A 55962-nucleotide genomic window follows, 5' to 3' on the forward strand; every position below is an offset into this window, starting at 1 on the left:
TGGATGCGAAGCTTGGCCACCAGCTGGCCGGTGTCGTCGACCAGGGCGACGTCGTGATGGTGTTCGGCCCAGTCGATACCGCAGTAGATCACGGTCTGGTTCCTCCCCCTCGTGGTGCTGTTTGTGCTGGTCACGAGCACATGCGGGCCACGCGGCGACCTAATTGCAGGACTCATCGGTCCGACATCTCACAAGCCGTTCGCGGCACCAGCGCACCGCGCGGGCCTCGCTCTTGGCCAGGGCTTGAGGGCTCGGGCAGTTCAAGAGGTCACCGCGCGACGGGCTCGCACCACGACCAGAATCGATGGTGGAGGACCTGTAGTGGCAGCGGCCGCGAAGACGCCAGGATTCGCCACTCTTCGCTGAGGCCTCACCGGCCAGGAGACTTAGAGGCATCACCCGGGGAGCCGTCCGGCCGCCGCCATCACGATCACGGGACCAGTCGCCGGGCGTTGGATAGGCCTGTTCCACGACCGATCTTTGTTAAGGCATTCCAGTCCCACAATCGAACAACCCACTCCGGCTACGGCCACCGGCCTGAGCTGTTGAAACCCAATTAGTGGCAGCGGCCGCGAAGACGCCAGGATTCGCCACTCTTCGCTGAGGCCTCACCGGCCAGGAGACTTAGAGGCATCACCCGGGGAGCCGTCCGGCCGCCGCCATCACGATCACGGGACCAGTCGCCGGGCGTTGGATAGGCCTGTTCCACGACCGATCTTTGTTAAGGCATTCCAGTCCCACAATCGAACAACCCACTCCGGCTACGGCCACCGGCCTGAGCTGTTGAAACCCAATTAGGGCGTTGGACGCGTCCGTGGTGATGAGGCAGGCCCGCCGGCCGAGGCAGTCACTGTGCGTAGAGGCGGCGGATCGGTCCTGGATGGCGATGGCGAGACAGACCGTCTCACTTATTGAGATGCAGGTTTGACATTAGGCAAGCTTATGGCTGATAAAGAACTTGCTTTGGCCATCGAATTACGAACCGTGATGGCAGTGCCCTTCTAGCCGAGTGAGTCCGCCGTGTCCCTGTCCTACGCCTCCCCGACCCCCGCCGGCCCCGGGGAGGAGTGGAACGCCTGGCGTGCCGAGCGTCATCGCACGCTCCTCGCGCCGACCGGAAACCTCGCCCTCGTGGAGACCCGCTGGCTGCCGGCCGGCGAGGAGCCCGACGTCGACGCGGCTCGCGCCGGACAGCCGGACACCGTGACCGTCACCACGCTGCGGCGCACCGACCTGGTCACCGGCGCACCCGAGCACGGCCTGCGTTTCTGGGACGCGGACGCGCCCGCCATCCGCCACTTCGAGAGCGTCGAGGCATTCCCGTACGACCCGGCCTGGGTCCTGGAAGCCGCCTACCAACCCGTGCCCGGCGCCCGCCGCATCGCCTTCGAGCACCTCCGGGACAACGGCGGCACCCGCGATCTCGTGGTGCCGGGGGACATCACGCTCACCGTCGACGGCCGCGAGTACACCCTCAGCGCCTTCGACGACGACGGCACCCTGCTGCTCGTCTTCGGCGACCCCACCAACGGGGACACCACCTACGGCGCCGGCCGCTTCCTTTTCGTCCGGCGCACCGACGACGACAACCGCGTCGTCCTGGACTTCAACCGGGCCTTCGTGCCGCCCTGCGGATTCTCCGATCAGTACAACTGTCCGATGCCGCCGCGGCAGAACCGCTTCCACCTGCCGGTCGAGGCCGGCGAGAAGCGCCCCGTCTTCCGCGACGGCTTCCTCGCACAGCACTGACCGATCCGCAGACCTCTCCCTTTCATTCCGCACGAAAGCGCCCTGAACCATGAGACTCAACAAGTCGACCCTCTACGTCACCGCCACCACCGCCGGCCTCGCCGTCGCGCTCTCCGCCTGTGGCGGCTCCGGCGCGAAGACCGCTTCGGCCGGCGGCTGGGACAAGAACGCCACCGTCAACATCGGCTCTCTGTACGAGCCGCAGAACCTCGACAACACCGCCGGCGGCGGCCAGGGCGTCACCGAGGCCCTCAACGGCAACGTGTACGAGGGCCTGTTCAAGCTCACCGACGACGGCAAGGTCGACAAGCTCCTCGCCCAGGACTACCAGGCCGGTGCGGACGGCCTCACCTACACCTTCACGCTGCGCAGCGGGGTGAAGTTCCACAGCGGCAAGGAACTCACCAGCGCCGACGTCAAGTACAGCCTTCAGAAGGTCCTCGCGAAGGACTCGCAGTCCGCCCGCAAGAGCAACCTCGAGGTCATCAAGGACATCGCCACCCCGGACGCGCACACCGTCAAGATCACGCTGTCCCAGAAGTCGATCTCCTTCGTCTACAACCTCTCCTACGTCTGGATCATCAACTCCGAGGCGAAGGACCTGAAGACGGGCGAGGACGGCACCGGCCCCTACACCCTCGCCAAGTGGACCCGCGGCTCCGCGCTGAGCCTGGACCGCTTCGCCGGCTACTGGGGTGACGCCGCCGCGAACAAGCAAGTCGTCCTCCACTACTACAAGGACGCCACCGCACTGAACAACGCGCTGCTGACCAACGCCGTCGACGTGGTCACCAGCGAGCAGTCGCCCGACGCCTTGGAGCAGTTCAAGAGCAACCAGAACTACAAGGTCAACGACGGCGACTCCACCACCAAGCTGCTGCTGGCCTTCAACGACAAGGCCAAGCCGTTCACCGACGTCAAGGTCCGCCAGGCCGTCTCCGCCGCCATCGACGACAAGAAGCTCCTGGAGTCCGTCTGGGGCGGCTACGGCAAGCCCATCGGCTCGATGGTGCCGCCCACCGACCCCTGGTACGAGGACCTCACCAAGGTCAACGCCCACGACGTCACCAAGGCCAAGAAGCTGCTCGCCGAGGCCGGTTACGCCAAGGGCTTCTCCTTCACCCTCGACACCCCGAACTACGACCCGCACCCCACCGCAGCGACCTTCATCAAGTCGCAGCTCGCGCAGGTCGGCATCACTGTCAAGATCAACACGATCACGCCGGACGAGTGGTACACGAAGGTCTACAAGAACCACGACTTCACGGCCACGCTCCAGGAGCACGTCAACGACCGCGACCTCGTCTGGTATGGCAACCCCGACTTCTACTGGGGCTACGACAACAAGCAGGTCACCCAGTGGGTGAAGCAGGCCGAGGAGGCCTCCACCACCGCCGAGCAGACCGAGCTGCTGAAGAAGGTCAACCGCCAGACCGCCGAGGACGCGGCCAGCGACTGGCTGTACCTGTACCCGCAGATCGTCGTCGCGAGCAGCAAGCTCTCCGGCTACCCGCTCAACGGCCTCAACTCCCAGTTCTACGCCTACGACATCAAGAAGCAGGGCTGATGGGGCGCTATCTCCTGCGCCGCTTCGCCTTCCTCCTGGTCTCGCTGGCCCTGGCGAGCGTGGTGCTGTTCATCCTGCTGCGCCTGCTCCCGGGCGACCCGGCCAACGCGCTCACCTCGGTGGGCGCGAGCCCGCAGCAGATCGCCGCGGCCCGCCACTCCATCGGCTCCGACCGGCCGCTGCCCGAGCAGTTCACCCACTGGCTCGGGCAGCTGGCGAGCGGCGACCTCGGCACGTCCTTCGTCAGCTCGCTGCCGGTCGGACCCGAGGTCAGTGCCCGCCTGAACGTCACCGTCCCGCTGACGCTGGCCGCGTTCGTTCTGGCCGTCGTCGTCGCCGTACCCGTCGGCTTCGTGGCCGCGTACAAGCGCCACACCTGGTACGGCGCCCTGCTCAGCGGAGTCTCCCAACTGGGCATCGCCATACCGGTGTTCTGGCTCGGCATGATCCTCATCGCCGTGTTCTCGCTGAACGCGGGCTGGCTTCCCTCCGGCGGCTTCCCGCTGGACGGCTGGTCCGCGCCCGCGGACGCCGTACGCTCCCTCGTCCTGCCGGTCGTCACCATCGCCCTCGTGATGAGCGCATCGCTCATCCGTTACGTCCGCTCCGCCGCCCTCGACGTGCTGGGCAGCGACCACCTGCGCACCGCGCGCGCCCTGGGCGCCTCCTTCCCCCGGGCCATGTGGCGGCACGGGCTGCGTAACGCCTCCGTACCGGTGATCTCCGTCCTCGGCATCGAGCTCGCCTCCACGCTGCTCGGTGCCGTCGTCGTCGAGTCGGTGTACGCGCTGCCCGGCCTCGGCTCACTGCTCGCCACCGGCATCGCCCAGCACGACTACCCGGTGATCCAGGGCGTCCTGTTCGTGTCCACGCTCGCCGTCCTGGTCATCGGCTTCGCCGCCGACCTGGTCCAGCGGACCATCGACCCGCGGCTGCGCGGCCGTCTCTCAGGAGGTACCCGGTGACCTACACGGACGTCCTGCGCGAACCGGCGGCGGCCCGCGGCCCGCGCTCCGTCACCCTGCTGGCCGGCTGCACACTGACCGCGCTGATCGCCCTGCTCGCCGTCGTCTCGCTCGTCTGGCTGCCCTACGGCACCGACGACACCTCCGGCGGCCGGCTCGCGGGGCCCGGCGACGGACACCTGCTCGGCACCGACAAACTGGGCCGGGACCTGTTCACCCAGCTGATGACGGGCTCCCGTATCGCCATCGAGGCCGGTCTCGGCTCGGTTCTGATCGCCGCGCTCGTCGGCGTCACCCTCGGTACGCTCGCCGCGTTCGCGCAGGGCTGGCTCGACGACACCCTCGCTGCGTTCCTCGACATCCTCATCGCGTTCCCGACCCTGCTGCTGGCGATGCTCGTCGTCGCCGCCCGCTCGGCCACCCTCGGCTCCGCGGTCCTCGCGATCGGCCTCGCCCAGAGCGCGATCGTCGCCCGCCTGGTACGGATCCTCGCCAAGCGGGTCCTGTCCCAGGACTACGTCACCGCCGCCCGCACCTCAGGCACCTCCTGGCCGCGGACCGTCGCCGGACACGTCCTGCCGAACATCTGGCCCACCCTCATCGTCAACCTGGCCCTCCAGTTCGGCCTCGCCGTGCTCGCCGAGGCCGGCCTGTCCTACCTCGGCCTCGGCGCGCCCCCGCCCAACGCCTCCTGGGGCCGCATGCTCCAGGAGGCCCAGGCCACCTTCACCACCGCCCCCGCCGGCGCGCTCGCCCCCGGCATCCTGCTGGTCGTGCTCGTCGTCGGGGTCAACCTCATCGCCGACGGCCTGCGCGACACCCTCGACCCGGCGACCCGCCGGAGGCGGACATGACCCTCCTCGACGTACGCGGCCTTACCGTGCGCACCGGCGACGGGCGCACCCTGGTCGACGACCTCTCCTTCACCGTCGACAGTGGCGAACGGCTCGGCCTGATCGGCGAGTCCGGTTCCGGGAAGTCTCTGACCACGCTCGCCGTAATGGGACTGCTGCCGGACGGCATGACCGCGACCGGCAGCGTGGAACTGGCCGGCACGCAGATCGTCGGTGCCCCGGAGAAGCGGCTCGTCGCGGTCCGGGGACGGGACGCGGCCGTGGTCTTCCAGGAGCCCCTGACCGCCCTCGACCCGCTGATGCGGGTGGGCCGCCAGATCGCCGAGCCCCTGGCCCGCCGCACCGGCCTCAAGGGCAAGAGCCTGCGCACCGCTGTCACCGAAGCACTCCTCAGGGTTCGGCTGCCCGAACCCGAGCGCATCGCCCGCGCCTTCCCGCACGAGATCTCCGGCGGCCAGCGCCAGCGCGTCGCCCTCGCCATGGCCCTCGCCTGCGAGCCGCGCCTGCTCATCGCCGACGAACCCACCACCGCGCTCGACGTGTCCGTGCAGGCCGAGATGCTGGAACTCCTCGACACCCTCGTGCGCGAACGGGAGATGGCTGTGCTGTTCGTCAGCCACGACCTGGCCGTCATCGCCAAGGTGACCGACCGTGCCCTGGTCATGAAGGACGGCCGGGCCGTCGAGGAAGGCCCCGTCCTGGACGTCGTCGGCGCGCCGCAGGCGGCGTACACCAAGACGCTCGTGGCGGGTGCCCGCAAGCTGGAGTCCGCCCTGGCCCTGAGGAGCGCACGATGACACCCGTGCTGGAACTGGCAGACGTGGCCGTGCGCTACCGAGGCACAGCCACCGACGTCGTACAGGATGTGTCCCTCGCCGTCGAGCAGGGCCAGTCCCTCGCGCTCGTCGGCGAGTCGGGTGCCGGCAAGACCACCCTCCTGCGCCTGCTGCTGGGACTCGCCCGCCCCACGGCCGGCACCGTCCGCTTCGACGGCGAGACGCTGTCCCCGCGCGACCGTCAGCAGATGCGCCGCTTCCGGCGCGGCGTCCAGTGCGTGTTCCAGGACCCGTACTCCTCCCTCGACCCGCGCCGGCGCGTGGCCGCGATCGTCGCGGAACCGCTGCGCTCCCTCGGCCTCGACACCCGGGCGACGGCCGCGCCGAAGGTGGCCGCGGCGCTGGAACGGGTCGGCCTCCCCACCGACGCCGCCACCCGCTACCCCCACGAATTCTCCGGGGGCCAGCGCCAGCGCATCGCCATCGCCCGCGCCATCGTCTGCGACCCGCGCGTGCTACTCGCCGACGAACCCGTCAGCGCCCTCGACGTCACCACCCGGGTCAAGGTCGTCGACCTGCTCGCCGAGCTCAAAGAGGAGCGGCAGCTGACCCTCGTGATGGTCTCCCACGACCTGTCGGTCGTCGCCTCCCTGTGCGAACGCACGGCCGTACTGGAACGTGGCCGCCTGGTCGAACAGGGCGAAACCCACCAGGTGCTGGGCGCCCCGGAACACCCGTACACCCGCCGCCTGATCGACAGCGTGCCGCGCCTGCCAGCCTGAGAGACGGGCGGGCAGACGGCAGGGCTGCCCGCTCGTCCCCGCCGACACCCGGGCCCAAGGGGTCCTGGGACCTCTGAGAGCGGCAGTCCCGGCAGGACTCCGGACCCGGGGGTGCGGCGTCGCACAACGGCACAACGGGACCCCGGGTCCGCCACCCTCAAGGCGCCCATGCATGGAATGGCCGATATGTTTGCTATATACGTGATGTACCATTCACGCTGAGTCAACTCCGGAGCTTCCATGACCACGTTCCCGACCGACCTGGCCCCCCTGAGTGGCCACTACACCATCGACCCCGCGCACAGCCGGATCGGCTTCGTGGCCCGGCACGCGATGGTCACCAAGGTCCGCGGCGCGTTCAACGAATTCGAGGGCAGCGCGTCGTTCGACGGCGCCGATCCGGCCAAGTCGACGGGCAAGGTGACCATCAAGGCCACCAGCGTGGACACCCGCAACGCCGACCGCGACCAGCACCTGCGCAGTAACGACTTCCTCAACATGGACGAGTACCCGGAGATCACTTTCGTCTCCACCTCCGTCCACCGCAGCGACGACACAAGCTTCGACGTCACCGGCGACCTCACCGTCAAGGGCGTCACCAAGCCGGTGACCATCCCCTTCACCTACGAGGGCAGCGCGACCGACCCGTTCGGCAACCTGCGCGTCGGCCTGGAAGGCGAAGTCACCATCAACCGCAAGGACTACGGCGTGGTCTGGAATGCCGCGCTGGAGACCGGCGGTGTCCTGGTGAGCGAGAAGATCAAGCTTGAGTTCGAGATCTCTGCCATCAAGGACGTCTGACACCACCACACCCCGGGGCCGGCCGCGGCCGGCCCCGGCACCCCTCAACACTGCAAACGACGGCTCGCCGCAGTCGAGATGCGTCGTGCACCTCAGCGCTCCCCGCCCATGGTTCGCATCAAAGAGGCACGGCGCAGCCCTCGGCCCGCGCCACTTCTCGTGCCAGATCGGACGGGGACTCACGGGGGGGGGAATCGGGGGCCGTGGGGGTGAGTCCTGCCGGAGCCTGCCGAAGGGTGAGGAATCCGCAGGCCACGCAGATGGTCGCCCAACCTCGCTCGTAGAGTGGTGGTACCTGGCGCCTGCGAACCGTCCCGGCGTGTGGAGGCACCATGTCACCATCGAGCGATGCTGACCGAGGAGGACGCGCGCCGACTGGTGCTGGCCGAGATCGACGGCGTGCGAGGCTGCGTCGAGTACGACCTTCAGATCCTGCGTGTAGAGGCCTTGCCGTTCGGGTGGATCTTCTACTGGGGAGCAGTCTGGGATGGTCAGAGCGGACAGCGCCCTCGGTTGGGAGGCAACGGTCCCTTCTTGGTGGATCGCGACAATGAGCGGTTGATCCGAACTGGTACCGGCGTCCCCGTGGCCCGTCAGATCGCCGACTACGAACGGCGACTACGACGCGAAGCTCACGCCCGGAACACGGCAGCGAAGCGGGCTGCACAGCAGCGCAGTACCGCAACCCCAGCGACCGCCCCTGTCGGCTGCCGTCCCTCCGAGGCCTCGAGCGACCGGAATGACCGTCGCTGACCGAACTGGCTGGAGCTACGGATCAGAAGGTTGCACCAGACGGCGAAGGTCTGGCCCCGCGCCAGGCCGTCTTTCCGTCCCATTCAGCGACGTTCACCGTCGTTCAGGCGGGTCCGTCAGCAGAAGGCGTCCCGGCGTCACCCGCCCATGAACGCAGGTGAACGCCCATGCACACCGCTCCCTCCGTAGCCCACCAGCACAGTTGGAAAGTGTGTTGGCCAGCTGCCGCGTATTGCCTGGCCGGACAACCTCAGCCTCCGTATGGTCTGGGCCGGGGACGAGGTTGGAACGACAGTACGAACTGTGCAGGGAGTAGGGGACAGTGAGCAGGAGACGCTACGTTGCCAGAGGGGTGCCGGGTGGCTACCGCATCTGGGACAACCGAGGCCGTCGATGGTGGGGCGATCTCTACGAGTTGTGCCCTGACGATCTCTTGGCCGAGCTCAATGGTCAGGTGGACCAAGTGCGGATTGCCACGCTGATGAAGCGTTACCGCGCGCAGAAGCGATAGGCGGCGCCGAGCGCTGGTCGACGACGGCGCGCACCACGACCGCACCAGATCGAGCGGGGAACAGCGGGGAGTCACGGTGACGGCAGCCGAGTCCAACAGGGCTGCAGCACGACAGTTCGTCAGATCAGCACCCGAACCGACCACAAGTGACCCTCAGCTTCCCTAGCTGATTGTTCTTGCAGTCCTGCTCCACGACTGCTGCCGGGCGTATCGACCTCTTCAACAGGCTCAACTGACTCTGGCTCTCTCTATCAAGTCGATCACGTAATGAACGACTTCGTCGGGAGCCTCCGTCACGGCAAAGGCCCGGCGAGGAAATCCTCTTTGGTAGTCGAACCCCAAGGTGTATAGCACCACCGGCGTATCAATGCCGAGTTCGTCGAGATCCCGAAGCATACTGATTCCGGCACCGGGATCATCCTGGCGGCCAATGTCACTCAGAATGACGTCGTAAGAACGCATACGCAGACGCGAGAGGGCTTCGGCTGTCGAAATAGCAGTGTCTACTTCCATGCCTGCGGCCCGAAAGAGCTGGACCAGTGACGCGTTGCCCTCGGGGTGATCGTCAACCCAAAGCAGCCTGCCTCCCTTGAGGATGTCTGCGGCGCGCTCCAACCGCCGCAGAACACCACGTTTCGATCCCGCAGAGACAACTGTCTTGGTCGTGGCCGCAGCTTCATCCAGGAGCACTCCTGCGGCTTCGGCAAACTCCGCATTCCCTGCTGGCGTGGCAAGACTCTTGAGGCGCCGGATCGCATCACTAATGTCCCTCCGGTACAGCAGCAGCGAGAGCAGGACGACGGCCGGCCAAACCAGTGATTCGATGAAGTCCAAGATCAAGTTCGCGGTGTCCACACTGTCGCCCTTCCATGCAGACAGCCCTTATAGGCGGCTGCTACCGCAACAGAGTGACGGCCATCCGAGTCTCGCAGGGCGACAGGCGCGCACCACAAGCGCACAGATCCAGCGAGGAACAGCGTGGAATCACGGTGAAACCAGCAGGCACGACGAGGCCATGGCCCAACGGTTCGTCCAGGTCGGAGCTTGCACCGACCCTGACATCCAAGGGTGACATCAACGGGCCCGGATAGCGGCATACAGCGGCACCCCCTCGACCGTCGGACCAGCCGACGACAGCCGCAGGGTCGGGCGTAGATCGAACTCCTAAAGCGGTGCTCCATACCCGGTGGATGAGATCATCCGTGGATGGCAGACGCGCAGCTACCCTCGGGATGGTCTCTTCAGCAGATCCGCGACGTATCCGGGGACCAAGAGGCTGTCGCCCTGAATCGCAACCGGGCGGTGAAGTGGGTAGCCCGCCCCGGAGCCCCCGACGAGGTGCTGCACCCAGAGATCGTTCTCGGATTCCACAGCCTGTGCCTTGTTAAGCCCGTCCATGACGACGACTGGTACATGGGCCGCCTGTACGACGACGGCAGCATTGACTGTTGGGCAGCCTACGGCGATCTGTACGAGGCGCTGCGCGGTTTGTAGCAGCGTGCGGGCCTGCCTGCACCACAGGGGACTTCCTGAGGTGGCGGTACAGCAGCGAAGTACAGCAACTAGAGCAACCGACCGCGGCCGTCGGTATCCCTCTCACCGCCCGGCAGCCTGTATGACCACTGATGACCGATCTCTGTAGAGCTACGGATCAGAAGGCATAACCTGTGGGCCCTTGCTGGCGCGCCCACGCTCGCGCCGAGGCGAGGAGAGAACATTGATTGCGCGCGATTCGGAGAACCTTGTCTGCCTGCCCTCTCTGTCAGCCTTGAGTGAGACGTTCCGCTTCGGCGGGTTAGCCTGAGAGGGCACGACAGGAGAACCACCCCCTCATGACCAGCACCAAGCCCGCCGGATCCGACCCGGCCCCCCGGCCGAAGCGCCGTTCCTTCAGTCCGGAGTACAAGCTGCGGATCGTGGCCGAGTACGACGCCGCGCCGAAGAACGAGAAGGGCGCGGTCCTGCGCCGCGAGCGCCTGTACCACTCGCATGTCAAGGAATGGCGGGCCGCGCGGGACGCCGGGGCCCTGGAAAAGCTGGTCGACAAGCGCACCAGCCCGGCCCGGCCGAAGAAGCCGGCCGCCGAGGCGGAGAACGAGCAGCTGCGCCGCCAGGTGGAACGGCTTCAGAAGGAACTGGCCCGGAACAAGGCCGCGCTGGAAGTCATGGGAAAAGCTTCCGCGCTCTTGGACATGCTCTCCGAGAGCGCGGACTGAAGCCTGCCGCCGACCCCGTCGTGGACGAGGCGTTCACCGGCGTCGAGGCCCAGCTGGGCATCACGGCCGCCTGCCGGCTGACCGGCCGCTCCCGCGCCACCCACTACCGCCGGCTCCGGCCGGCACCACCACGCACAGCACGTGCCCCGCAGGTGCAGCCGTCGGCCCTGACGGCCGAAGAGCGGGCCGCGGTACTGGAGTTGATGAACGGCGACGAGTACGTCGAGCTGGCGCCCGCGCAGATCTGGGCCCGCGAGCTGGATGCCGGGCGCTATCACTGCTCCGTCTCGACGATGTACCGGATCCTGCGCGAAAAGGGGCAGTCCGGCGAGCGTCGACGGCAGGCCGCCCATCCCGCCAAGGCGGTGCCCGAGCTGGTCGCCACCGGGCCCTCACAGGTTTTCACCTGGGACATCACCAAGGCGGCCGGACCGGTCAAGGGCGTCTGGTATCACGCCTACGTCATCATCGACATCTTCAGCCGGTACATCGTCGGCCATACCGTCGAAGCGGCCGAATCAGCGGCACGGGCCGAGGAGTTGATCCGCGAGACCATCACCCGCAACGGCATCGTGCCCGAGACCGTGCACGCCGACCGCGGCACCTCGATGACCTCCAAGAAGGTCTCGCAGCTGCTGATCGACCTCGGCGTCACCCGGTCGCACTCGCGGCCGAAGGTCTCCAACGACAACCCCTACAGCGAAGCCCACTTCAAGACCACGAAGTACATGTCCGACTACCCCGAACGGTTCGATTCGCTGGCCCATGCCCGCGAGTGGTTCGACGCGTTCATCGCCTACTACAACCACGAGCACCGGCATTCGGGGATCGGCTGGCACACGCCCGCCAGCGTGCACTTCGGAACCGCCGAGGAGGTCCGCGACCAGCGAGCCGTCACCCTCACCGAGGCGTACACCCGCCACCCCGAACGCTTCGGCCGCCGCCCCCGACCACCCCAGATACCCCAGACGGCCTGGATCAACGACCCGGCCAAGCGCAGGGAACCCGCACCACAAACCTCATAGCGTCACGACCGTCTCACTGGACTTGAAATCTTCCGCTGCGGTTGCGTGGGCTGCTGGTCCGCGGGGATGCCGACGATGCCCGACCGCCTCATCGGCACTCTCCAAGAAGCCCGGGACGCCGGAGTCACAACGCCTGGGATGGAGTGCCCTCTTCGCTGGCAGCCAAGTGCAGTGCCCGGTACCGGAGCCGGGGTTGCAACCGTGCTGGCTCGACCGCTAAAGACGCGTGTGGACTCCGGACAGGTCGACATCGGGAATCCACACGGGCCATGGACGGCGAGAATCGGACAACTAGCGAAACCGCAGGTTGGAGATGCCTAGTGGTCACTAGCGGTTCTTAGCGATTCCTTGCGGGGTACCCGCCAGTCGAGACCGTCATGACCACACCGGCCCTCCAGGCCGCGTGACCCAACCTGTAACTCAACCCTGCACCAGACCCCCCTACCGGTCCGACAGCTCGTGCCAGCGGACGCTCAATGGTCGAGAGCCGCCGCTGGTCGGGGACCATTTGCAGGCTCAACTCTGATTGTGCTCCGGAGCCGTGTGCGCAGGTTCGAATCCTGCCGGGGGCACTCGCCACACGGCCAGCAAGAATCACCCGCTGAGCCGGGCGGATGCCTAGACGAGAGAGCGGGAGTCAGTCTCACTGACTCCCGCTCTTTCTCGTTGTCTCTCACCGTTCACGACACACCTTCGACACACCCTGCCTGTCGACGGATCCGCCCTGTCAACCAGGCGCTTAGGGTGGGCGCCGCACCTCGGCCACGGTGAGGCGTCAGCACCTGGCAGCCAACGCCCTGGCTCCTGCCAGGGCGCCGCGGTTTACAACGAGCGCTTTATCAGCTTGAGGCAGCTACCGAAGAACAATCTGTGAACGGTCGATCTGCTTGGCGATGTCATTCAGTCGGCCAATGTCGAGCTTGAGATCGCGTTGTGCGAACTCGGGCAAGGTGGCGAGTACACCAAGAGTGCTTAGGTGCGTAAGGTCATCCGCCAACTGCGGAAGCCCGGAGAGAGTCACAGCTCCGGCTTGCTTCACCATGAACGCGGTTACGCCAGCGCCTTCCAACCATGACGGGGTCTCTACCAGCATGACGTGATCTGGAGGTCGCGACTCCGGTGCTGGTGTCTGTTCTGTCGTAGCCGCGCCATCTCCGCGGTTCCCGTCGGAGCTGCCATCGTCGCCATTGCCAGAGTCGGAAGGAGATCCATCTCCGTTCGGCGTCCCTGGACCATCTGAGCCGCTTGGCGTAGAGGGCGCAGTGCTGGAGCCACCGCAGCCCACGCCATCGCTGCAAGCCAGTTTACCTATGGCTTCACCGATGTTGGCTCCGAGGTCCGCTCCGGCAACAGCTCCCGCGCCAGCCCCAAGGGGGCCCCCGACCAGCCCCCCGATCACGGCCCCAGCCGTCGCTCCGATAATTGCACCACCAAGTGTCCAGATCGCCTCGCACCGATCGTTCATGACGGCCGACAAGTCTTTGGTGAGCTGCACTTCCTGGAGCGCACCTACTTGAATCCGCAAGTCAGCCGGATTCCCGAGAACACTCGTTGAAACAAGCTCGGTTACTTCACGAGCAGGCAGGGCCCGAATGCTCAGCGTGGCAGGATCGAGGACAAGCGATACCTGCTCGACAAATTGCACACTAGCCGAGACTGAGCGACTCCTCGCTGCGAGCGAGACTACTGGATGCGCTATAGATGCTCGACCACCGTGACCAAGGTCCCAGATTGCGGGATTCTTTTCCAGAAGGCGCTTGAGCACCTGCGACCACAGCGAAGCATCGACACTCGGAGCCGGTTCGTCCTCGACGACACTGCTCGGACTGTCCGATGCCGCTGAAGCAGCCGACGCCTCAACGTTCAGCGCGAGGCCACAAGAAAGAATCAGAAACTCTAGCCCTGCGGCGTTGTTCAACTCCTGGACGGCGCGGAGGATATTCGCCGCAAGACCCACTCGTTGAACTTTCCCCAGTACAGCAAGCTGTGCAAGCATTGCCGATGCGGCACGCAGATATGCCTCAGCCGCCTGATCCAGTGTGAGGTCGACTGGCTCATTCAGCGCTAAGCCTTGCTGTGCACCTTGCGACCTGAGGTATAGCTCATGAATGCGAAGTAGGCCGATACTGATCGGCATAAACGCCACAACACCTGGACGTACTGAAATTTCCCCAGCGGCGGTCTCGATGCCTCGCTGCTCCTCCTTACTGAGCACCCGGAGTTCCGCCGCGTTGCGCAGATAGGATTGCAATCCGACATCACCCATGTTCCCCCCAGTTCACTTTTCTTTAGATTTACAGGTGAATCCATCCCTCCGTCAAGAGCACCTCCCCTATTGGTTCATTAGTTCAGAAAAGGGCCAGGCGATAGCCCGGATCTCTAAGTTGTAGATGACCCGCGAGATCCTCCCCTTAAGCGGCGCGCCTAGTGAGTCAGGGATGACTCATGACCGGGATGATGCCAATGAGCTACCGACAGGCGCTACTCACCCTCTCTGAAATGATCGAGTTAAGGCGAAGCGCTAGAGGGTGGTCCGAAGATCTCCCGGACCACCTACGAGTTCGTAACACGATCTTCTGCGTTGACCGGGGTGCAGCCAAAGTGAAGCGGTCGAGAGATCTTCGCGTCGAGGAAGCTGACGGGAGTGGCCCTCTGCGCTACTCGCTCGGTCGCTTTCCGTAGTAGGGACTGACGGTCCGGGCCAGCTTTCGCTGGATCACCCGCAGCATCCTGATCGTCGCCGCATCGTCGTGCCCCGTGGTCGTTGACCATTCGACGCCCGAGCCGGCGAGGTCGCTGACGAAGACGATCTCTGTAGCCAGAAGTGTCCGAGCCCAGTCCGCTGCACCGAGTGGGGCGTCTTCGCCAAGAGCCTTCCGGAGCCTTTGGCACTGGTCAAACAGATCCTGCACGCCGGCGAACCCCATGCCGACGGCAAGTTGATCGCTGCAGTGTGCAGGGCCGCCCCACGCCAGGAGCGCGCGAGTCAGCAGTTTGACCTCGTGCTCGGTCAACAGCTCGCTAGCTCGCACCATGTCTTGCGACACAGGTTCGCCCTTTCCCGTACTCCGCCGACGTGGCCGGGCCCGATGCCTGGCCTGTACGCGAAGCCCTCGGGTGATCACGCTACCTGTCTCTTGAGGAGCCTCCAGCAGATGAGGCCGCATGCCAGCGAGACGAATGCGTCGTGCAGTTCAAGACGTCGCTCCCAACGGACAGCGAGTCGCTTGAACTGGTGGAGCAGGGCGAAGGTCTGCTCCACGACGTAGCGGAGCTTGCCAAGGCTCTGGGTGGAGTACGCGCAGGAGCTCGGCCCGGGAGAGGCCGCCGACGTTCGGCTGGCTCCCCTGAGCCCCGAACAGTGGAGACATCTGAAGTGCGGTGATGTCATCACCATGCACGAAGCCCGACCTGTAGCCAGCACGGCCACCGTGATCGAGATACTGCCGCCGCGCACCTGAGCCCGTCTAGTCGTGCCCTCGTCTGGGGCCTGCAGGCACGGCTCTGGCGCGTCAAGTACCGCTGATGGCAGGATGGCCTCCATGATGATCACCAGAAAGGCTCATGCCGCGTAAGCGCCCGGGTGCAATCCGCGCCATGCGCGAGCGCCAACCGCCCAAGTGGGCGCGTGAACTGCCCACCATCGACCGTCTGTCGGCTGACACGAGTGCCGCGATTCACTTGGTGGAACATAGCTCTCACAGCTATGAGGTCCAGCCTGGGCGAACCTCACAATTCCTCTACAGCTACCGGAATTTCTTGCGCCAGCCCGGTAGGAAGCTGAGGTTGACTGCCTCGGAGTGCCCGGCCTGTCCTGGGTGCCAGTACGACGATGTCGCAGTGGTCAGAGACGCGTTGGAGGACATAGTGGGCATGCTCCCGCTTCCGGCACGCACCGAATTGCGACGACTACTTGCCGGTCTTGATGCGGAATTCCGAAGCAGGACACTGCACGATCCTGATCCAAGCCACTGGGTGGACTGGAGCGGGAGTCCGTACCGATGGTGGCACCGACGGCTTTACGTGGGTGTCTAGGGCGAGGGGCCGACCCTCCCAGCGATGCTGACTTCTTGGGCGACAGTGTCTGTCACAGCTCCGGAGTAATGCGACCAACGCTGCTGCGGATGTCGGGCATGCCGAGGTGGACGGTGGACGGCTGGGCTGCACGGTCGCGCATGGCCTCCGGTTTCTGCGCGGCGGCGGCCATGGTGGTCTCGATGGCGGCAACCTCGCCGAGCCAGCCCTGGTCCTTTGCCTCTTGGAGGCGGTCGACGAGGTTAGCGTGGATCTCCTGGAGGCGTGGCATCTGGGCTGGGTCCACGAGCAGTAGGGGGCATCTGACACAGGCGTTTTCATGCTGGCACGGGGTCGCGTAGTCGCGGCCGCAGGTCCCCAGGGCGACCTTGCGGAGTTCGTAGTGGGCCAGGAACTCGTCCCACTCCGTGGCGGTGAGCTCGCGGTACTCCTCGCTGGGCCGCTCGGTTCTGCGGCGGGCGATGAAGGCCCGGTGATGGGAGATCACGTCCTGCGGGTAGATCGCGGCGTACCCCATGGTGGTGTCCAAAGCGGCGTGGCCGCAGATCTTCGCGGCGATGTGCGGGGGCAGTCCGGAGCGGATGGCGTCGGTCACGAAGATCCTTCTGAAGTCGTGGGGGCGCCATTCGAGCGGGTCGCCAGCCACGGTGATCTGGGCGGACTGCGAGGTCGCGACCAGGCACTCGCGGATGTAGCTACGGGTCAGCGGCCGGTCCTCGGTGCCGTACCTGCGTTGGAACAGGAACGGCCTGGGCGGGCTCCAGGTCTGCTCGAACACGTCGTAGGCCGACACCAGCGGCAGGGCGCCGTTCCCGGCCCGGACCCGGTAGATCACCGCGGTCAGCACCTCCGCCAGCTCCGGAGAGACCAGCAGCAGTCGCTCGGCATCGGTCTTGGACGGGGCGACCTGCAGCATCGGTACCACCTCGCCAGTGGTGGGCAGGGTGTAGGCGATGGAGCTGTGTTGGGTGAGCTCCAGCATCTCCTCGATCCGGGTGCCGGTGTGCCGCAGCACCTCCACCGTCGCCCAGGACCAGAACGCCGCCTCCTCCTCGTGGGTCAGGTTCCGCCGCCTGCTGGCGGCCACCTCGGTGACGTAGACGCGGCGGGCCTGCCCGGACCCGCAGCGCTCGAACTCCTCCCCGGCAACGAGGAACCGTTCACCGGCCGGCGTCGCGCGAGCCGCGGTGATGCGGGCCATGGTGTCCTTGCGCTGCCGGTCGACGGCGCGAAGCAGGGCGGGCAGCAGCGGCATCTGGGTCCTGGTCCGCTGGTCCATCCGGGACTTCACCCCGGACCTGGACTTCTTCGTCGCGTACTCGTTCGCCTTGATCGGACACGGCGCTACCCAAGGCGCCCACCGCGCCGGATCGCCGGCTGCCCAGCGGGCGATGTCCTGGTAGATCGCCCGGACGAACACCAGCTCGCTGCGGAAGTTCACCCACGGCCGCACCGGGTGGCCCTGAGCGTCACGAATGTAGGCCAGGCGTTCCTTCCACGCCTGCGCGACCTCGGGCGCCAGCCGCAGCGAGTCGATGCCCGGATGGTGGATCTCCAGGTCGCGCCAGAACAACCGGCACAGGTTGCGGGCGATGGAACGCAGCGAGACGTGGTCGAGCTCGGGAGCCCGCTCGGTGAAGTACTCGACCAGCAGGTCACGGACGGCCCGGCACTCGATGCCGTACCCGTCGACGATCTGCTCGACGCTGCGGCGGCCCTCGATGCGAAGCGCCCGCAGCCGCAGCGGTGCGCTGGGCGGGAGCACGCCGGTCTCCTTGAGCAGGGCATAGAACAGCGGCCCGGCCCGCACTGGCCCGGAAGTGGTGTTCCTCCAGTGCGGCGGTCAGCTCGATGCAGTCGCCGACGGTGATGTCGCTGACCAGGCCGCCCTTGCGGATCACAATCCAGGTGAGCTTGTTCAGGGCGTCGGACCTCGCTGTGGCTGTCGCGTGCTGAGCCAGCTGTTCGAGCCGCTGGAAGTCATCGGGGTCGCTGGCGGCCCGGGACTCGGTGAGCATCACCGTCACGCGCTGCCGCAGCAGCCACGGGTAGCTGGGGCGGATCGCCTGCCCGGCGACCAGGAGCACAAGTCCCATGGTCAGTTCATCGCGCCAGTGGCTCTTGGGGGTGCCGCGTCCCTGCAGGGGCAAATCGGTCCACTCGAAGCCGGCGCAGTCCGCTCCGCTGGCAAACCAGCGATCCTGCCAAGTCTCTCCGGGCTGGCCTTCGAGCCAGTCCAGCAGCTTGCCCATGCCCCGCCGCCGGGCCTTGTCGCGAGTCAGGCCCGCACCGGGGTCGGTGAACAATCCCCGCAGGGGTGGGCGCCGACCTCTCACCTGCACGCAAACCCCTGCTTCGCCGCCGGCCACGCCTCCACCCCGTCGGAGGTGCGGACGTACGCCGTGGACCTGTCCGGCGCCAGCCAGAGGTTCCAGTCGCGGTAGTGATAGCTGGTGTCCCGCGCGTTCGCCGGCATGCGGACGTCTCCGTCGTAGGCGGCGGTCAGCGTCTCGCCGTCGAAGATCCCGTGCGGGTCGCGCACATACAGCCGGCCGCGATGGCCGAGGTCGAGGAAGTGCGCGCTCTGCCAGTCGCAGTGCTCCGCGCCGACCGAGCTGGTCACCACGGTGGTCGGTACCCGGTGGCCCTCCCGGTCCGTCCAGATCTCGTCCCCCCGCGCCTCGGTGTAGCTCGCCGGGAACTCCGAGGGGTCGCAGGCGGCGCTGGTCTCCGGGCCCCAACCCGGGCGCCCCGGCTGGTCCTTGGCGACGACGACGGCGACCTTGGTCCGGCCCTTGACGTCGTACGAGAACAGGACGCGGTCCCCTTCCTCGCGCTCGACCCGGTAGCCCTCCTCCGGCACGTCGGGCTGGTAGATGTCGAAGTACGCGTTCAGCCCCTCCTCCGGGGTCGAACCACCGTCACCCTTGCTCCACGAGTCGCCGGCGCCGCCCATGTAGATCGCGCCGTCGCACTCCAACGCCTGTCCGGCCGCACCCGACGTCTTCTTCGCCCCCCGCGGGCCGCCGTCCGAGCTCTCCTTGAACGGCAGGTCCAGCCGTCCGGCGTACGGACTGGCGGGCGGGGTGCCCTTGAGCACCAGGCCGTCGCGCTCCTCCCCGCCGCAGCCCGCCGCCGCGAGCCCGAGCAGCACCACCGCGGCCACGATCCCCTTGCGCATGCCCACCCCTGTTCATCCGACCGCCGTTCGTGTTCCTACGACGCCCGGGTTCGGACGAACGTTCAGCGGTCAGCGAGCGGCCTGGAACGTCCGCCGGTACGCCTGCGGCGAGACTCCGATCGTCGCGTGCAGATGCTGGCGCAGCGAGGCACCCGTCGCGAAGCCGACCTCGCCCGCGATCCGGTCCACGGACAGATCGCTGGCCTCCAGCAGATGACGGGCCCGGGCGACCCGCTGCTGGATGAGCCAGCGGCCGGGGCTCAGACCCACCTCGTCACCGAAGCGGCGGGCGAAGGTGCGCAGGCTCATCCCGGCGTGGTCGGCGAGATCGGTCAGGGTCAGTGGGTCGCCGAGTCGTGTCAGCGCCCAGTCGCGGGTGGCGGCGGTGCTCGCCGTCGACGGTTCCGGTACGGGCTGCTCGATGTACTGGGCCTGGCCGCCCTCGCGCAGCGGCGGGACCACGCAGCGCCGGGCCACCCTGTTGGCCAGTTCGCTGCCGTGGTCCCGGCGAATGATGTGCAGGCAGATGTCGATGCCGGACGCGGCGCCGGCCGAGGTGAGGATGTCGCCGTCGTCGACGAACAGCACGTCCGGGTCCAGGTCGACCCGCGGGAAGCTGCGCCGGAACAGATCCGCCACATGCCAGTGCGTGGTCGCCCGGCGCCCGTCCAGCAGCCCGGCGGCGGCCAGCACGAACGCGCCCGTGCAGATGGAGACGATGCGGGTTCCCGGGCGGATGAACGCGAGGGCGGCGGCGACCTCGTCGGAGACGCCGGTGGTGATCGCGGCCGGGGTGACGGCCGTGATCACCACCGTGTCCGCCGTGCGAAGGACCTCAGGACCGTGCTCGACGGTGACGGAGAAGTCGGCGTCGGTGCGGACCGGTCCTCCGTCGACCGTGCAGGTCACCACCTCGTACCGGTCCTCCGCCGCGCCGAAGATCCGGCTGGGCATGCCCAGCTCGAAGGGGTAGACGCCGTCGAGCGCCAGGACCACGACCCGCTCCACATGCTGCATGGCACGATCTTATCGAAGGTTGGCAATTCTGCCATTTTCTGATCGGGCGCGCCCCGGCAGGCTGGTTCACCATGAGCACTGTGAACACGATGCGAGCCATCGGCCAGAACGTCCTCGGCGGCCCCGAGGTCCTCGAGGAAGTAACCCTGGAGCGGCCCGCGCCGCGACCGAACGAGATCCTGGTCCGGGTACGGGCCGCCGGTGTCAACCCCACCGACTGGAAGCACCGCGCGACGGGCGGGTTCCTCGGCGAGCCGCCCTTCGTCCTCGGCTGGGACGTCTCCGGCGTGGTCGAGGCCACCGGGATCGGCGTCGCCCACGTCAAGGCCGGGGACGAGGTCTTCGGCATGCTGCCCTACCCCTTCGGGCACGGCTCGCACGCCGAGTACGTGACCGGTCCGGCCCGCGCCTTCACCCTGAAGCCCTCCGCGATCGACCACACGCAGGCCGCCGCACTCCCGCTGGTCTCCCTGACCGCGTGGCAGGCGCTGACCGAACGGGCCGACGTGCGGGCAGGGCAGCGGGTGCTGATCCACGCGGCGGCCGGCGGGGTCGGTCACGTGGCCGTGCAGATCGCGAAGGCGCGCGGCGCGTATGTGATCGGCACCGCGAGCGCGGGCAAGCACGACTACCTGCGGTCCATCGGTGTGGACGAGCCGATCGACTACACCGCCGTGGACTTCGCCGAGACCGTGCGTGACGTCGACGTCGTGCTGGACACGATCGGCGGCGAGACCGGAGTCCGCTCGCTGCGCGTGCTGCGCCCTGGCGGCGTGGTCGTCTCGATCCTGCCGGTCGGGTCCGACGAGTTCTACGACGAGGCCGAGCGGCTCGGGGTCCGGGCGGTGCGGATGCTGGTCGATGCCGACCAGGCCGGAATGAGGGCGGTCGCGGACCTCGTCGAGAAGGGCGCGCTGCGCCCCACGATCGCCGAGACCTTCCCGCTGGCCGATGCCGCCAAGGCGCACGCGCTGGGCGACACCGGCCGGACCACGGGGAAGCTCGTGCTGGTGGTCGACTGACGGCCGGGATCCGGCGCGTCGGCCGGCAGCCCGGAATCCCCCGCCGATTGACGTCCGGGATTCCGGGCCCCGGCTGACCTCCGCGATTCCGGGCGCCGGCTGAACTCCGCGATTCCGCGCGTCGGGTTGGCCGACTCACCCGGAGCACAGTCGGTCAACTCGCCGCGCACAGCGGAGACATATGTCAATCGAACATGCTGAAATTCATCTCAGCGAGGGTAACTTGCAGAGCGAGGAACGCTTTTGCACCCACCGGTGCCCCGGGGCCGTGTCCAGGATCACTTGACGTGCCGTCACCCCGGCCCCGGTGACCCTCCCCCCGCGTTCGGGGGCAGGTCGGCTGCCGGTTGGAGGTGATGTCCGCGTGGTGAGCGACCCCGCACCGTGCTCCAGGCATCTGCGCATCCATCATGACCGCGGTCATGTGGTGCTGGAGTTGCACGGGGAGATCGATCTGCTCGCGACGACGGAGATCACCTCGTTGCTGGACTCGGCCACCTCGGGCCCGGCACCACAGGTCGTGATCGACCTGCGGTGCGTCGAGTTCTTCGACTGCTCGGGTCTGCGGCTGCTGTACCGCGCCAGGCGCCGCGTCCTCGACCGCGGCGGCCGGCTGTACCTGGTCTGCACACATCCGCTGACCCTGCGCATGCTCCGGGTGACCGGGCTCGCGCGGATCCTGCCGCCCGCGGCCTCACTGGAGGAGGCGCTGAGCCGCCCGGAGGCCACGTCGGACTCGTTCTGAGAACCCTCCCGACCCCGCCGCCTACGCCCGGATCTTCGTGACCTGCCCGGCGCCGACCGTCCTGCCGCCCTCGCGGATGGCGAACTTCAGCCCTTCCTCCATCGCGATCGGCTGGATCAACTCCACCTCCATGGTGGTGTTGTCGCCCGGCATGACCATCTCCGTCCCCTTGGGCAGGGTCACGACTCCGGTCACGTCCGTCGTACGGAAGTAGAACTGCGGGCGGTAGTTGTCGAAGAAGGGGGTGTGCCGGCCGCCCTCGTCCTTGGAGAGGATGTAGGCGCGCGCCTCGAACCGGGTGTGCGGTGTCACGGAACCCGGCTTGATGACGACCTGTCCCCGCTCCACCTCCTCGCGCCTCACTCCCCGCAGCAGCAGCCCGACATTCTCGCCCGCCCGGCCCTCGTCAAGGAGCTTTCGGAACATCTCGACGCCGGTGACGGTGGTCCGGGTCTTCTGCTCGTGGATGCCGATGATCTCGACCTCGCTGTTCACCTTCAGCACCCCGCGCTCGATCCGGCCGGTGACGACCGTGCCGCGGCCTGTGATGGTGAAGACGTCCTCGATCGGCAGCAGGAACGGCCGGTCCACGTCACGTACGGGTTCCGGCACGAACGCGTCGACGGCCGCGAGGAGTTCGAGGATCGACGCGCTCCACTCCGGGTCGCCCTCGAGCGCCTTCAGCGCGGACACGCGGACGACCGGGACGTCGTCGCCAGGGAACTCGTACTCGCTGAGCAGCTCGCGCACTTCGAGCTCGACGAGTTCCAGGATCTCCTCGTCGTCCACCATGTCGGTCTTGTTCAGCGCGACCACGATGTAGGGGACGCCGACCTGCCGTGCCAGCAGAACGTGTTCCTTGGTCTGCGGCATCGGGCCGTCGGTCGCCGCGACCACGAGGATCGCGCCGTCCATCTGCGCGGCGCCCGTGATCATGTTCTTGATGTAGTCCGCGTGCCCCGGGCAGTCCACGTGCGCGTAGTGCCGGCTCTCCGTCTGGTACTCGACATGGGCGATCGAGATCGTGATGCCGCGCTGCCGCTCCTCGGGCGCCTTGTCGATCTGGTCGAACGGCGTGTACGGGTTCAGACCGGGGAACCGGTCGTGCAGCACCTTGGTGATGGCCGCCGTCAACGTCGTCTTGCCGTGGTCGATATGCCCGATGGTGCCGATGTTCACATGCGGCTTGGTCCGCTCGAATTTCGCCTTGGCCACTGCGAGCCCTCCTGATCACCTGGGTGACGCCGGGCGTTGCTCCGCGGCTTCCCGGCCGGGCACGGCAGCCGCTCCTGGTGACCGGACGGACGGGAGGGAAGTTCCGCTCCCTCCTGTCTACTGGTTCTGCGGCGCGTCGAACAGAGCGCTGACGGACTCACCGTTGTGAATGCGCCGCACCGCCTCGGCGAGCGCCGGGGCGATGGACAGGACGCTCAGTTTCTCCGTGTGCTCCTCGGCCGGGATCGGCACGGTGTTCGTGCAGACGATCTCCAGCACGTCGGGCTGCTCGCTGAGCCGCTTGAGCGCGCCCGCCGCGAACAGCCCGTGGGTGCAGGCGACCCGGATCGACCGCGGCCCCAACTCACGCAGCCGCTCCAGGAGTTCGAGGACCGTGCTGCCCTTGGCGATCTCGTCGTCCAGCACGATGACATCGCGTCCGGCGATCTCACCGATGACGGAGCTGATGCTCACCCGGTCGTCGGCGAACCGCTGCTTCGCGCCGGCGGCCACCTGGGCACCGATCAGCCGCGCGAACGCCGCGGCCTCCTTGGCGTTGCCGAGGTCCGGTGAGACCACCGTCGTACTCGACAGGTCGTTGGACCGGAAGTGCGCGGCAAGTTCCCGCAGGGCGTGCAGATGGTCGACCGGCACCGAGAAGAAGCCGTGCACCTGCGGGGAGTGCAGCGTCATCGCGAGGACACGGCTCGCACCGGCAGCCACCAGCAGATCCGCCACGAGCCGGCCGCCCATGGAGATCCGCGGCATGTCCTTCTTGTCCGAACGTGCGTACGAATAATGGGGCATCACCACGGTGATCCGCCCGGCGGACGCGCCCCGCGCCGCGTCGCACATCATCAGCAGTTCGACGAGGTGCTCCTGCACCGGAGTGACCAGTGGCTGCACCAGGAAGACGTCGCGCTCGCGGCAGTTGGCCTGGAGCTGGACCTCCAGGCAGTCATTGGCGAACCGGCTGACGCGGGTCGGGCTGAGCGGCACACCGAGATGCGCGCAGAGCTCGGCCGCCAGCTCGGGATGGGCGCTACCGCTGAACACGGCGATGTCACGCACGACCGCTCCTCGCATGTCGAACCGGGTTGCGTCGCCGGTTGGCAAGATCGGCCCGGAGTGCGTACCTCATGCTACTGGGGACCTTTCGAGCCTTCGACCGGGGGGAAAACCGGTTGCGGGCCACCGCCTGGGTCACGCCATGATGGCGGGGCCAGGCCCCGCACGAGCGGTGCCCCTCGAGCTCAGGAGAACGAATGCGCCGTTTCCTCGGAATGTCTCAGCGCCCCCACCGGACGACTGGCTTCGAGGACTCGACCACGCATGCACACCCTGAACATCGGAATTCTGGCCCACGTCGACGCGGGTAAGACCAGCCTCACCGAGCGCCTGCTGTTCGACGGCGGCACCATCGACCGGCTCGGCAGCGTCGACGCCGGGGACACCCGCACGGACGACGGAGCGATCGAGCGGCAGCGCGGGATCACCGTCCGCTCGGCCGTCGCCGCCTTCAGCGTGGGTGATGTACAGATCAACCTGATCGACACCCCCGGGCACTCGGACTTCATCGCCGAGGTCGAGCGGGCTCTGGAGATCCTGGACGGGGCGGTACTCCTGCTGTCCGCCGTCGAGGGCGTCCAGGCACAGACCCGCGTCCTGATGAAGACCCTGCGGCGCCTCGGCCTGCCCACCCTGATCCTCGTCAACAAGATCGACCGGGCGGGAGCGCGCCAGGACAGCCTTCTCGACGACATCCGGCGCCTCCTCACACCGCACGCGGTCCCGCTCTCGCGGGTGACGGACATCGGCACCCCGGCGGCCCGTGTCCTGCCGCGCCCCCTCGGCGACCTCGCGGCCGATACGCTCGCCGAGGTCGACCCGGGCGTCCTGGCCGCCCTCGTGGACGGTCCGCCGCCGACCCGGGACGAGCTGTGGGCCGCGCTCACAACTCGTACCGGAGACGGCTCGGTCCACCCGGTCTTCTTCGGGTCGGCGCTCGGCGGCCAGGGCGTCGCCGCTCTGATCGAGGGACTGATCCGCCTGGTCCCCCGCCCGCTCTCCCCCGCCGGCGCCGTGCCGCGCGGCACGGTCTTCGCCGTACGGACCGCACCGGGCGGCGAGCGTACGGCCTATCTGCGGTTGTACGAGGGCGAGGTGACGCATCGTCAACGACTCGCCTTCGTACGCCGCGAGACAGACGGCCGAACCCGTGAGGTGCCGGGCCGGGCACGGGATCTGGAGGTGATCGGACGGCCCGGCGCGACCTCCCTCACCGCAGGTGACATCGCCGCGATCCGCGGGGTCCCCGGCGTCCGGGTCGGCGACCGGGTCGGTCATGTCACGGACCGCGCACCGCAGTTCGCCGCGCCCACGCTGGAGACACTGGTACGGGCGAAGCACCCGGAGCAGGCGGCGGCGTTGCGAACCGCCCTGCTCACACTGTCCGACCAGGACCCCCTGCTGCACGCCGGGCCCGCCGTGTCCGGCAGCACCGCGCTCCTGCTCTACGGGGAGGTCCAGAAGGAGGTCCTCGCGGCCACGCTCGTGCAGGACTTCGGCATCGAGGCCGAATTCGAGCCGAGCCGGGTGCGGTTGCTGGAACGGCCCGACGGCACCGGTGAGGCGCACGAGGAGATCCAGCGGCACGGGCACGCGGGATTCTGGGCGACGGTGGGTCTGCGCATCGAGCCCGGACCGCGCGGCTCCGGTGGCGTCTTCGCGTACGAGACCCAACTCGGCGCACTCCCCCGGGCGTTCCACCAGGCGATCGAGGACACGGTTCACGCGTCCCTGCTGAACGGGCCGCACGGCCGGCCGGTGACCGACTACCGGGTCACCCTGATCCGCTCCGGGTTCGTCGCGCCGCTCAGCACCGCCGCGGACTTCCGCGGACTGACCCCGATCGTGCTGCTCCGCGCTCTGGAGCGGGCGGGGACACGGGTGTACGAGCCGTACCACGCCTTCGAGGTGGAGATCCCGGCCGACGCGCTCGCCCCGGTGACGGCCGAACTCGCCTCCGCCGGAGCCGAGTTCAAGGAGACGACCGGGGGGCGTGACACCTGGGTGGTAACCGGCGAGCTGCCCGCCCGGCAGGTGCGGGACATCGAGCTGCGGCTGCCGGGGCTGACACACGGCGAGGGCGTCTGGTGGTCCCGGCTGTCGGGAGACCGCGCGGTCCGGGCTGTGCGCTAGGGCGTGTCCCGCGCCCCGCGGATCATGGGGCCTGACCGTGCCACCGGAGCCCGAGATTCTGGAGACGGAAGAGGGCAGCCGCGGCGGGGCCCGTAAGAGGTGACGCCGGGCCACCGGCGTCACGGCCGCCCGCGAACCCCGTCGCCATCTGAGGGCCACCCTCGAGTCCGAGCTCACGTGCCACCGGCTCGAACGCCGTCGCGCGGATCGCTCTGTGTCCCAGACCGGCCGGACCTCCCACCCGGACGATGCGGCGGTGTCCGAGCGCGGCCAGACTCCCGACAGCCCCCTTGAGGGATCGCCCACGCCCATCAGGAGCGGGCTCCGGATCGGGCGCCTCCCGTCCTCGTGAACATCGACCCCTGCCCGATCCAACCACCTCCGGGCGATGAACAACCGTCGGGAACAGAGCCACTCCTTGATCTCCGCACGCGTCCGCTCCAGGTATCGGGCCCGTGGTCCCCCAGCGGTCAGGTTCGCTCCCGCTACCTGTTCCATGCGATCCACCGGCACCCCCGTTGCAATACCCAGTAGCGCTAGTTATAGTCTCTAACAGAAGCGAGCAGCGCTCACTCAGCGCGGTTCTCACCCGCATGTCGCGGGTCCACTCAGGTCTCTTCCGTTAGGAAACTCGCCATGCGTGCTGTCATTGCCGCCCCGCTCATCGCCCTCTCCGCGGCTCTGCTCGTCGGCGCCGGTCTGGATGACGGCCACTCGCACGACCACTCACCCAAGGCCGAGTCCGACCAGTCGCTCACATGCGACGGCGTACATGTCGACGAGGACGCGCCGGTGATCACCCGCAAGAACATCGTGATCCATGCACCGCTGGAAACGATCTGGAAGGTGCAGACGGACGTCGAGAAGTGGCCCAGCTGGCAGCCCGACGTCACCTCGCTGGTCAAGGACACGCCGGGCCGGTTGCGGCCGGGCTCGGTGTTCCGCTGGAAGACCCAGGGCCTGGACATAACGTCCACTGTCAAGCAGGTCGAGCACCGGAGGTGCCTCGCCTGGGGAGGCCCCGCCCAGGGCATCAACGCCGTCCACGTGTGGACCTTCACCCCGACCAAGCACGGGGTGCTCGTACACACCGAGGAGTCATGGACCGGTGAGCCGGTCGTGGCCGACACCGCCACTCTGCAGACAGCCCTCGACGCATCTCTTCAGAACTGGCTGAACAACCTCAAGCACGACAGCGAAAACCGCTCCTGACCAGCCCGTCACGACGCCGGCCGGGCCGGACGTCTAAGCAGCACCACCCAGCAGGCCGGCGGAGCCCTCGGCCTCACCTCGGTCAAGGGCGGAGTCCTCGGCTTCGCCTCGGCCAACAGCTGCTTCCAGGCGCCTTCCTCGCACAGCCACAGCAATCGCCGCTGCCGCAGCCCTGGTTGCAGCTCTGAGCGCACCGTGCGGCCCGTCCCGGGCAAAGAGCATGACCGGCGAGATCCCCTGAACACCCACCCACATTCCGAGCCGCTCCCGAAGCCGAAAAGGACTCCTTCAACATGAACACCCCCACCAACCTCCCGCAGCCCCAGTCACCCGCGGACATCGACATCGACGGCAACGCCCCCGTGATCGTGCGGGTCTCCACCACCGTGAAGGCCCCGCTTTCCGTCGTCTGGGACGTCCACACGGACATCGCAGGATGGACCCGGTGGAACGCGAACGTCGACCGGGTCGAGTTCACCGGCCCGCTCGCCCCCGGTGCGAGCATCCGCTGGCTGACCCACGGCCTCGACATCACTTCCACGCTCCTCCAGGTCGTGCCCGGCGCACGCATCGTCTGGGGCGGCCCCGCGAACGGCATCGACGGTGTCCACGTCTGGTCCTTCGAGGAGCACGACGGCGTGGTGACTCTCAGCACCGAGGAGTCCTGGAGCGGCGCCCCGGTAGAGGCCCAGCCGGTCCAGCTCAAGCAGGCCCTGGAGCAGTCCCTGACCGACTGGCTGAGCCGGCTCAAGTCCGAGGCCGAGAGCCGATAGCAGGCCGGTGGAACCACCGACGTCCCGCACAGTCCGATGCGGGCCAGTCCCGCCGGGCCGACCGGCCCGGAGGCCCCGCCAGGCCCGAAGCTTCCGCACGGTCCCGTCAGCGCCAGCCGTGTCGCCCGGACGCAGCCGTTCCCCCGCGACCAGATCGAGGTCGGGAGGGGACGGCGTCGGCGTCGGCGTAGTCGTAGTCGTCCCGATCCTCGGCGTTGTACCCGCCGCCGGCGAAGCGGCAACGGCAACGAGGTTCAGGGGAACCACGGTCGATCAGGACCCGATCCAGCCCATCCCCTGCGGCTCCAGCACAAGCTCCGAGCCTGGCGCATGAACGGCGGCGGGCGATGCTGCGGCGTTCCGCCGGCACGGGCCGGGTCGCCGTGGTGGGGGTCGGGTGACGGCGATCACCGTACTGCGGCTAGCGAACAGCCCCGGCCTGTCACGTGCCCACACCATCCCGGCCGATCCAACCTCCATGCGTCCTCGCGCTCCCTTTTCTGAGCAACGGTTACCCATCCAGGATGGTCGTCCACCCCCAAGAATCAGGAGGACAGCCAGTCGGTCAACAGGAGGAAGCTCATGACTCAGAACAACCAGGCCGTCGTCCGCCGCGGACAGGGTGTACAGCACAACCAGGCCGTCGTGCGCCGCGTCCTGAACCCGAACCACAACCAGGCGCGGTCGCCCGCTGATCGGACAGGCGAGCGGGAGGAGACGCCCCGTGGGGGGCGACGGACTCCACCGTCATCATGTGACCGGTCGCACCGCCCTCCGAACTGTCCAGGTACTTCACGGCGATGACGGATCCCGCGTGGAGGTCCCGGACCCGCTGCGCGGAGGGCCGGTTGATGTGGTCGCTCATGTCCTCCAGCGCACCGCCGACGGAGGTGTCGGGGAAGGCTTCGTAGTACTGCTCTGAGGAAGGGCTGCGGAAGCCGATCCCAGAGGTGAACCACGTGTCCGTGGCCCACGCGTAGGCGTGCCTGATGATCTCGTTCTCGGCTGCCACCGGAGGAGCGCCGTCCTCGATTCCGGCTGCCTGTGCCGTGGTCGGCACGACCGCCAGGATTGCTAACGCCGACGCTGCGCACAGCGCGACCATGAGTCTCTTCGTCTGGTTACTCTTCCTTACTGTCGTTCCGCTCTGTGGTTTTCTGCGGAGCTGTTCCTGTGAGCGGCGTGAACCGGCTACGCCGGCACAGGGCGCTCGTACGGCCTATTCGCGCGCGGCTTCTGATGAACCGGCGACTTCTCATAATGGCGCTCTCGGCACTGGAGTCGGAGGTCGAGGAGATGAATTCAAACGTGAGGTCGGTGAGCGGGCGTGAGTAATCTCTGCCTATCTGGGCTGCTGCGGGCCTCATTGATTTTACGGCTCGCCCTTGTAGGCTCCGACGGCCTGTAGTGATGCGTGTTGTCAGCCAGAGTTCGCCGCCTCACGGCCTGGCCTCAGCTTCGCCCTTCAGCCTGCCGAGGCCGCGAGGTCGGTCAGCCGCCGCAGGAGGTTCTCCACCGCGTCGAGGAGTGGGTCGCCGTCGGTGCCGGTGGGGCGGATGAGGGCGACCTCGACGTCCGGGAGGGCGGGCAGCACGTCGGTCGCCGTGCCCGGTTCCACGTTTGCCGGGAGCAGTGCGGTGGCACCCAGACCGGCGCGCACGGCGGCCTGTACCGCGCCCAGGGCGGTGCTCTCGAAGGCGACGTCCCATCGGCGCCCCGCGGTCTCCAGGGCGTCGAGCAGAGGAGCCCTCCAGCGGCAGGGCTGAGAGAAGAGCACGAGCGGCAGCGGGTCCTGGGCCGCATCGAAATCTCGCGCAGCCGACGACATGTTATGCCCCCTCTGTTGACGCGGCGGGTGCCGCTGATTTCGGCCCGGCGGTAGCGTCGGGGTATGCACTATTTTCACGTCGATGTCTTCAGCGGAACGCCTTTCAGTGGAAACAGTCTTGCTGTCTTTCCCGGCGCGGCAGATTTGAACGGCTCCCAAATGCAGCGGATCACCGAGGAAATGCGTCACTTCGAATCCATCTTTCTGGATCAGAAGGGCGACGCGGGTGACGCATGGCGGGCGCGGGTCTTCGACCTGAGTGAGGAGCTGGACTTCGCCGGGCATCCCGTCATCGGGGCCGCGAGCGTCCTGCACGCTCTGGACGGCGGCGACGCCGGCCGGACATGGTCGCTCGAGCTGAAGGCACGGACGGTGGAGGTTGTCACCGTGCGCCGTGGTCCCGGGCGGTACGCGAGCGTCCTCGACCAGGGCCCTCCGCAGTTCCTCGGCCGACCTGAGCTGAACCGCCTGGCTTCCTGGTTCTCTCTGGACGAGGAGGACCTCGAGACCGGCCTGCGTCCCGAGATCGTCTCGACGGGGCTGCGGTACCTGATCGTTCCCGTACGGGCGGGCGCGTTGGCGCGGGCCAGGATCACGTCCGACATCGGCCAACCGCTGGCTCAGGCCGGAGCGCAGTTCGCCTATCTCCTGGACTCCGAGGCCCTGGAAGGGCGGCACTGGAACAACGACGGTGTCGTCGAGGACGTGGCCACCGGCAGTGCCGCCGGATGTGTGGCCGCCTACCTCCGGCGTCACGGACGGCTCGAGGACGGCGAACAGCAGGCGCTGCGGCAGGGGCAGTTCTGTGGCCGCCCCAGCGAGATGACGATCAGCGCCCACGGCCGCCCGGAGGACATCACGTCGGTACGGGTCGGCGGAGAGGTAGCCGTGGTCGCCCGCGGACGCCTTGAAGGGCTGCCGCAGTGACGGGCCGGCCCGCCTACTTCGGCCCGGAGGAGATTCGCGCCGCGGTCGGATACCCGGACGTCCTGGAGCCCGTCGCCGCCGCCCTGCGCGGCTACAGCCGAGGGCTCGGCGATTCACCGGCCGCCGTCTTCGCGCCCGCGGGCCTGGAAGGTGAAATCCTGGGGCCCTATGTGTCCTTCGCCCCGTCGATCGTTTGATCGGCGGGGCAAGGTCGTGCGAAGTGGCTGGTGCGGGCCGACGCCGCCTGCACTCAGGACTTGCGGGCCAGCCCCGCGGCGATGAGGTGTTCCCAGACGGTGAGTTCCCTTTCGGCGCCATCGTTCCACGGCCTACCGACCGCCTCAGGGCGCCACAGGGAGGCGGGGACGACTCCGGGGTCGAGGATCTCCAGACCGTCCAGCAGCGACGCGATCTGCTCGTCGGTGCGCCAGCGGCCACGGCCGAATGTCCGCTGGAGGACCTTCTCCGCCTCGGCCGTCTCCGGGTTGTTGCCGGAACGGAAGTGGCTGACGAAGAAGTAGCTTCCGGAGGGCACACGGTCGCGCCAGTAGCGGACGAGCCCGGCCGGGTCCTCGTCGTCGTTGACGTGATGAAGGATGGCACTGAACACGACGGCCACGGGCCGTTCGAAGTCGATCATTTCCCGGGTTTCCGGGTGGTTGTACACGGCTTCGGGGTCGCGGACATCGGCCTCGACGACGCGGGTCCGGTCGTTCTCCTCCAGCAGGGCACGTCCGTGGACGAGCACCTGGGGGTCGTTGTCCACGTACACCACGCGGGCCTCCGGGGTGTGCCGTTGAGCGACCTGATGAACGTTGTCGGCGGTAGGCAGACCACTGCCCAGGTCGATGAACTGGGACACGTCGGCGGTCGTCGCGATCTCCGCGATCGCCCGGGTCAGCACCGAGCGGTTGGCGAAGGCGATCGCCACCGAGCCGGGAAGATCGCGTTTGAATACGTCGCCGATCTCCCTGTCCACGGCGTAGTTGTCCTTGCCGCCCAGCAGGTAGTCGTAAACACGCGCGATGCTGGGCCTGGTGGAGTCGATCGAGGTGCCTTCGCTCGTCATGGCGACCATCCTCCCTTGCGAGGGAACCCGCTGCCCGACACTTTGGACCATCGAACGGGCAAGTCTCACTTCGACGTTCAGCCGGTCTTCGGAGGACGAGTTGATACAGAGGCCCCGTCACCAGGAGTGTCGAGGCGGCCGCCCCTTACGACCAGCGCAGGGTGACGTGCGAGATGCGACGACGGCCACGACGCCGACCGGGGGCATACAGCTGTCCTGCGGGCGGCGCAGCGCCACGCCTGGTGGCGCTGCATCAGGTAAGCGGATGGGGCGCGGTGCGGGGTTCGCATGACGATCATGGGTAGCCGACGCAACCGATCGCAGGTCGTGCGCGCAGTCGGAGACCCCAGGTGCGCAATTCGTTACGCGGCCCGGCGGGCCCTACTCGGGGCGGCGTGCGGTGGTGAACCGGCGCTGGTAGGCGGCAGGGCTGATGGACATCTCGCGCGCGAAGACTCGGCGAAGACTCTCGTAGCTCGGGAAGCCGGCCAAGGACGCCGCCTGCGTCGCGGTGTGTCCCCGGTCGAGCAGCGACTTCGCAAGGTCGAACCGGATCGACTCGACGTACCGGGCCGGCGTGGTGCCCAGCTCCTCCCGGAACAGCCTCGTGAGGTGCCGCGTACTGACGTTGAGACGCGTAGCCAGTTCGGCGAGGGAGTAGTTGCCGGCGGGATCCGCCGTGACCAGATCGACGACCCTGCGCAGGGCGGGCGACCGGGGCGGCGGCCCCTGCAGGGACGCGGAGAACTGTGACTGACCGCCCGGCCGTTGCAGGTAGACCACCAGAGAGCGGGCCACCTCCCGGCTGATGTCGGGCCCGTGATCCTCCTCGACGAGGGCCAGTGCGAGGTCGATGCCTGCGGTGACGCCCGCGGAGGTGTACACAGTGCCGTCGCGCACGTAGATGGCGTCGGGTTCGACACGGGTCTTCGGGTGCCGGGCCGCGAGTTCGCCCGCGATCTTCCAGTGGGTGGTCGCCCGTTTGCCGTCCAGAAGTCCGGCCGCGCCGAGGACGAAGGCACCGGAGCACACGGAGGCGACCCGACCGGAGCGGGCTGCCAGATCCCTGGCGGCTTCGACCAGATCGCGTGTGACAGGGGATCTGGGATAGACGTCTCCGCCCGGCATCAGGAACGTGTCGGGGTCCGGCTGCGTGGCGGCACTGCCGTCGACGGCGATCCGCATCCCGATCGAGGAGGCGACGTCGGCACCCGTCGTCGACACCAGGGCGATCCGGTAGTCCGCACCGAGCAGATTCGCTTCCCCGAACACTTCGGCGGGGCCGACGACGTCGAGCAGTTTGACCCCGTCGTAGACGAGGATCGCTACCCGATGCGTGTCGGCGCTCACGGACCCATCCTGAGATGACTGGATTCGAGTGGTTCATGGCCGGACCGAGGCGGCGTCGGGGGCCGCATGGTCGGCATCGTGGGGTACGGACGCACGTTCCACTCGCAGCACATCGCCCCGGAAAGCACGGACACCATGACCGACATCATCGCAGGGGTGGAAATCCCCGAGACCTCGGCTGTCGCGGAGGCCACGGAGTTTCTTCGGGAGAAAACGAACTCCTTGATCTTCCACCACTCCCGGCGTGTATTTCTCTTCGGTTCCCTCCACGCGCGTGAGCTGGACCTCCAGCCCGATCCCGAGTTGCTCTACATCTCGGCGATGTTCCATGACGCGGGCCTTTTGATCCCGTTCTCGGAAACGCAGCAGCGTTTCGAACTGGACGGCGCCGACCACGCTCGGAAATTCCTGCGTGACCGCGGGTTCTCCCAGAGCGCCGCCGAGGTGGTCTGGACGGCGATCGCCCTGCACACGACGCCGGGGCTTCCCGCCCGGATGGGCCCCGAGACGGCTGCCACGAACTACGGCGTGCTGACCGACGCGATCGGCTGGGGGCTGGACAGGCTGGAAGGCGACCAGGTGGACCAGATCGTCGCCACTCATCCGCGTGGTGAGTTCAAGAAGGAGTTCCTGCAGGCATTCGTCGACGGCCTCAAAGGCCGCCCGGAGACCACGTACGGGACCATCAATGCGGACGTCCTGGAACACTTCGTTCCCGGATTCCGCCGTACGTCCATGGTCGAGCGCATCATCGATGCTCCCTGGCCGCGGTGACCGCCAGCAGCCAGGACCGAGCCGATACATTCGCGGCACTCCCGCTGCATTCCCGGTGCATTCCATTCCCGTCGCACGCTTCGTCGTCTGCGCCGTGACTGTGGCGGTCGGGGGTGCGACTGTCACACGTCGCTCCCCCACCCGGGGCGACGGCTCCCCAACGGAGATCGATTGGCGCGTACAGGCCCTGTAACGCTCAACCCGCACCACGACACGAAAGGAATGCTCGTGCGAGCCATCACTGTCCGGAATCGCGAAGCCGGGGTCACGGGGCTGGCCCCGGAGGACCTTCCCCATCCCCACGCCGCCGAGAACGACGTCATCGTGCGGGTGCACGCCGCGGGCTTCACCCGGGGAGAGCTCGACTGGCCCGCGACCTGGACCGACCGCGCCGGCCGCGACCGCACCCCGAGCGTGCCCGGCCACGAGGTCTCGGGGGTGGTGACGGACCTCGGCTACGGAACGACCGGCCTCACCGTCGGCCAGAGGGTCTTCGGGCTGACCGACTGGACCCGCAACGGCTCGCTCGCCGAGTACGTCGCCGTGGAAGCCCGCAACCTCGCACCGCTCCCCGCAGACATCGAGCACACGGTGGCAGCCGCACTGCCGATCTCGGGACTGACCGCGTGGCAGGGCCTGTTCGACCACGCCCGTCTCGTCACCGGCCAGACCGTCCTGATCCACGGCGCCGCCGGCGGTGTCGGCTCGGTCGCCGTCCAACTCGCCCGCGAAGCGGGAGCCCGCGTGGTCGGCACGGGCCGCGCCGCCGACCGGGACACCGTGCTCGACCTGGGCGCGCATGCGTTCCTCAACCTGGAGACCGACCGGTTGGAGGACGCCGGGCAGGCCGACGTCGTGTTCGACGTGATCGGCGGCGACATCCTCGACCGCTCGGCTTCGCTCGTGCGGGCTGGCGGCACGCTCGTCACCATCTCCCACCCGCCCACCGTGCGGCCCGACGACGGGCGGGCCCTCTTCTTCGTCGTGGAACCGGACCGCGCACGCCTCACCGACCTCGCCCGGCGACTGCGGGACGGTCGGCTCCGGGTGCGGGTCGGCGCGGTTCGGCCGCTGGCCGAGGCGGCCGCCGCGTTCGCCCCACGACAGCGCGTCCCCGGCCGCACCATCATCCGGATCGCTGAGGACTGAGGGGAGACGGGGAGACGGACTGATCCAAGCGGCCTTGGTGACCTTTGCTGCTGATCCTCGGATGAGGGTTCGTTGGCGGGTCAGCGGTTGCGGACTTGATCGGCCCGCTCGGAGATGGTGTGGGCGATGCCTCGTCGACGCCGGATCGATGTACGGCTGTCCCGGACCTCACCGGCGTCCCGCGTGGCTTCCCCCGGCGCGGCGTCGACTGAACCTCCGGAGCGGGCCTTGCGTATCAATTCCAGAGGGACAGTTCAGACCACGGGACGGAAGGAGAGCACCGTGCCCACACCGCCCGCGTCCGACTCACCGGACGAGCACCCCGCGCTGGAGCCCATCCGCGTGCTGCGCCCGCGCCGCACCGACGCGCTGGCCCAACTGCTCGAAGAGATACGCCAGGACAAGGACTACCGCAGCCACGAGACCGTGGACGCGCCCGCCCCACACACTCGGACCGACGGCGAGACAGAGGAACTCCCGCCTGTCCCCGGCGGCAAGACGGAGGAACTCCCCGCACCCGACGGCGAGGCCCGCCCGCCGCGTCCCGTAGGCCGCCCGCGCCTCGGGCCCGGACAGCGCCGGGCGGCCGTGGTGATCGCGGTCGTCGCGGCGGCCGTCGTCGGCTTCGGCTGCTCCCTCCTGATCCCCAGCCGTAGCGACGCCACCCCGGCCGCACCCCCGGCGAGCGCGTCGGCCGCCCCGACATCGGCCGCCCCGGGCTCGGTCGGGGCCGCCGACGCGCTGACCAACCCCGGCTTCGAGTCGGGCAGCCTCTCGCCGTGGAGCTGCACCGGCAACCCGGGCTCGATCGTCAACTCCCCCGTCCAGGCGGGCTCCAAGGCCCTTCAGGGGAAGGTGAGTTCGAGCGACACCGCGCAGTGCAACCAGACCGTCGTGGTACGGCCGAACACCACCTACTCACTCAGCGGCTGGGTCCGCGGCGCCTATGTGTACCTGGGCGTGAACGGCGGTGCCTCCACCTGGACCAATTCCCCCTCCGGATACAGCCCACTGACCGTCTCCTTCACCACCGGCGCCTCCCAGACCAGCGCGACGATCTACGTGCACGGCTGGTACGCACAGGGCAGGTACTACGCCGACGACATCACCCTGGACGGGCCCGGTGCCGGTCGCGGTGGCGGTGGCGGTGGCGGTGGCGGTGGCTCCTAGGGCGTATCCGATGGGTCTGCCGTCCGTGACCTGCGCGCATCTAGGCTGTCACGCGTGCAGAACGCGCTGTGTGCCCGTCCACGTGGACCAAGCACCCCGCCGACCCGATCGTGAGCAGCACAGACTGCGACGAGTACGCCCCCGCGTCCACCCACGAGAGCCGCGGATTCCCCGGCGGCGTCAACCAGGTGACCGACGGCAACAAGTGCGCCCAGCTGTACACGGACTGGGCGTTCAACGGCGTCGGTGACGGGTCGACGTCGTTCGGCCTGTTCGCTGACACCCGCACGGCGACCAACGGCCCCACCGGCACCGAACGCTGCGGACGGGCGGCGATCGACTCCGCGCAGAACCAGGGCGCGTTCAGCAAGCTCCAGCCCAGCATGTGGCGGCTGCTGGACGATGACGGGTTCTTCGTCGACACCCTCGGCTTCAACCACTGCTCGGGGACGGCGACGACCTGCATCTGGCGTAAGGTCTAGCACCGCCTAGCCCTCGGACAGGGCAAAAGAAGGGGGGTGGACAGGTCATCACCTGTTCACCCCCCTTCCGCGTTCCCGTACGTCAGCCGGTGAACCGCTCCCACAGGGCAGCCTCATCCGCGGCGAGCGGCGGCCCCCACACCAGCCTGCCGCCGATCAGCCCCGGCAGGTAGCCGGTGGCCAGCTGCGGATTCTCCAGCTTGTCGGCCGTCTCCTCCAGCAGCATGCTCAACGTCTGGTCCACGACAGTGCGCACGGTCGTGTCGTCCCAGTGCCCGACCTTGCCCGTCTCGGCGTCGATGAACAGGCCAACGCTGGTGTCGGTCACCGACCATGAGCAGAACGGAATCCATGACGGCTTCCATACCATCGCCTCTTCAGCGCCCCACCCGATGCCTAGCTCCCGCTGGTTTTCCCTATGCCACCGGTAGGACGTGGCCACCGTGCCCAGCGGCATCAACGCCCAGCCGTAGTCGGGCATCACACCCGCCCCCGGGGTGTCCTTGCCTCCCGCGCACAGCAGCCACAACGCCTGCAGCTCCACGGGGACACGTACCCCAAGTGCCTGCTCCAGCGCGGCGATCTCGTACGTGGACGCGCCGGGCAGCAGCGCCGCATGGGTGGCGGGCGCGTGCTGCTCAAGCCAGCTGGTGATCCGCCGCCATGCCTCGGTCACCTGTCGCGTGGCGATCTGCTGCAGGCGAGGATCCTGCACGGCCGCGGGGACCTGCTCGTCGCCGGCGTCGGGGAGTGGCCCGGTCGCCTCGATGTCTCGGATCTCGATCCGGTCCACGTCCAGCAGGGGCGGACCGTAGGCGTAGCGCACGATCAGGGGTGGACACGCATCGAAGGTGTCGCTGTCGATCGTCGCCGCGTACATGCCGAGCCTGCCGGCGCGCTCGCCCAGGCGTGGATCGTCGGCCAGCTGCCGGGCCAAGGTCTTGACCGCGTACAGCACACCGTCGCCAAGCTCGGTGCAGCGAGCGCGTATGTGGTCGGGCAGGTCAACATTGACGGTCACTGGGAAGTACGCTCCTCGCGTAGGGCACAGGCGTACCGCTGGTTGCGTTCGGCCGTTTCCGCCAGGGTGGGTTGCTGTGCCTCGCCGGTGATGAGCTCGAGGAGGTATTCCTGGAGGGACTCGCCGGTCTGCGGGGCGCGCACCTTGAGACGGGTCATGGTTTCATCCGGAATGTTACGGATCGTAATGGACGACATGATTACGTTCTGCGGCAGTACAAGAGTTTGAAACTACAGCCACGCTTGCCCGCGTACGGAAACACGAAATCGGCTCCGTCGTCTCCGGTACCGCCGACTGTGCGTGCCTCTGAGCAGCCGTCACGGCGGCACAACTCAGCGACCACTTCCTCGAACTGAGTTCCGGACAGTGTGTCGTTCACAGCCAGCGTCCGCTGTCCCGCTGCGATCTGCTCCTGCCGTCTCCACGTGGCGTCCTTGCTGCGCAGCAGCCTGTCGGTGCGCCATAGCTGCCACGCCATCCAGCCGACGCCCGCGGCGGCAAGGACTGAGCCGATGTACAGCCAGATCATGGGACGCAGCAGGATCAGTGGGGCGAGCGCGCCTGCTGCCGTCTTGTACCGGGCGGTGCGGAGTCTGCGGGCAGTTCTGCTGTTGCGTTTGGCAGCAGGTCACGCTCCTCATTGCGGCCGACGACTGAACCAACTGCGCGTGGCGGCCGTCCTGATGCTGCTGCCCTCAAGTCCGGCCCGTACGGCAGCCTTCAGCTCGGCAGGCCCCACGTATCGATCGCTGCGCGCCGCAGTGTCCATGCCGCTCACCCCCTACCTCTCCGTACCGCGTTCGTCCTGGTCTTCCTCCGCGTCGCAGCCGGTGCCGTGGGACTCGTCGTGTATTCGTTTGGGAAGCGGGGGGAGCCGGCAATGCCGTGGCGATGTGAGGGGCGGGGTTGGCAGGATTGAGGTGATGCCCACTGAACTCCCCTCCCTCGACCTTTCCGACTTCCGTTCCTTCGACCACCGTTCGGCCGCTCGCGACGCTCTTCGCGGGCTTGCGGTCGGTGACGCCTTCGGTGCCCAGTTCTTCGTACCCGACAATCTCCCCTGTCTCCGGGAGCGCCGGTTGCCGCCCGCCGACTGGCCGTGGACGGACGACACCGAGATGGCCTGCTCGGTCTTCGGCGTACTGCGCAGCCGCGGCGCCGTGGACCAGTACGACCTGGCGCAGGGCTTCGCCCGCAGGCACGACTTCGACCGCGGCTACGGTCCCGCGATGAACAGGCTGCTGCGCCTGGTCCGCGAAGGCGGACGGTGGACGGAGCTGGCCGCCGGGCTCTTCGACGGCCAGGGGTCGTGGGGCAACGGGGCCGCGATGCGTGTCGCGCCCCTGGGAGCCTGGTTTGCCGTGGATCCGGCCGAGGCGGCTGCCCAGGCCGGGCGGTCGGCTCGGGTGACGCACACCCATCCGGAGGCGGTGGCCGGGGCCGTAGCGGTCGCGGTGGCGGCCGCGTACGCGGCTCGCGGCACCGTACGGCCGCTCACCGGAGCCCAGTTGCTTGCCGCGGTGGAGGAACTGACCCCGCGGGGACGGGTTCGCTCGGGCGTGGCCGAGGCACGCCGGTTGCTGGGACAACCGCACGCCGAGTACGCGGCGCACCGGTTGGGCAACGGGCGGCAGGTGAGCGCGGTGGACACCGTGCCGTTCGCCCTGTGGTGCGCGGCCCGCCATCTGGAGGACTTCGAGGAGGCGCTGTGGGCGTGCGCGTCGGTCGGCGGGGACGTGGACACCACCTGTGCGATCGTCGGCGGGATCGTCGCCTCGCGGGTCGGCACGGCGGGCATCCCCGCCACGTGGCGGGCCGCTTGCGAGGCGCTCCCCGAGTGGGTGGCGGAGGACGTTCTCGGTGAGGACCTCGGTCGCGCCGGGCTCGGCCACGACGTGACGCCGCTGCATCGCCCCGCACCCGTTCCGGTCCCGGACCTGGAGTGGACCGCTGGGCAGTGGCAGCGGATCCGGCACGGCATCCGGTCGCAGAGCATGGACGAGAAGTGGGACGTGTACCTGGAGGGCAATCAGCTCACTCTGCACCGCAGTTGGACCGGTCACGGCATCTACCGGCTGACCGTGGCGGAGGGGCCGGTCGGCGCGCGGCCGGTGGCCGCGCAGGTCGAATCGGACCCGGCGCGCTACCGCCGCCGAGGCGACGAGACGGAGAGCGCCTTCCTGGAACTCTTCCTGCGCAGCTGGTACATGGACGACACCCGGCCCGAACTATGGCAGCGGTACCAGGAGTTGGTTCGGGCGGAGCCCATGTCCGAACCCGCGCCCGACGAACGGCCCCAGACGCCGCCTGCGCCGTAGCGTCCAACGCCTGCGCGCGAGCGCCTTGCTCAGGCGAGGAACTCCTCCCCTACCAGCACGTACGAGCGGTGAAGGACTGTGGTGAGAAATCCGCACTGCGGCGCGGACGATAGGTCGACCGGCGAAGGGCGCTCATGGCAGAGCTTGTGCGGCAGCAGGATGTGAATGCTGACGTGGGCTTTCACGCCTTCGGGTTGCAGGAGTCCGATGACGGGGACCTGCCGGTTCCCTTCCCGGACGACTTCAACCGGCATGTGTTTGTCAGCACTCACCCAGGGCGCGTGGATATCACCAGCGGTGGCCATACCCACACCGCCGCGGTCCGCGTCGAGGTGTGGGACGGGCCACCGCCTCAGCACAACCGTGCCGACTGGGACGAGATGGCCGAAGCCGAATTCACGTCGACCAGTGGTCAGGTAGCCGTGTGGTCCATGTATACGGGCCGGACGGAGGACCTGATCACGCTGGCGGACTCCGGCGGTTCCTGGCACGTCCGTGTCCACTGTGCGGGCCGGGCCGAGGCCGCGGCCCTGTCGGAGGGCGAAGGCACTGGCTACGGCGTGGAGCGCTACCTCGTGCAGTTCTGGCCCGCCAAATCCTGAGCCGGCTACGGCGGGAGTGGCCGGTGATCAGCTTCGCGGAGAAGTCGAACTTTCTTGCCTTTGCGTCGTAGTCATGATCCGCAGCCCTTCATCTGTGCTCGCAAAGGGGTTCGGCATCGGCAACGGCCGTCCACCCGTCGAGGTGCATGTGGGCAGTTGCCACGCCGCGGGTAAACGGCGGCGCCCTGTCCCACGCGACGAAGCACGCCGGCTCCTCACTGCGGGCGAGGCTACGTCGTCGCAACACGGCAGCGCCGACCTGGCGATAGGGCGGTATCGGCCCGGTCCTTCGGCCGCGCGTCACCTTGAGATGCGGGCTTCGATGCCATCGAGCAGGAAGTCGAGGCCGATCCGGAAGGTGTGGTCGGCGTCCAGGTGGGCGGCATCGCGCACCACCGTGGCCAGCGCGGGGAATCGGCCGGTGGCGAAGGTCCGCTCCAGATAGGGCCCGAGCGAGGCCTGCCAACGCTTCTCGTCCATCCCGGTGGCCCGCTCGGCACGTCGCTCGGCGATCTCCCGACGCACCGCGCCGATCACATACGCGTTGACTGCAGCGACCACCGGCATGATGGCGTCCACGTCGACGCCGTCCAGTGCGGCCACCACGGCCTCCCCGCTGGCCAGCGCCTGCGGTCCGAGCTGGGGTCGGCCACCCAGTAGATCGGCAAGCCATTCGTGCTCGTGAGCGGCATGCCGAGTGGCTCCGGCCAGAGACAGCAGCACCTCCCGCCAGCCGTCTCCGACCGGCCGGATCTCGGCGTGGACCGCGTCGACCATCAGGTCGAGCAACTCCTCCTTGCTGGCGATGTAGCCGTACAGCCGCATCGGACGGACATCCAGCGCGGTGGCCACCTTGCGCAGCGACACCGCGTCCAGGCCGTCCGCGTCAGCCAATTGGATCGCCGCCCGCACAATCCGCTCCCGGCTCAACGGGGCCGGCACGGGTCGATTCGGTGGCTCAGGCCTCTCCCACACCAACATGCCGCTAACAATACATCGCATCGGGCGATACAGTGTATCGGTCAATACGATGTATCGGCTGGATCGAAGGAGAGGCAACCATGACCATCGCCATCGTCGGAGCCGGCCTCGGCGGCCTGGCTCTCGCCCGTGTGCTGCACGTGAACGGCATCGACGCCGTCGTGTACGAACGCGAACCGTCACGCCGTGCGCGCGGTCAGGGCGGCATGCTCGACATCCACTCCGGCCAGCGGGCGCTGCGCGAGGCCGGTCTGATCGACCAGTTCCACGCGATTGCCCGTGGTGAAGGCCAGGACATGCGCCTTCTCGAGCCGGACGGCACCCTGCTGCTCCAGGAGGACACACCCGACGACGCCCCGCTCGATCGACCCGAGGTCGACCGCGCCGATCTGCGCAGTCTGCTGCTGGATTCGCTCCCCGAAGACGTGGTGCGCTGGGGGCACGCGTTCACATCCGCCGACAACGGCACGCTGCACTTCGCCGACGGCAGCAGTGCGACGTATGACCTCCTGGTCGGCGCGGACGGCGCGCAGTCCCGGGTCCGCTCGCTGCTCACCGACGCCCGCCCGGCGCACATCGGCCAGAACGTCGTCGAGATCGGCATTCCCGACATCGACCGCACGCACCCCGACCTCGCGGCGATGGTCGGGCGCGGCAACTACTGGGTGCTCGGCAATGGACTGTCCCTGGCGGCGCAGCGCAACGGCGACGGCCGCGTTCGCATCGGCCTCAGCTTCTACAACACCGCCGAGGACTGGTTCACTACCAGCGGGATCCCGTTCGACGACCCGGCCGCCGCCCGGGCGCGGCTGATCGACCTCCCCGGCTGGGACTCACGGTTCACCGCGCTGATCGCGGCCTGCGACGATACGGTCGTGCCGCGGTCGATCACCACACTCCCGGTCGGCCTGACCTGGCCGTCGACGCCAGGCGTCACGCTGGTCGGCGATGCCGCGCACCTGATGCCGCCGGTGGGAGAGGGCGCCAACATGGCGCTGCTCGACGGCGCCCTGCTCGGTCTCGCGCTGGCCGCGCACCCGGACGACTTTCCCGCTGCCGTCGAAGAATACGAACGCGAGATGTTCGAACGCACCAGCGCTGCCGCCCGGATGTCCGCGGACATCCAGGAATTGCTGACGTCGCCGAACGCCGCCCAGAAGATGCTCGCATTCTTCCAACCTCGCTGAGTGCCGCCGAATACGACCAGGCAGCCGGCCGCCCAGCCCACGCGATCACGGCCTCCAGCTGGATGGAAGACCTCAGCGTCGGCTGACGCGCGGCCCAGCAGGTGCGTGAGTGGGACCTGGGCCTGCGTGAGCGGGTCCAGGCGCCGAGCTGGATGCCGGACAGCGAGGGGAAGCCGTCACAGAATGGCTGACCGGGAGAGGACTGCCGTCCGGGGTGTCCGTCCCGGAGACCTTGCGCGAGCGCCGCCGGCCGCCTTCCGGCGGCGCCTTCTCGACGCTGTCGTTGCTGTTCCAGCGTCAGATGTACGCAGTACTCGAATGGGCTGGCGCCTGGCTGTCAGTGGCCGGTCCCGCAGATGCCGGGAGTGCCGGCGCCACCCGTCCGCGACAGGTCAGCCGGCGACCGACCGGGCCGGACTGCCGCACCGCGCGGGGGATGATGGGGATGGAATGACGGAACGCGAGGTCAGGAGCTTCCATGACGAAGCGGGTTCACCAACCCCGTGAGGACGCGGAGTTCGATTTCATCCTCGGGATGAGCGGAGTCCCGGTCCTCGCGTACTTCACCGGGACATGGCCCAAGGCGATCGAGCCCTGCCGGGTGATGGACCTCGTCGTGGGTGGCATCGCCGACGAGTACGCGGGCCGCCTGACGGCCGTCCGCACCGACATCACGCGTTGTCCGGCCGCAACCGAGCGATACGGGATCACCGGAGCCCCCTCCTACGTCCTACTGAAGGAGGGGGAGGCGGTGGCGCACGGCACTGGGCCCATGACCATCACCGAGGTACGGAAGTTCCTGGACGGCCACCTCTGAGCAGCCCCCGTGGCACTGCGGCCGCGACGTCCGTACAGCGACGTGTGAGGCGCTGCCAGCAGGCTCTCCATGAGGGCCTGGTAGCGCCTGAGACTCTCGGCCCAGCCGGGGACGACGAGGTACTGGACCGTGGTGAATCAGGGCCGGAGGCACCTGGCCATCAGCAAATGGGATCACCGGCTGGCCGTACGGGCAGACGGCCGGGCGGGCAGACGAGCTGACGGGGCTGACGGGGCTGACGGGGCTGACGGGGCTGACGGGGCTGACGGGAAGAACCCGAGCGACCACGCGGGCGTAGCGCTGCTGCGGAGACGATCGCCGACCGCGTCGGCCTGGCCACGGCGCTGAGTGCAGCGTTACCGACGGACACGGGACCGGGTTGGCGGGGCCGACGTGTGCCTGTACTCGGCCGCCCCCAGCTGGTCCGGACCCGGCGGCCATCACGGGGGCCGCCTTCCGGTCCCGGACTGTGGCCAGGATGATGTCGGGCACCCCCGGCGACCGCAGCCGGCAGTGTGTCGCCGGCGTCCGCGAGAAAGCTCTTCTGCCCCGCCCGCACACGAAGTCCCCGTAGCCGCACACACCATGACGGTCGATCACATGTGCGACCGCGTGAGAACCTACTCCGCGCGGACTTGTCGCCGCGGAAGACGGCGAACACCTCCGCACCCTGACCTGTGCCCGGCACGGCGTGCGCTGTCCCCGCGGTCGAACACCGCTTACCGATGAACCCGAACCGAATCGAATCCCCGGGGGCCTGATGAACTCCATACTCCGTAGAGCGGCGAACCTCGCCGTCGTCGCAGGCGCGGTCGCGGCCGCCTCAATGGCCGGTGCCCCGCCGCGAACGCGGAGCCGGTCCAGCACGGCTGCGCGTACCCGTACGTCTGCTTGTACGTGGACCGGGCCGCCGTCACAGCCGGCCACCCCGCCGCCAAGTTCCAGGTCATCACCAGCGGATTCCAGGACGTCACGTCCCGTGAGGGCTACATCATCCTCAACACCCGCAACGACGACGTGGCTCACCTGCGCAGCAACGCGGGCACGCTCTGCGTCGGGCCGAACACGACCACCGTGATGAGCTCCGGCCTCACCGTCAACGGCGTGAAGATCTCCAGCAGCGCGACCTGCTGACCCCACGGCGGGCGCGCCGCCTGCGCGCCCGCCCACTCCGCACACGACCGACCCGCGCGGATGCGCTCCGGCCGGTACCGCCCCCTGACGATGACGGGCGGCCGGCGCGGCGTAGAGCCTCCGGGACCGTCCCTCAGTTCGCGCCGTCCGGTCGATGCGCCTTCCCGGCCGGTCGGACGGGCGGATCAGCGCAGTCCGGCGAAGAGATCGTTCTCGGGTACGGCCGCGCCGGTGGCGTCCTGGACACGTACGAAGGTCTCCATGCCCATCAACTCGCCGAACCTCTCCTTGCCCATCTTGAGGAAGAAGATGTTCTCGCCCTGACTGGCGTGCGCGGCCAACGCGTCGAACTTCTGGCCGCTGAACGCGGTGGTGTCCACCCACGTGCTGATCTCATCGTCGGGGAGGCCGATCTTGGCCATCGCGGCGGCCTCGGCAGGATCCGGCTCCGGCATGTCCTCATGGAACTCGCGCATGATCTCGCCGAACCGCTTCATCATCGAGCGGGGCATCGTGGTCCAGTACACCTTCGGTGTCAGCCCGGTCATCTCCAGCGCCGCCATGGTGATGCGGTGGGCTTGGATGTGGTCGGGGTGGCCGTAGAAGCCGTTCTCGTCGTAGGTGACGACCACATCAGGTCGGTAGTGGCGCATGAGTTCCGCGAGTCGGGCCGCGCCTTCCTGCACGGGGGTCTGCCAGAAGGATCCGGGGGCGTCGTTGCTCGGCCAGCCCGTCATCCCGGAGTCGGCATAGTCCAGCATCTCCAGATCGCTGACCTTCAGGACGTCACAGCTCGCCTCAAGTTCTTGACGGCGCATCAAGGCGACCGCCGCCGGATCGTGTCCGGGATCGCCCGGCTTTGCACCCCCCGGTCCGTCACCGCAACCGCCGTCGGTACACGTCACGAGAACCGTGCGGATGCCTTCCGCCGCGTACTGCGCGAGGACCCCTCCGGTTCCGGTGGCCTCGTCGTCGGGGTGGGCGTGTACTGCCATGAGCGTCAAGGGCCGGTCAGTCATGAAACAGTCCTCCTGCAGAAATACGTCTGGGTCCAAAAAGTGCGGCGGGCGTACCGCAATCCTGGGCCCGGATCCTGGCGGGGCGGACGACCTTGCGGTCTCCGTGCCCCCGCCCGTGCGGAGCCGGTCCCTCGGTCGATACAACCGTGCCGACCGGACCGGCTGTTCCCGGCGCGGCCGCTTGGCTTTCCAGGCGTCGGCGTTCAACGCGAACGAGGTACAGGCTCGACCTGCATGTCTCGGCGCCACGTCGGATCCGACTTCCATCCGGCACCAGCCATGAGTTTCCGACACGAAGCCCGGCCTGCGGCACGGTGGGCCGACGCGTGGCGGCGAAGGGCGGTGGGCCTCCGGCCGGCCGGAGACGCGGCACCGCTTCCAGGAGGGGCCGTCGCCCTGGAAGCGGAACGCTTCCGACTCCGGCCCCCGTCACCCCCGGTCGGCGGCACATCCCGCCGTGGCTCCTAGGCCGCCACCGATGCCGCGTGACGCCAGAAACCCGAGAAGGTGATGCGGTCCTTGGGCAGGCCCAGTCGGTTGAGGTGCCTGCGCCCCTCCTGCGCGAGGGTCGACTCGCCTACGACGAAGGCGTACCCGGAGGCGTCGGCGGAGGTGAGCCGGTGGAGTTCGTGGAGTGCGGCGGTGCCGCCCACGGATCCGTCCCCGTCCCGCACGACCCAGGTGACGGTCACGCCGGGCGGCGCGTCCAGGGTTCGGCGGTCGGCGGCGGTGGGCACCTCCTGGATGAGACGGCCGACGGCGTCCCGGGGCAGTGAGCGCAGGATGCCGGTGGTGGCGGGCAGGCCGGTCTCGTCGGCGACGATCACGACCTCGGACGCGTCCGGCGGGCAGTCGAAGAGGATGCCCTGGTCGAGGACGGCCAGCGCGTCGCCGGGCCGGGCACGGCAGGCCCAGATGGCCGCGCCGCCCTCGATCTCACCGTCGGGTCCGCAGTGCACGACGAAGTCGATGTCCATCTCCGCCACCTCGGGACGGAAGTCGGCGACCGTGTAGTTGGCGCAGTGCGGCCGCTCGTCCTCGGGGATGGCCAGGTACGGCTCGGCATGGCCACGGCTGCCACGGCATCCCGGCCGGGAGCGATTCGAAGAGCCGCGCCACGAACTCCTCGTCCGACATGGCTTCCACGGCTGCGTTGCGACGGGAGGACCGCCGACTGCGGGAGGACGCGGCGGTCCTCAAGCGGGCCACGGCTTTCTTCGCCAAGGAGACCCGGCGACGGTACACCCGTTCATGGAGGCGGAGAAGCAGGCAGGTCACAGCATCAAGCGGGCGTGTGAGCTGCCGCAGGTCTCCCGTGCCGCCTTCCATGCCCGCCGCACCCACACCGCCGGCCCCGCGCGGGTCCGTGACGCCGAGCTGACCGAGAAGATCACGAGGTTCATACGTGATCGCGCGGAACCTACGGAGTGCCGCGCATCCACGCCGTGCTCCAGCGGGAAGGCGCCGGACGCGAACGCCTCCGGGTCGCGCGGCTGATGCGGGCCGCCGGATCCTCGCGACACCGTTTCGGCCGTCGAAGACCTGGACAGAACGGCGTCTCCGCGGGCGCAGCCGCTTCCGGCCGACGGCGTCAGCCGCCGCGCTTCAGGCGAACGACGACGGGGGCGGCGAAGGGGTCGCCGGACTGGCTGACCGAGAGCTGTCCGGCGCCCAGCCACTCGTCGGTGCCGGGTATCCGGTGGACCTCCTCCAGCCACAGCGACTGGTTCGACCCCTTGCGGGCACCGGTCGACAGGGGGAGGCGATGGCGTTTGATCTTCACGCACCGGCCGTCCCCGGTCAGGAACCAGTTGTGGTCGAGGAACAGGCCCGCGTCGTCCTGCGCCACCGGGATCCGCCGGGCGCACCCGCCGGGTGCGGGCTGCTGCGCGACCCACTTGGAGTCGTCCCGGCGCAGCTGGATGAACTCGTCATCGGGTTCCTCCCCGCCCTCGCCGTGGTTGAAGCTGTTGGTGCCGTACGCGAGCACCTCACCGCTGTCGAGCGCGATGATCCGGTTGAGCCTTGCGCCGGCCTCCGGCGGTATGGGCTCCTCGAAGTGGGCTTGCGGAGTCTCCACCGGCTTCCAGGACGTACCGTCCCAGTGCATCGAGGCGGGCTGGCTGTAACGCTCGCCGGAGCCCTGTTCGGTGCCCGGCCCGGTGGAACGGCTGCCGACAGCCCAGGCGTCGTCGGGTCCTGTCACCGTCAGGTCGGATGCGGCGTACGGCAGCCGGGTCGCGGTCCAGCGGGTGCCGTCCCAGTGCTGGGCGGTACCGTTCCAGAGGAGGGCCCAGACGTCCTCCGGGCCCGCGGCCGCGAGGCGCTGGACTCTGCCCGGCGGCGGGTTCGGCACCGCTGACCAGCGGACGCCGTCCCACAGCGCCCAGGAGGTCACACCGAAGTCCGCTCCTGAGGCGTGCCATTCCATCCACAGGGCTTTGTCACCGACCTCGTGGAGCACGGGTGACGAGTCGGGGGTGCCGAACGTCTCGGGGAGGGGCCCTCGTTGCCAGCGCGTGCCGTCGTAGTGCAGCAACGGGCCATTGGAGCCGCCGTTGCTCTCGATCGCGACTGCCCAGACGTCGTCCTCGGCCAGGGCGGCGAGATCGGCAAGACGTCCATGGAAGTCGAAGACACGCTCGAACTCCCAACTCGGGGAGCCCATCGTGCCGGCAGAGCCTGTGGCCCGGGAGCCGTTCGGCTCCGAGTCCACACCGCACCCCTCAGCCGCGAGCACACCGGCCAGCACGGCAGCGGCCACCAGCCCCCTGCGGATGATGCCCCTGGCTCTGCGCACGCCCACTCCCCTTGTCGGTCCCCAATCGGCGGGCAGCGTACCCGGTTCGGCACACGCACCACACGGCGTCCCGCGGTGGATTTCGTCGTGGCCTTCAGTGAGGAACCGTTCGACGTCGACGGAGTCATGGTGCGGCTCCCCCAGCTCGACAGGGAGTCGGGCCGCCCTGTCGACCGGCTGCCGGAAGACACCACCGCCGACCCGGACATGCAGGACTGGCGGCCGGTGGGAGACCCTCTCCAGCGGACAGCAGGTGGTCAACAGATCCCACGCCAAGGTTTCGCCAGCGAGCCGTCCGTAGCCGCGGACCACGTCGATCCCGGTGTTCAGCACCCAGGTCAGCTGGGAGGTGTCATTCCGGGTTGTGGATCACGCGGTCACGCAGCTGGAGCCGGGCCGATACTCCTGGCAAGTGGGCGGCCGCGTCGGCGACCTCCGTCGGCCGCAGCAGGGCTTTGCTGGGCATGCACGCCCAGTAGGAGCGTTCGCCGCCCCGGAGCTGGTCCTCGACGAGTACCGAGGAGAGCCCGGAGAGTTGGCTCGCGTACTGGGCGGCGGTCCCACCCGCTGCGGGCGCCGCCGAGAACGATCACATCCCCGGCTGAGCGGGCCGCATCCGCGGCTGCGGTCATGAGCATCTCCCGGTGGTCCTGGTGCAAGCGCCGGAACGAGGCGGGGCGGGGCGGGCTGTCGCCGAGGGATTGACTGAGCGTGCAGGCACGGGATCGCGCGGCGCTGCAGAGCAGTGCGACGCGCGGCGCTGCAGAGGGGGTGCGGCGGCGTGCGCCCTGCGGGAAGTCCCGCTCCGCACCTCTTTGTGCCTTGCGGGCCGCGGTGACGGTGGGTACCCCGGTGGTCATTCCTCGCGTTCGAACTCTGCCTGGGCCCGCTGGGCGTCCAGCTCGTCCTGGGCAGTCCGGTAGATGTCGGCGACCATCTTCTTGGCGGCCTGGCTGTCCGGGGTCTTGGAGAGGTCCTGAACGCGGTCGGCCCACTCGTCCACACCGTTGGGTGTCTGCGTGTTTTCCTTCATCTTTCGTTTGTACTCCTTTGCGCCATCGGCTGCCTTTCGTGCGGCTTCACCGGAGGCCGCAGAGCGGGACTGCACGCACGGCACCGCAGTCGGCGAAGCTGTCCCGCATGCCGAGTTCCAGAAGGAGGGGCGGGACTTCCTGGACGACAGGCTCGGCGGCAGCGGCTCGAAGAAGGCGGTCAACGCACTGCGCGCAGCGCTGGAGGAGGGCAAATTCGTGGAGTACCACGAAGTGCTCTACGCCAACCAGCCCGAGGAGAGCCTCGACGGGTTCACCGATGCCCATCTACTGGAACTGGCCGGCCAGGTAGAGGGGCTGCGCGGTCCGGAGTTCAACGCGGCCGTCAAGAGTATGAAATACCGCTCCTTCGTCACCGCCTCTGAGGAAGAGTACGAGCGGGCCGGGGGTGCGAAGGACCCCAAAGGGCCGGGGACACCCACCGCCGTGATCAACGACAAGCGGATCCCTGCGGAGTACAACGGCCTGCTCTTTGACAGCGATGCCTTCGCCGAACTGCTGCGGGAGATCCACGCCAGGCCCTGGGAGTGGGAACAGACCGCTCTGTGAACCATCACGTCACCAACGGGGTGCGGCTGCGAAGCCCGCGTGTCGGTTCTTCCGGAGACCACCAGCGGGCACCAGGGCACGCATGCCGAGAGGCAGCGTGCTCGCCACCGGCAATCGGACAGTCAGGGGAAGCCGTCACAGAGGGCTGACCGGGAGAGGGTTGCCGTCCGGGGTGTCCGGGGTGTCCGTGTTGGAGACCATGCGCGAGCGCCGCTGGCCGCCTTCCAGCGGCGCCTTCTCGACACTGTTGTTGCCGACTGACGGACCGCGCTGACGGCGGGCAGCCCGGTCTCGCGGTCCGCTATGAGGCGACAGTGCTGGTCGCGGCCATCAGCGAATGGATATGACTGGCCCCACCACGCGCCCAGTCGCTAACCTCGGCCCTCATGAACCAGCGGCAGCGAAAGAAGCTCTCCCAGCGCCTCCTCAACGCAATTCCGGTGGGTGACACCGCTGTCGTGAAGGCGGTACTGCAGGCCGGGGCCGACCCGGAGCAAGCCGACAGCGAAGGCACCACCCCTCTGTACGCCGCATCCGTGAACGGAGAAGCCGAGATCGCCCGCCTGCTTCTGGCGGCCGGCGCCTCCCCTGACACCGAGAGCAGCGGAATCGGTGCAGAGGGCACGCCGTTGTGCGCAGCCGCATGCTGGGGGCACACCGAGACAGTGCGCGAACTGTTGGCACACGGCGCCGATCCGAATGTGCAGGAAGATCACGGCACAGGCTGGTCCCCCTTGGACTGGGCGAACAACGGCCCCCACCCCGCAACGATCGCTCTCCTCACCACGGCGGGTGCCACCACCGGCGGGCGAACGGCATAGTAGCGGCGTTCGTCATCACGAATCCCGTTGGTTGGATGGATCTCAAGAGCCGCTGTCGCAACACGCCCCTAGGAACTGGTGTGGGCTTGGGCTGAGGCGAGGAGGCTCGGGTCGTGGGCGTTGACGAGCATCAGGTCGTGGTCACTGGCCTGCCATAGTTCGGCGAGCCGCTGGTGGTTGGCCTGCACCTTGCGCCAGTCGTGGGCGACGGCGCGTTCCATCGTGCGCAGCGACTTCGGCGCCTTCGCGGCGCCGTCGACCTGGCCGTGGTGGTAGAACGCGTCACCGGCGTGGAGCACCCAGTGGTCGCCGGCGTCGACGGCGATCGCCGCGTGCCCGCGGGTGTGTCCGGGAAGGCTGATCAGCACGATGCCGGGCGAGATCTCGGTGAGTTCGGTGGCGGCCGCGAACCCGCGCCATGACTCGCTCCTTTCGGGCGTATGGCGGACGAGTGTCGGACCGTGGGCGCGCTGGGCGGGTCTGTAGCGTCCCTTCTCGATCCGGGTGGCCGGGTGGAGCGCTGCTGTGGCTTCAGCGTTGGTGAGGTGGACGCGGGCCCACGGGAAGTCGGCCAGTCCCCCGACGTGATCGGCGTCGAAGTGGGTCAGCACGACGTCACGCACGTCCCTCGGGTCGAAGCCCAGAGACTCCACCTGCCGGACGGCCGCCTCGGCGTCGTTGAATGCGGGGCGCACGAAGTGCCGGGCCGGTCCGAACCGTTGGCCCGGTGCGGCCCGGTCCAGGAGACCGAGACCGGTGTCGCACAGCGCGAGTCCGGTGTCGGTCTCGATGAGCAGCACGTGGCAGACCAGCCCCTCGGGCGCGCCCCAGGGACGCATGGTCCCGCAGTTCAGATGGTGGACCTTCACCCGAATGCCTCCATCATCTCGGCCATGGCAGCGGGGTCGCCGCCGATGAGACTGGCGTCGATCTCCTGGATCGGGTTGGTCCCGTCCCAGTTGGCGGCGGCCAGTTTGATCAAGTCGAAGACGAACTTCTTGCTGCCCCCGGCATCGGAGATCTCGACGACCGTGCCGGGATGGTGCTCGGTCTGCAGGTAGGCGAACCGACCGTCGGCTCCGCCGATCCGGCCCTCCTGCCCGACGGTGAATCCGGCGGCGAGGGCGCGGTCGTAGAGGTCCTGGTAGTTCTCGCTCCAGTAGGCGATGTGCTGGACGCCTTCGTTGCCGGCGGCGAGGAAGTCGCGGTACATCGAGGGTGCGTCATTGGCCGGGGTGATGAGCTCGATCTGGATGTCGCCGCTGTTGGCGACGGCCACGTCCATGGTCATGTCGGAGGGCTCGCCCTGGTAGGTGAAGTTTCCGGGCTTGACGCCCTTGAGGTAGAACCAGGGGCCGATGCCGACCTTGGTGAAGTTCTCCATCGACGCCTGGATGTCGCGTACGACGTAGCCGATCTGCGCGATGCTCCCGAAGATGTTCGCGACCGTGCTGGGGGTGGGCGCCGGTTCGGTGTGGGCATCGGCGAAGGAGATGACGATCTTACCGGTGGCACCGTTGCCGCGAAGCTGCTCGGCAGCCTCCTTGGCTCGCGCCACCGGGTAGACGGTGTCGACGCGTGGGGCGATCTTTCCGCCTGCGACTGCGGGCAGGACTTCCTCGCCCAGTGCGGCAACGACCTCGGCGAGTTCGGCGCGGGTGCGGATGCTGAAAGTGGTGCCGATCAGCTTCTGGCGGCGGAAGGCGACGGTGTCCAGGTTGAGGGCGGTCGTGGGTCCGGCGAGCCGTCCGATGCTGATGACGGTGCCGCCGATCGCGGTGGCCGACGGGAGTACCGCGAACAGGTCTCCGCCGACGTGATCGAGGGTGACGTCGGCGCCCTGGCCGTCTGTGGCGGCGAGGACGGCTGCTGCAAGGTTCTCGGTGGCGGTGTTCACGGCGATGTCCGCGCCCGCGTCCAGCAGCGCGGTGCGTTTGGCGTCGCTGGTCGTTGTGGCGATGACCGTGCCGGCCCCGAGCGCCTTGGCGAGCTGGATGCCGATCAGTCCGATCGAACTGGTTCCGCCGACGATCAGGACGGACTTGCCCGCGGTGAACCTGCCCTGAGTGACCAGCGCGTCGTGCTCGGTGATGAGGCCGACGGGCAGGGCCGCGGCCTCCTCGAAACTGAGCTGGTCCGGGATCGGGACGACCAGGCGCGGATGGCACAGGGCGTAGTCGGCGAACGCGCCGACGGTGATGCCCATGACCCGGGTTCCTGCGGGCAGGTGCGGTGCCAGCAGACTCCCGGTCTCGACGACGCCGGCGACCTCCATGCCGGCGGTGAACGGACCCTCGCTTTGAGAATTGGCGGTGTAGGACCCTTCGAGGGCGTAGAGGTCGGCCCGGTTCAGGCCGGCGGCGTGGACCTGGATCCGGATGGCTCCCAGCTGTGAGGGCAGCTCGGTCTCTTCCAGGCTCCAGTCGGCTCCGTGGCCTCCGATGAGTGCGCGCATGGTGGCCAATGTCGTCGTTGTGGTCGTCGAGGTCATCGGAGATCTCCCTTGATCGGTGGTTGTCAACGGACGAAGTCGGGCGGCGTGGTCTCGAGCAGGCGCGGGTCGGGCGCGCCGCCGGACATCGCGAGGAGACCTTTGAGGATGCGACCGAGCTTGAGCAGGCCCCCCGGGCCGCGCTTGTCGATGCCGCCGATGAGCTGCTTGACGATGGTGAGTTGGTCGAAGTAGATCCGTTCGGTGACGAGGTTCTCGTGCTCGTCGAAGATGAAGTACGCCGTCATGCGGGTGCGGTGCTTCGATCCGGTCGGCGGTATCTTGCCGAGCGGCCCCTTGTGGGTGCCCAGCAGCCAGAACTCCACGATCACGGCGTCGACGCTGTGCCGGAACGCGATGATCTCGTGGTCCTGGTCGGGGAACGCCACGCGCGTGTCGTGGTAGTACTCGCGGACCTCTTCGTTGCCGTTGTGGACGGTCATCTGGGAGATCAGTTCGTAGTGCGGATGCGGGAACGTCGCCAGCGTGGCGTCCCAGTCTTGGCGGACCTCGTCGTGGAAGTGATCGAGCACGAGCTTCTCGCGGGCGCGCAGAACGTCTTCGGACGGCAGAACGAATCGCGACATAGTGTGCCTCCTCAAGCCGGCTGGATGCCGTGGGTGATGTGGCGGTGGCTGAATGTGGGGGTGGTGCCGGGGTTCGTCCAGGCACCGGTCAGCTCACTGGAGGGGAAGAACTGCACGAACCGGGAGTCGGCCTGGCTGCGGTCGGCCAATGTCTTCTCCAGGACGATCGAGTTGTACTGATCGGCGGTCGTCTCGACCGTGTTGGCGTTGAGCACCACCTCCTGCTGCCACTGCCGCGCCCACTTGGCGATGCCAGGCAGTCCAGAGTGCTCGGGGGCGAGGGCTTCGGCGGCGATGACGTTCTCGCTGCTGACCCAGATGCCGGTCGAGGTGTTGACGACGAGACTCTGATTGCCGAAGACGTGCCCCGGTGTCTTGATCACGGCCACGCCCGGGCCGAGGACGACCGAACCGCTGATCGGCAGGAATGCCTCGGGCGGGACGTCGCGGTAGGAGGCCGGCTGGTACCAGGGCTTCTGCAGCGGGTGCAGCTCCGCCATACCGGACAGCTCGTCGCGCTGGACGATGACCTTGGCTCTGGGAAACGCGGCCTGCGGGTGTGCGTCGAGGTCTTCCTGGTGGGCGGTCGTGCCGACCCAGCGGCGCAGGTCCTGGGTGTGCAGGTGATCGAACATCAGGTAGTCGACGTCGCCCGGCTGGATGCCGAGGCGCGCGAGGTGCCCGAGCACGGTGCCGTGCTCGCGGACCATCTGTCGCTGGAGGACGCCCGGCGTCTTCTGGGTGAGGTTGTCGAAGTACGGGGTGTAGCGGCCCAGTTCGACGTCACTCGGCTCGAAGAGCAGCACCCGCGGGCGCCCGTCGCTCTCGTGCCATCGGATCACCAGCATGCGGTTGGTGATCGACAGGAACGGGGCGATGGCACGCGATGCGCGAAACAGGCCGAACCGTGTGGGGTACGGCAACGTGACCAGATCGCACGTGACGATGCTGTCCGGCATGCCCGTCAGGGCGAACTCGCCACGAAACGCCCTGGCTTGGGCACGGGCCGTCCGCAGCCGGACGCCCGGCGGTTCGTCCGACCTCGACAGGTCGGACAAGGTGTCGACGCCGACCCCGATCGTCGGCAGGTCGGCCACGTCGACAGAACCCCACGGAAACTGCATCGCCGATCCCCTCTTTTACCCACGGCGTGGGTATTCATCGAGATCTCAATATACCCACGTTGTGGATTAATGCAATGGGGGGCATCATGAGGTCATGACCGCGACACGAGAGCCCCGACGGGGCCGTCCCCCCAAGGGGGCGCCGCAGCTGACCCGCGACGCGATCGTCACCGCCACCCTGAAGGTCATCGACCTCGACGGCATTGACGCGGTCTCCATGCGCGCTGTCGCCGGAATCCTCGGCGTCGACCCGAAGAGCCTCTACAACCACGTCGGAGGCAAGGACGGCCTTCTCGACGCGGTGGCCGAG

General features: G+C 68.3%; 52 protein-coding genes and 4 pseudogenes (1 of these 56 only partly in view). 32 read left to right on the top strand and 24 right to left on the bottom strand.

The window, feature by feature from the left end; translation table 11 throughout:
• The first annotated feature begins 1020 nt into the window (after window positions 1-1020).
• The 9 genes from ACWD68_RS28370 to ACWD68_RS28410 all read left to right on the top strand — a co-directional run bounded on the left by ACWD68_RS28370 (window position 1021) and on the right by ACWD68_RS28410 (window position 8758).
• Entirely contained in the window at window positions 1021-1749 is a 729-nt protein-coding gene (locus tag ACWD68_RS28370) for a DUF1684 domain-containing protein (protein WP_451809293.1), read from the top strand.
• Between the two features lie 49 nt (window positions 1750-1798).
• Window positions 1799-3316 carry an ABC transporter substrate-binding protein gene (locus tag ACWD68_RS28375; protein WP_451809294.1) on the top strand — a complete coding sequence of 506 codons (1518 nt, stop codon included), beginning with the start codon at window positions 1799-1801 and terminating at the stop codon, window positions 3314-3316.
• Entirely contained in the window at window positions 3316-4281 is a 966-nt protein-coding gene (locus ACWD68_RS28380; RefSeq protein WP_451809295.1) for an ABC transporter permease, read from the top strand. Before ACWD68_RS28375 ends, ACWD68_RS28380 begins: the two co-directional genes overlap by 1 nt.
• Window positions 4278-5135, top strand: coding sequence for an ABC transporter permease (locus tag ACWD68_RS28385; protein ID WP_451809296.1), 858 nt, complete (start codon window positions 4278-4280; stop codon window positions 5133-5135). The genes ACWD68_RS28380 and ACWD68_RS28385 overlap by 4 nt, the downstream gene beginning before the upstream one ends.
• Window positions 5132-5932, top strand: a complete 801-nt coding sequence (locus ACWD68_RS28390; RefSeq protein ID WP_451809297.1) for an ATP-binding cassette domain-containing protein — start codon at window positions 5132-5134, stop codon at window positions 5930-5932. Before ACWD68_RS28385 ends, ACWD68_RS28390 begins: the two co-directional genes overlap by 4 nt.
• The gene (locus tag ACWD68_RS28395; RefSeq protein ID WP_451809298.1) at window positions 5929-6693 is read left to right on the top strand and encodes an ABC transporter ATP-binding protein; all 765 of its coding nucleotides are present in this window, start codon (window positions 5929-5931) and stop codon (window positions 6691-6693) included. The genes ACWD68_RS28390 and ACWD68_RS28395 overlap by 4 nt, the downstream gene beginning before the upstream one ends.
• A 240-nt stretch (window positions 6694-6933) precedes the next feature.
• Window positions 6934-7494 (top strand): YceI family protein, encoded by a 561-nt coding sequence (locus tag ACWD68_RS28400; protein ID WP_451809299.1) that lies wholly within the window; start codon window positions 6934-6936, stop codon window positions 7492-7494.
• A 348-nt stretch (window positions 7495-7842) separates the two neighbouring features.
• A complete protein-coding gene (locus tag ACWD68_RS28405; protein WP_451809300.1) occupies window positions 7843-8247 on the top strand; it encodes a hypothetical protein in 405 nt (134 codons plus the stop codon).
• A gap of 322 nt (window positions 8248-8569) precedes the next feature.
• Entirely contained in the window at window positions 8570-8758 is a 189-nt protein-coding gene (locus ACWD68_RS28410) for a hypothetical protein (RefSeq protein WP_451809301.1), read from the top strand.
• Window positions 8759-8986: 228 nt separating this feature from the next.
• Here the strand turns inward: ACWD68_RS28410 and ACWD68_RS28415 are convergent, their stop codons facing one another.
• On the bottom strand, window positions 8987-9613 hold the full coding sequence (locus ACWD68_RS28415) for a response regulator (protein WP_451809302.1): 627 nt from the start codon (window positions 9611-9613) through the stop codon (window positions 8987-8989).
• Between the two features lie 351 nt (window positions 9614-9964).
• Between ACWD68_RS28415 and ACWD68_RS28420 the strand changes: the two genes are divergently transcribed.
• The 3 genes from ACWD68_RS28420 to ACWD68_RS28430 all read left to right on the top strand — a co-directional run bounded on the left by ACWD68_RS28420 (window position 9965) and on the right by ACWD68_RS28430 (window position 11999).
• On the top strand, window positions 9965-10252 hold the full coding sequence (locus ACWD68_RS28420) for a hypothetical protein (protein ID WP_451809303.1): 288 nt from the start codon (window positions 9965-9967) through the stop codon (window positions 10250-10252).
• A gap of 338 nt (window positions 10253-10590) precedes the next feature.
• Entirely contained in the window at window positions 10591-10974 is a 384-nt protein-coding gene (locus tag ACWD68_RS28425; RefSeq protein ID WP_451809304.1) for a hypothetical protein, read from the top strand.
• 20 nt (window positions 10975-10994) lie between these two features.
• Entirely contained in the window at window positions 10995-11999 is a 1005-nt protein-coding gene (locus ACWD68_RS28430; protein ID WP_451809305.1) for an IS3 family transposase, read from the top strand.
• Window positions 12000-12852: 853 nt separating this feature from the next.
• Here the strand turns inward: ACWD68_RS28430 and ACWD68_RS28435 are convergent.
• From ACWD68_RS28435 to ACWD68_RS28460, 6 genes are all read right to left on the bottom strand, one after another.
• Window positions 12853-14265 carry a hypothetical protein gene (locus ACWD68_RS28435; protein WP_451809306.1) on the bottom strand — a complete coding sequence of 471 codons (1413 nt, stop codon included), beginning with the start codon at window positions 14263-14265 and terminating at the stop codon, window positions 12853-12855.
• A gap of 391 nt (window positions 14266-14656) precedes the next feature.
• Window positions 14657-15046, bottom strand: coding sequence for a hypothetical protein (locus tag ACWD68_RS28440; RefSeq protein ID WP_451809307.1), 390 nt, complete (start codon window positions 15044-15046; stop codon window positions 14657-14659).
• A 1040-nt stretch (window positions 15047-16086) separates the two neighbouring features.
• Window positions 16087-17799, bottom strand: a complete 1713-nt coding sequence (locus ACWD68_RS28445; RefSeq protein WP_451809308.1) for a tyrosine-type recombinase/integrase — start codon at window positions 17797-17799, stop codon at window positions 16087-16089.
• Window positions 17690-18286, bottom strand: a complete 597-nt coding sequence (locus ACWD68_RS28450; protein ID WP_451809309.1) for a DNA integrase/recombinase — start codon at window positions 18284-18286, stop codon at window positions 17690-17692. The genes ACWD68_RS28445 and ACWD68_RS28450 overlap by 110 nt, the downstream gene beginning before the upstream one ends.
• A gap of 80 nt (window positions 18287-18366) precedes the next feature.
• On the bottom strand, window positions 18367-19215 hold the full coding sequence (locus ACWD68_RS28455; RefSeq protein ID WP_451809310.1) for a hypothetical protein: 849 nt from the start codon (window positions 19213-19215) through the stop codon (window positions 18367-18369).
• A gap of 69 nt (window positions 19216-19284) precedes the next feature.
• On the bottom strand, window positions 19285-20232 hold the full coding sequence (locus tag ACWD68_RS28460; RefSeq protein WP_451809311.1) for a GlxA family transcriptional regulator: 948 nt from the start codon (window positions 20230-20232) through the stop codon (window positions 19285-19287).
• 71 nt (window positions 20233-20303) lie between these two features.
• Between ACWD68_RS28460 and ACWD68_RS28465 the strand changes: the two genes are divergently transcribed.
• Both ACWD68_RS28465 and ACWD68_RS28470 read left to right on the top strand, forming a co-directional pair.
• On the top strand, window positions 20304-21254 hold the full coding sequence (locus tag ACWD68_RS28465; protein WP_451809312.1) for an NADP-dependent oxidoreductase: 951 nt from the start codon (window positions 20304-20306) through the stop codon (window positions 21252-21254).
• A 364-nt stretch (window positions 21255-21618) separates the two neighbouring features.
• The gene (locus ACWD68_RS28470) at window positions 21619-21999 is read left to right on the top strand and encodes an anti-sigma factor antagonist (RefSeq protein WP_451809313.1); all 381 of its coding nucleotides are present in this window, start codon (window positions 21619-21621) and stop codon (window positions 21997-21999) included.
• 21 nt (window positions 22000-22020) lie between these two features.
• Here the strand turns inward: ACWD68_RS28470 and tuf are convergent, their stop codons facing one another.
• Both tuf and ACWD68_RS28480 read right to left on the bottom strand, forming a co-directional pair.
• The gene (tuf, locus tag ACWD68_RS28475) at window positions 22021-23214 is read right to left on the bottom strand and encodes an elongation factor Tu (protein WP_451809314.1); all 1194 of its coding nucleotides are present in this window, start codon (window positions 23212-23214) and stop codon (window positions 22021-22023) included.
• A gap of 117 nt (window positions 23215-23331) precedes the next feature.
• Window positions 23332-24285 (bottom strand): ribose-phosphate diphosphokinase, encoded by a 954-nt coding sequence (locus ACWD68_RS28480; RefSeq protein ID WP_451809315.1) that lies wholly within the window; start codon window positions 24283-24285, stop codon window positions 23332-23334.
• Window positions 24286-24546: 261 nt separating this feature from the next.
• Here ACWD68_RS28480 and otr(A) point away from each other — a divergent pair, with 261 nt between their 5' ends.
• The 3 genes from otr(A) (at window position 24547) to ACWD68_RS28495 (ending at window position 28400) form a co-directional block, all read left to right on the top strand.
• Window positions 24547-26415: a tetracycline resistance ribosomal protection protein Otr(A) gene (gene otr(A) / locus ACWD68_RS28485; protein WP_451809316.1), complete on the top strand. Its 1869-nt coding sequence runs from the start codon at window positions 24547-24549 to the stop codon at window positions 26413-26415.
• Between the two features lie 636 nt (window positions 26416-27051).
• Entirely contained in the window at window positions 27052-27627 is a 576-nt protein-coding gene (locus ACWD68_RS28490) for an SRPBCC family protein (RefSeq protein WP_451809317.1), read from the top strand.
• 293 nt (window positions 27628-27920) lie between these two features.
• The gene (locus tag ACWD68_RS28495; protein WP_451809318.1) at window positions 27921-28400 is read left to right on the top strand and encodes an SRPBCC family protein; all 480 of its coding nucleotides are present in this window, start codon (window positions 27921-27923) and stop codon (window positions 28398-28400) included.
• A 1465-nt stretch (window positions 28401-29865) separates the two neighbouring features.
• Here ACWD68_RS28495 and ACWD68_RS28500 read toward each other — a convergent pair.
• The gene (locus ACWD68_RS28500; protein ID WP_451809319.1) at window positions 29866-30228 is read right to left on the bottom strand and encodes a LysR substrate-binding domain-containing protein; all 363 of its coding nucleotides are present in this window, start codon (window positions 30226-30228) and stop codon (window positions 29866-29868) included.
• Between the two features lie 63 nt (window positions 30229-30291).
• Between ACWD68_RS28500 and ACWD68_RS28505 the strand changes: the two genes are divergently transcribed.
• Window positions 30292-31155, top strand: a complete 864-nt coding sequence (locus ACWD68_RS28505; protein ID WP_451809320.1) for a PhzF family phenazine biosynthesis protein — start codon at window positions 30292-30294, stop codon at window positions 31153-31155.
• Window positions 31152-31352 (top strand): hypothetical protein, encoded by a 201-nt coding sequence (locus ACWD68_RS28510; protein WP_451809321.1) that lies wholly within the window; start codon window positions 31152-31154, stop codon window positions 31350-31352. The genes ACWD68_RS28505 and ACWD68_RS28510 overlap by 4 nt, the downstream gene beginning before the upstream one ends.
• Before the next feature lie 53 nt (window positions 31353-31405).
• Here ACWD68_RS28510 and ACWD68_RS28515 read toward each other — a convergent pair whose 3' ends face one another.
• Both ACWD68_RS28515 and ACWD68_RS28520 read right to left on the bottom strand, forming a co-directional pair.
• On the bottom strand, window positions 31406-32224 hold the full coding sequence (locus ACWD68_RS28515; protein ID WP_451809322.1) for an SAM-dependent methyltransferase: 819 nt from the start codon (window positions 32222-32224) through the stop codon (window positions 31406-31408).
• A gap of 381 nt (window positions 32225-32605) precedes the next feature.
• On the bottom strand, window positions 32606-33574 hold the full coding sequence (locus tag ACWD68_RS28520) for a GlxA family transcriptional regulator (protein WP_451809323.1): 969 nt from the start codon (window positions 33572-33574) through the stop codon (window positions 32606-32608).
• 135 nt (window positions 33575-33709) lie between these two features.
• On the opposite strand from ACWD68_RS28520, the gene ACWD68_RS28525 reads away from it, so the two are divergent.
• From ACWD68_RS28525 to ACWD68_RS28540, 4 genes and pseudogenes are all read left to right on the top strand, one after another.
• On the top strand, window positions 33710-34348 hold the full coding sequence (locus tag ACWD68_RS28525; RefSeq protein ID WP_451809364.1) for an HD domain-containing protein: 639 nt from the start codon (window positions 33710-33712) through the stop codon (window positions 34346-34348).
• 228 nt (window positions 34349-34576) lie between these two features.
• Window positions 34577-35497, top strand: coding sequence for an NADP-dependent oxidoreductase (locus ACWD68_RS28530; RefSeq protein WP_451809324.1), 921 nt, complete (start codon window positions 34577-34579; stop codon window positions 35495-35497).
• Window positions 35498-36136: 639 nt separating this feature from the next.
• Window positions 36137-36637, top strand: a pseudogene (locus ACWD68_RS28535) (carbohydrate binding domain-containing protein); the annotation flags it as partial.
• A gap of 140 nt (window positions 36638-36777) precedes the next feature.
• A complete protein-coding gene (locus tag ACWD68_RS28540) occupies window positions 36778-37149 on the top strand; it encodes a hypothetical protein (RefSeq protein WP_451809325.1) in 372 nt (123 codons plus the stop codon).
• An 82-nt stretch (window positions 37150-37231) separates the two neighbouring features.
• Here ACWD68_RS28540 and ACWD68_RS28545 read toward each other — a convergent pair whose 3' ends face one another.
• Genes ACWD68_RS28545 through ACWD68_RS28555 form a run of 3 tightly spaced genes read right to left on the bottom strand, consistent with a single transcriptional unit; the run spans window position 37232 to window position 38699 of the window.
• Window positions 37232-38170, bottom strand: coding sequence for an SMI1/KNR4 family protein (locus ACWD68_RS28545; RefSeq protein WP_451809326.1), 939 nt, complete (start codon window positions 38168-38170; stop codon window positions 37232-37234).
• Window positions 38167-38367, bottom strand: coding sequence for a FitA-like ribbon-helix-helix domain-containing protein (locus ACWD68_RS28550; protein ID WP_451809327.1), 201 nt, complete (start codon window positions 38365-38367; stop codon window positions 38167-38169). Before ACWD68_RS28550 ends, ACWD68_RS28545 begins: the two co-directional genes overlap by 4 nt.
• 2 nt (window positions 38368-38369) lie before the next feature.
• Window positions 38370-38699, bottom strand: coding sequence for a restriction endonuclease (locus ACWD68_RS28555; RefSeq protein ID WP_451809328.1), 330 nt, complete (start codon window positions 38697-38699; stop codon window positions 38370-38372).
• Between the two features lie 394 nt (window positions 38700-39093).
• Between ACWD68_RS28555 and ACWD68_RS28560 the strand changes: the two are divergent.
• The 3 genes and pseudogenes from ACWD68_RS28560 to ACWD68_RS28570 all read left to right on the top strand — a co-directional run.
• Window positions 39094-40014: pseudogene (locus tag ACWD68_RS28560) on the top strand (ADP-ribosylglycohydrolase family protein); the annotation flags it as partial.
• 608 nt (window positions 40015-40622) lie between these two features.
• Window positions 40623-41090 carry a hypothetical protein gene (locus ACWD68_RS28565; protein WP_451809329.1) on the top strand — a complete coding sequence of 156 codons (468 nt, stop codon included), beginning with the start codon at window positions 40623-40625 and terminating at the stop codon, window positions 41088-41090.
• A 73-nt stretch (window positions 41091-41163) separates the two neighbouring features.
• Window positions 41164-41310, top strand: a pseudogene (locus ACWD68_RS28570) (DUF6233 domain-containing protein); the annotation flags it as partial.
• A gap of 80 nt (window positions 41311-41390) precedes the next feature.
• Here the strand turns inward: ACWD68_RS28570 and ACWD68_RS28575 are convergent.
• Window positions 41391-42071 carry a TetR/AcrR family transcriptional regulator gene (locus ACWD68_RS28575; protein ID WP_451809330.1) on the bottom strand — a complete coding sequence of 227 codons (681 nt, stop codon included), beginning with the start codon at window positions 42069-42071 and terminating at the stop codon, window positions 41391-41393.
• A gap of 80 nt (window positions 42072-42151) precedes the next feature.
• Between ACWD68_RS28575 and ACWD68_RS28580 the strand changes: the two genes are divergently transcribed.
• The 3 genes from ACWD68_RS28580 (at window position 42152) to ACWD68_RS28590 (ending at window position 45209) form a co-directional block, all read left to right on the top strand.
• Window positions 42152-43258 carry an FAD-dependent oxidoreductase gene (locus ACWD68_RS28580; RefSeq protein WP_451809331.1) on the top strand — a complete coding sequence of 369 codons (1107 nt, stop codon included), beginning with the start codon at window positions 42152-42154 and terminating at the stop codon, window positions 43256-43258.
• A gap of 478 nt (window positions 43259-43736) precedes the next feature.
• Window positions 43737-44075 carry a thioredoxin family protein gene (locus ACWD68_RS28585; RefSeq protein WP_451809332.1) on the top strand — a complete coding sequence of 113 codons (339 nt, stop codon included), beginning with the start codon at window positions 43737-43739 and terminating at the stop codon, window positions 44073-44075.
• Between the two features lie 897 nt (window positions 44076-44972).
• A complete protein-coding gene (locus tag ACWD68_RS28590; protein ID WP_451809333.1) occupies window positions 44973-45209 on the top strand; it encodes a hypothetical protein in 237 nt (78 codons plus the stop codon).
• A 185-nt stretch (window positions 45210-45394) separates the two neighbouring features.
• Here the strand turns inward: ACWD68_RS28590 and ACWD68_RS28595 are convergent, their stop codons facing one another.
• From ACWD68_RS28595 to ACWD68_RS28610, 4 genes and pseudogenes are all read right to left on the bottom strand, one after another.
• On the bottom strand, window positions 45395-46228 hold the full coding sequence (locus tag ACWD68_RS28595) for a PIG-L family deacetylase (RefSeq protein ID WP_451809334.1): 834 nt from the start codon (window positions 46226-46228) through the stop codon (window positions 45395-45397).
• A gap of 464 nt (window positions 46229-46692) precedes the next feature.
• Window positions 46693-47289, bottom strand: a pseudogene (locus ACWD68_RS28600) (siderophore-interacting protein); the annotation flags it as partial.
• Window positions 47290-47819: 530 nt separating this feature from the next.
• Window positions 47820-49028: a hypothetical protein gene (locus tag ACWD68_RS28605; protein WP_451809335.1), complete on the bottom strand. Its 1209-nt coding sequence runs from the start codon at window positions 49026-49028 to the stop codon at window positions 47820-47822.
• Window positions 49029-49884: 856 nt separating this feature from the next.
• Complete coding sequence (locus ACWD68_RS28610; RefSeq protein ID WP_451809336.1) at window positions 49885-50061, bottom strand: hypothetical protein; 177 nt, start codon at window positions 50059-50061, stop codon at window positions 49885-49887.
• Here ACWD68_RS28610 and ACWD68_RS28615 point away from each other — a divergent pair.
• Window positions 50048-50629, top strand: coding sequence for a DsbA family protein (locus tag ACWD68_RS28615; RefSeq protein ID WP_451809337.1), 582 nt, complete (start codon window positions 50048-50050; stop codon window positions 50627-50629). The genes ACWD68_RS28610 and ACWD68_RS28615 overlap by 14 nt on opposite strands.
• A gap of 386 nt (window positions 50630-51015) precedes the next feature.
• Entirely contained in the window at window positions 51016-51450 is a 435-nt protein-coding gene (locus ACWD68_RS28620; RefSeq protein ID WP_451809338.1) for an ankyrin repeat domain-containing protein, read from the top strand.
• 68 nt (window positions 51451-51518) lie between these two features.
• On the opposite strand, the gene ACWD68_RS28625 is transcribed toward ACWD68_RS28620, so the two are convergent.
• The 4 genes from ACWD68_RS28625 to ACWD68_RS28640 are packed head-to-tail and all read right to left on the bottom strand — an operon-like array spanning window position 51519 to window position 55652.
• Complete coding sequence (locus tag ACWD68_RS28625) at window positions 51519-52319, bottom strand: MBL fold metallo-hydrolase (protein WP_451809339.1); 801 nt, start codon at window positions 52317-52319, stop codon at window positions 51519-51521.
• Complete coding sequence (locus ACWD68_RS28630; protein ID WP_451809340.1) at window positions 52316-53941, bottom strand: zinc-binding dehydrogenase; 1626 nt, start codon at window positions 53939-53941, stop codon at window positions 52316-52318. The genes ACWD68_RS28625 and ACWD68_RS28630 overlap by 4 nt, the downstream gene beginning before the upstream one ends.
• Window positions 53942-53967: 26 nt before the next feature.
• Window positions 53968-54528: an ester cyclase gene (locus tag ACWD68_RS28635; RefSeq protein ID WP_451809341.1), complete on the bottom strand. Its 561-nt coding sequence runs from the start codon at window positions 54526-54528 to the stop codon at window positions 53968-53970.
• Between the two features lie 11 nt (window positions 54529-54539).
• Window positions 54540-55652, bottom strand: a complete 1113-nt coding sequence (locus ACWD68_RS28640) for a hypothetical protein (RefSeq protein WP_451809342.1) — start codon at window positions 55650-55652, stop codon at window positions 54540-54542.
• A gap of 94 nt (window positions 55653-55746) precedes the next feature.
• On the opposite strand from ACWD68_RS28640, the gene ACWD68_RS28645 reads away from it, so the two are divergent.
• Window positions 55747-55962, top strand: the start of a protein-coding gene (locus ACWD68_RS28645) for a TetR/AcrR family transcriptional regulator (protein ID WP_451809343.1). It continues 462 nt past the right edge of the window; 216 of the gene's 678 nt are visible here — the first part of the coding sequence; its start codon is at window positions 55747-55749; the stop codon falls past the right edge of the window.

It is taken from the genome of Streptomyces sp. NPDC005141 (assembly GCF_053599975.1).

Excerpts from the sequence above, each read along its gene's own strand:
- ACWD68_RS28450 (WP_451809309.1), bottom strand. The coding sequence starts at position 18,286 with ATGGGCAAGCTGCTGGACTGGCTCGAAGGCCAGCCCGGAGAGACTTGG.
- ACWD68_RS28455 (WP_451809310.1), bottom strand. The coding sequence starts at position 19,215 with ATGCGCAAGGGGATCGTGGCCGCGGTGGTGCTGCTCGGGCTCGCGGCG.
- ACWD68_RS28400 (WP_451809299.1), top strand. The coding sequence starts at position 6,934 with ATGACCACGTTCCCGACCGACCTGGCCCCCCTGAGTGGCCACTACACC.
- ACWD68_RS28460 (WP_451809311.1), bottom strand. The coding sequence starts at position 20,232 with ATGCAGCATGTGGAGCGGGTCGTGGTCCTGGCGCTCGACGGCGTCTAC.
- ACWD68_RS28495 (WP_451809318.1), top strand. The coding sequence starts at position 27,921 with ATGAACACCCCCACCAACCTCCCGCAGCCCCAGTCACCCGCGGACATC.
- ACWD68_RS28550 (WP_451809327.1), bottom strand. The coding sequence starts at position 38,367 with ATGTCGTCCATTACGATCCGTAACATTCCGGATGAAACCATGACCCGT.
- ACWD68_RS28435 (WP_451809306.1), bottom strand. The coding sequence starts at position 14,265 with ATGGGTGATGTCGGATTGCAATCCTATCTGCGCAACGCGGCGGAACTC.
- ACWD68_RS28620 (WP_451809338.1), top strand. The coding sequence starts at position 51,016 with ATGAACCAGCGGCAGCGAAAGAAGCTCTCCCAGCGCCTCCTCAACGCA.
- ACWD68_RS28425 (WP_451809304.1), top strand. The coding sequence starts at position 10,591 with ATGACCAGCACCAAGCCCGCCGGATCCGACCCGGCCCCCCGGCCGAAG.
- ACWD68_RS28515 (WP_451809322.1), bottom strand. The coding sequence starts at position 32,224 with ATGACGAGCGAAGGCACCTCGATCGACTCCACCAGGCCCAGCATCGCG.
- ACWD68_RS28375 (WP_451809294.1), top strand. The coding sequence starts at position 1,799 with ATGAGACTCAACAAGTCGACCCTCTACGTCACCGCCACCACCGCCGGC.
- ACWD68_RS28505 (WP_451809320.1), top strand. The coding sequence starts at position 30,292 with ATGCACTATTTTCACGTCGATGTCTTCAGCGGAACGCCTTTCAGTGGA.
- ACWD68_RS28635 (WP_451809341.1), bottom strand. The coding sequence starts at position 54,528 with ATGTCGCGATTCGTTCTGCCGTCCGAAGACGTTCTGCGCGCCCGCGAG.
- ACWD68_RS28390 (WP_451809297.1), top strand. The coding sequence starts at position 5,132 with ATGACCCTCCTCGACGTACGCGGCCTTACCGTGCGCACCGGCGACGGG.
- ACWD68_RS28395 (WP_451809298.1), top strand. The coding sequence starts at position 5,929 with ATGACACCCGTGCTGGAACTGGCAGACGTGGCCGTGCGCTACCGAGGC.
- ACWD68_RS28580 (WP_451809331.1), top strand. The coding sequence starts at position 42,152 with ATGACCATCGCCATCGTCGGAGCCGGCCTCGGCGGCCTGGCTCTCGCC.
- ACWD68_RS28565 (WP_451809329.1), top strand. The coding sequence starts at position 40,623 with ATGGCAGAGCTTGTGCGGCAGCAGGATGTGAATGCTGACGTGGGCTTT.
- ACWD68_RS28555 (WP_451809328.1), bottom strand. The coding sequence starts at position 38,699 with ATGATCTGGCTGTACATCGGCTCAGTCCTTGCCGCCGCGGGCGTCGGC.
- ACWD68_RS28405 (WP_451809300.1), top strand. The coding sequence starts at position 7,843 with ATGCTGACCGAGGAGGACGCGCGCCGACTGGTGCTGGCCGAGATCGAC.
- ACWD68_RS28420 (WP_451809303.1), top strand. The coding sequence starts at position 9,965 with ATGGCAGACGCGCAGCTACCCTCGGGATGGTCTCTTCAGCAGATCCGC.
- ACWD68_RS28380 (WP_451809295.1), top strand. The coding sequence starts at position 3,316 with ATGGGGCGCTATCTCCTGCGCCGCTTCGCCTTCCTCCTGGTCTCGCTG.
- ACWD68_RS28640 (WP_451809342.1), bottom strand. The coding sequence starts at position 55,652 with ATGCAGTTTCCGTGGGGTTCTGTCGACGTGGCCGACCTGCCGACGATC.
- ACWD68_RS28595 (WP_451809334.1), bottom strand. The coding sequence starts at position 46,228 with ATGACTGACCGGCCCTTGACGCTCATGGCAGTACACGCCCACCCCGAC.
- ACWD68_RS28525 (WP_451809364.1), top strand. The coding sequence starts at position 33,710 with ATGACCGACATCATCGCAGGGGTGGAAATCCCCGAGACCTCGGCTGTC.
- ACWD68_RS28490 (WP_451809317.1), top strand. The coding sequence starts at position 27,052 with ATGCGTGCTGTCATTGCCGCCCCGCTCATCGCCCTCTCCGCGGCTCTG.
- ACWD68_RS28575 (WP_451809330.1), bottom strand. The coding sequence starts at position 42,071 with ATGTTGGTGTGGGAGAGGCCTGAGCCACCGAATCGACCCGTGCCGGCC.
- ACWD68_RS28630 (WP_451809340.1), bottom strand. The coding sequence starts at position 53,941 with ATGACCTCGACGACCACAACGACGACATTGGCCACCATGCGCGCACTC.
- ACWD68_RS28610 (WP_451809336.1), bottom strand. The coding sequence starts at position 50,061 with ATGAAGGAAAACACGCAGACACCCAACGGTGTGGACGAGTGGGCCGAC.
- ACWD68_RS28585 (WP_451809332.1), top strand. The coding sequence starts at position 43,737 with ATGACGAAGCGGGTTCACCAACCCCGTGAGGACGCGGAGTTCGATTTC.
- ACWD68_RS28500 (WP_451809319.1), bottom strand. The coding sequence starts at position 30,228 with ATGTCGTCGGCTGCGCGAGATTTCGATGCGGCCCAGGACCCGCTGCCG.
- ACWD68_RS28465 (WP_451809312.1), top strand. The coding sequence starts at position 20,304 with ATGAGCACTGTGAACACGATGCGAGCCATCGGCCAGAACGTCCTCGGC.